The sequence below is a fragment of the Cupriavidus pinatubonensis genome (assembly GCF_019602855.1).
Classification (GTDB): domain Bacteria; phylum Pseudomonadota; class Gammaproteobacteria; order Burkholderiales; family Burkholderiaceae; genus Cupriavidus; species Cupriavidus pinatubonensis.
On the sequence record NZ_CP080769.1, the window covers coordinates 632,204 to 689,000 of the forward strand.

48 protein-coding genes and 3 pseudogenes (1 of these 51 only partly in view) are annotated in these 56,797 nt (G+C 65.2%); 14 read left to right on the top strand and 37 right to left on the bottom strand.

The window, feature by feature from the left end; genetic code table 11:
• From K2O51_RS34775 to K2O51_RS34805, 7 genes are all read right to left on the bottom strand, one after another.
• Positions 1 to 940, bottom strand: partial view of an acyl-CoA dehydrogenase family protein gene (locus K2O51_RS34775; protein WP_220632112.1) — the 5' portion only. Its footprint begins 101 nt before the window's first position; the window shows 940 of its 1,041 coding nt (coding positions 1-940); its start codon is at positions 938 to 940; its stop codon lies beyond the left edge, outside the window.
• Between the two features lie 268 nt (positions 941 to 1,208).
• On the bottom strand, positions 1,209 to 2,111 hold the full coding sequence (locus K2O51_RS34780; RefSeq protein ID WP_220632113.1) for a LysR family transcriptional regulator: 903 nt from the start codon (positions 2,109 to 2,111) through the stop codon (positions 1,209 to 1,211).
• A 314-nt stretch (positions 2,112 to 2,425) separates the two neighbouring features.
• A complete protein-coding gene (locus K2O51_RS34785) occupies positions 2,426 to 3,331 on the bottom strand; it encodes a LysR family transcriptional regulator (protein WP_220632114.1) in 906 nt (301 codons plus the stop codon).
• Positions 3,332 to 3,333: 2 nt separating this feature from the next.
• The gene (locus tag K2O51_RS34790; protein WP_220632115.1) at positions 3,334 to 4,890 is read right to left on the bottom strand and encodes an MFS transporter; all 1,557 of its coding nucleotides are present in this window, start codon (positions 4,888 to 4,890) and stop codon (positions 3,334 to 3,336) included.
• A gap of 47 nt (positions 4,891 to 4,937) precedes the next feature.
• Entirely contained in the window at positions 4,938 to 6,119 is a 1,182-nt protein-coding gene (locus tag K2O51_RS34795; protein WP_220632116.1) for a CaiB/BaiF CoA transferase family protein, read from the bottom strand.
• A 13-nt stretch (positions 6,120 to 6,132) separates the two neighbouring features.
• A complete protein-coding gene (locus tag K2O51_RS34800; protein ID WP_220632117.1) occupies positions 6,133 to 8,091 on the bottom strand; it encodes an AMP-binding protein in 1,959 nt (652 codons plus the stop codon).
• Positions 8,092 to 8,159: 68 nt separating this feature from the next.
• On the bottom strand, positions 8,160 to 8,969 hold the full coding sequence (locus tag K2O51_RS34805; RefSeq protein WP_220632118.1) for an enoyl-CoA hydratase/isomerase family protein: 810 nt from the start codon (positions 8,967 to 8,969) through the stop codon (positions 8,160 to 8,162).
• A 463-nt stretch (positions 8,970 to 9,432) separates the two neighbouring features.
• On the opposite strand from K2O51_RS34805, the gene K2O51_RS34810 reads away from it, so the two are divergent.
• The 5 genes from K2O51_RS34810 (at position 9,433) to K2O51_RS34830 (ending at position 14,963) form a co-directional block, all read left to right on the top strand.
• Positions 9,433 to 10,761 (top strand): MFS transporter, encoded by a 1,329-nt coding sequence (locus K2O51_RS34810; RefSeq protein ID WP_220632119.1) that lies wholly within the window; start codon positions 9,433 to 9,435, stop codon positions 10,759 to 10,761.
• A gap of 82 nt (positions 10,762 to 10,843) precedes the next feature.
• Positions 10,844 to 11,188, top strand: a complete 345-nt coding sequence (locus tag K2O51_RS34815) for a zinc-binding dehydrogenase (protein ID WP_245002054.1) — start codon at positions 10,844 to 10,846, stop codon at positions 11,186 to 11,188.
• 58 nt (positions 11,189 to 11,246) lie between these two features.
• Positions 11,247 to 12,707, top strand: coding sequence for an aldehyde dehydrogenase (locus K2O51_RS34820; RefSeq protein ID WP_220632120.1), 1,461 nt, complete (start codon positions 11,247 to 11,249; stop codon positions 12,705 to 12,707).
• 157 nt (positions 12,708 to 12,864) lie between these two features.
• Positions 12,865 to 14,127: a CaiB/BaiF CoA transferase family protein gene (locus K2O51_RS34825; protein WP_245002017.1), complete on the top strand. Its 1,263-nt coding sequence runs from the start codon at positions 12,865 to 12,867 to the stop codon at positions 14,125 to 14,127.
• Positions 14,128 to 14,162: 35 nt separating this feature from the next.
• A complete protein-coding gene (locus K2O51_RS34830) occupies positions 14,163 to 14,963 on the top strand; it encodes an SDR family NAD(P)-dependent oxidoreductase (protein WP_011297991.1) in 801 nt (266 codons plus the stop codon).
• A gap of 35 nt (positions 14,964 to 14,998) precedes the next feature.
• Here K2O51_RS34830 and K2O51_RS34835 read toward each other — a convergent pair whose 3' ends face one another.
• The 7 genes from K2O51_RS34835 to K2O51_RS34865 form a co-directional block, all read right to left on the bottom strand.
• Complete coding sequence (locus tag K2O51_RS34835) at positions 14,999 to 16,153, bottom strand: CaiB/BaiF CoA transferase family protein (protein ID WP_220632122.1); 1,155 nt, start codon at positions 16,151 to 16,153, stop codon at positions 14,999 to 15,001.
• 127 nt (positions 16,154 to 16,280) lie between these two features.
• Entirely contained in the window at positions 16,281 to 17,486 is a 1,206-nt protein-coding gene (locus tag K2O51_RS34840; RefSeq protein ID WP_220632123.1) for a CaiB/BaiF CoA transferase family protein, read from the bottom strand.
• A gap of 6 nt (positions 17,487 to 17,492) precedes the next feature.
• Entirely contained in the window at positions 17,493 to 18,515 is a 1,023-nt protein-coding gene (locus tag K2O51_RS34845) for a Bug family tripartite tricarboxylate transporter substrate binding protein (RefSeq protein WP_011297994.1), read from the bottom strand.
• 54 nt (positions 18,516 to 18,569) lie between these two features.
• Positions 18,570 to 18,986 (bottom strand): Zn-ribbon domain-containing OB-fold protein, encoded by a 417-nt coding sequence (locus K2O51_RS34850; RefSeq protein ID WP_140949543.1) that lies wholly within the window; start codon positions 18,984 to 18,986, stop codon positions 18,570 to 18,572.
• Positions 18,987 to 18,999: 13 nt separating this feature from the next.
• On the bottom strand, positions 19,000 to 20,214 hold the full coding sequence (locus K2O51_RS34855; RefSeq protein WP_041679967.1) for a thiolase family protein: 1,215 nt from the start codon (positions 20,212 to 20,214) through the stop codon (positions 19,000 to 19,002).
• A 10-nt stretch (positions 20,215 to 20,224) separates the two neighbouring features.
• Positions 20,225 to 20,740: a MaoC family dehydratase gene (locus tag K2O51_RS34860; protein ID WP_011297997.1), complete on the bottom strand. Its 516-nt coding sequence runs from the start codon at positions 20,738 to 20,740 to the stop codon at positions 20,225 to 20,227.
• 26 nt (positions 20,741 to 20,766) lie between these two features.
• On the bottom strand, positions 20,767 to 21,855 hold the full coding sequence (locus tag K2O51_RS34865; RefSeq protein WP_245002055.1) for an acyl-CoA dehydrogenase family protein: 1,089 nt from the start codon (positions 21,853 to 21,855) through the stop codon (positions 20,767 to 20,769).
• Positions 21,856 to 22,135: 280 nt separating this feature from the next.
• On the opposite strand from K2O51_RS34865, the pseudogene K2O51_RS35970 reads away from it, so the two are divergent.
• Positions 22,136 to 22,405: pseudogene (locus K2O51_RS35970) on the top strand (hypothetical protein); the annotation flags it as partial.
• On the opposite strand, the gene K2O51_RS34875 reads toward K2O51_RS35970, so the two are convergent.
• The 3 genes from K2O51_RS34875 to K2O51_RS34885 form a co-directional block, all read right to left on the bottom strand.
• Positions 22,386 to 23,069, bottom strand: coding sequence for an NAD(P)H-binding protein (locus tag K2O51_RS34875; RefSeq protein ID WP_220632125.1), 684 nt, complete (start codon positions 23,067 to 23,069; stop codon positions 22,386 to 22,388). The pseudogene K2O51_RS35970 and the gene K2O51_RS34875 overlap by 20 nt on opposite strands.
• 24 nt (positions 23,070 to 23,093) lie before the next feature.
• On the bottom strand, positions 23,094 to 23,741 hold the full coding sequence (locus tag K2O51_RS34880; protein ID WP_220632126.1) for an SDR family oxidoreductase: 648 nt from the start codon (positions 23,739 to 23,741) through the stop codon (positions 23,094 to 23,096).
• A gap of 114 nt (positions 23,742 to 23,855) precedes the next feature.
• Positions 23,856 to 24,776, bottom strand: a complete 921-nt coding sequence (locus K2O51_RS34885; protein ID WP_220632127.1) for an alpha/beta hydrolase — start codon at positions 24,774 to 24,776, stop codon at positions 23,856 to 23,858.
• A gap of 154 nt (positions 24,777 to 24,930) precedes the next feature.
• Here K2O51_RS34885 and K2O51_RS34890 point away from each other — a divergent pair, with 154 nt between their 5' ends.
• Positions 24,931 to 25,851 carry a LysR family transcriptional regulator gene (locus tag K2O51_RS34890; RefSeq protein ID WP_220632332.1) on the top strand — a complete coding sequence of 307 codons (921 nt, stop codon included), beginning with the start codon at positions 24,931 to 24,933 and terminating at the stop codon, positions 25,849 to 25,851.
• A 222-nt stretch (positions 25,852 to 26,073) separates the two neighbouring features.
• On the opposite strand, the gene K2O51_RS34895 is transcribed toward K2O51_RS34890, so the two are convergent.
• From K2O51_RS34895 to K2O51_RS34960, 14 genes are all read right to left on the bottom strand, one after another.
• Positions 26,074 to 27,336: an MFS transporter gene (locus K2O51_RS34895; RefSeq protein WP_220632128.1), complete on the bottom strand. Its 1,263-nt coding sequence runs from the start codon at positions 27,334 to 27,336 to the stop codon at positions 26,074 to 26,076.
• Positions 27,337 to 27,702: 366 nt separating this feature from the next.
• Positions 27,703 to 28,518 carry an IclR family transcriptional regulator gene (locus tag K2O51_RS34900; RefSeq protein WP_220632129.1) on the bottom strand — a complete coding sequence of 272 codons (816 nt, stop codon included), beginning with the start codon at positions 28,516 to 28,518 and terminating at the stop codon, positions 27,703 to 27,705.
• A gap of 68 nt (positions 28,519 to 28,586) precedes the next feature.
• Positions 28,587 to 29,294, bottom strand: coding sequence for an ABC transporter ATP-binding protein (locus K2O51_RS34905; RefSeq protein WP_220632130.1), 708 nt, complete (start codon positions 29,292 to 29,294; stop codon positions 28,587 to 28,589).
• Complete coding sequence (locus K2O51_RS34910) at positions 29,278 to 30,036, bottom strand: ABC transporter ATP-binding protein (protein WP_220632131.1); 759 nt, start codon at positions 30,034 to 30,036, stop codon at positions 29,278 to 29,280. The genes K2O51_RS34905 and K2O51_RS34910 overlap by 17 nt, the downstream gene beginning before the upstream one ends.
• On the bottom strand, positions 30,033 to 31,022 hold the full coding sequence (locus K2O51_RS34915) for a branched-chain amino acid ABC transporter permease (RefSeq protein ID WP_220632132.1): 990 nt from the start codon (positions 31,020 to 31,022) through the stop codon (positions 30,033 to 30,035). Before K2O51_RS34915 ends, K2O51_RS34910 begins: the two co-directional genes overlap by 4 nt.
• Positions 31,023 to 31,024: 2 nt before the next feature.
• On the bottom strand, positions 31,025 to 31,906 hold the full coding sequence (locus K2O51_RS34920; protein ID WP_220632133.1) for a branched-chain amino acid ABC transporter permease: 882 nt from the start codon (positions 31,904 to 31,906) through the stop codon (positions 31,025 to 31,027).
• Positions 31,907 to 32,193: 287 nt separating this feature from the next.
• Positions 32,194 to 33,048, bottom strand: a complete 855-nt coding sequence (locus tag K2O51_RS34925; protein WP_220632134.1) for an IclR family transcriptional regulator — start codon at positions 33,046 to 33,048, stop codon at positions 32,194 to 32,196.
• A 145-nt stretch (positions 33,049 to 33,193) separates the two neighbouring features.
• Positions 33,194 to 33,967, bottom strand: coding sequence for an SDR family oxidoreductase (locus K2O51_RS34930; protein WP_220632135.1), 774 nt, complete (start codon positions 33,965 to 33,967; stop codon positions 33,194 to 33,196).
• Positions 33,968 to 33,974: 7 nt separating this feature from the next.
• Positions 33,975 to 35,195, bottom strand: a complete 1,221-nt coding sequence (locus K2O51_RS34935) for an ABC transporter substrate-binding protein (RefSeq protein ID WP_220632136.1) — start codon at positions 35,193 to 35,195, stop codon at positions 33,975 to 33,977.
• A 42-nt stretch (positions 35,196 to 35,237) separates the two neighbouring features.
• Positions 35,238 to 36,008, bottom strand: coding sequence for an SDR family NAD(P)-dependent oxidoreductase (locus tag K2O51_RS34940; RefSeq protein ID WP_220632137.1), 771 nt, complete (start codon positions 36,006 to 36,008; stop codon positions 35,238 to 35,240).
• A gap of 14 nt (positions 36,009 to 36,022) precedes the next feature.
• Positions 36,023 to 37,723: a flavin-containing monooxygenase gene (locus K2O51_RS34945; RefSeq protein ID WP_220632138.1), complete on the bottom strand. Its 1,701-nt coding sequence runs from the start codon at positions 37,721 to 37,723 to the stop codon at positions 36,023 to 36,025.
• 39 nt (positions 37,724 to 37,762) lie between these two features.
• Positions 37,763 to 38,701, bottom strand: coding sequence for an alpha/beta hydrolase (locus K2O51_RS34950; RefSeq protein ID WP_220632139.1), 939 nt, complete (start codon positions 38,699 to 38,701; stop codon positions 37,763 to 37,765).
• A gap of 361 nt (positions 38,702 to 39,062) precedes the next feature.
• On the bottom strand, positions 39,063 to 39,968 hold the full coding sequence (locus tag K2O51_RS34955) for an IclR family transcriptional regulator (RefSeq protein ID WP_425333016.1): 906 nt from the start codon (positions 39,966 to 39,968) through the stop codon (positions 39,063 to 39,065).
• A gap of 281 nt (positions 39,969 to 40,249) precedes the next feature.
• Positions 40,250 to 40,423, bottom strand: a complete 174-nt coding sequence (locus K2O51_RS34960; RefSeq protein ID WP_220632140.1) for a hypothetical protein — start codon at positions 40,421 to 40,423, stop codon at positions 40,250 to 40,252.
• Between the two features lie 627 nt (positions 40,424 to 41,050).
• On the opposite strand from K2O51_RS34960, the gene K2O51_RS34965 reads away from it, so the two are divergent.
• Positions 41,051 to 42,394 (top strand): cytochrome P450, encoded by a 1,344-nt coding sequence (locus tag K2O51_RS34965; protein ID WP_220632141.1) that lies wholly within the window; start codon positions 41,051 to 41,053, stop codon positions 42,392 to 42,394.
• An 87-nt stretch (positions 42,395 to 42,481) separates the two neighbouring features.
• Here K2O51_RS34965 and K2O51_RS34970 read toward each other — a convergent pair whose 3' ends face one another.
• From K2O51_RS34970 to K2O51_RS34985, 4 genes are all read right to left on the bottom strand, one after another.
• Positions 42,482 to 45,991, bottom strand: coding sequence for a pyruvate carboxylase (locus K2O51_RS34970; RefSeq protein ID WP_220632142.1), 3,510 nt, complete (start codon positions 45,989 to 45,991; stop codon positions 42,482 to 42,484).
• Positions 45,992 to 46,462: 471 nt separating this feature from the next.
• The gene (fabG, locus tag K2O51_RS34975; RefSeq protein WP_220632143.1) at positions 46,463 to 47,212 is read right to left on the bottom strand and encodes a 3-oxoacyl-ACP reductase FabG; all 750 of its coding nucleotides are present in this window, start codon (positions 47,210 to 47,212) and stop codon (positions 46,463 to 46,465) included.
• A gap of 125 nt (positions 47,213 to 47,337) precedes the next feature.
• Positions 47,338 to 48,504, bottom strand: coding sequence for an acyl-CoA dehydrogenase family protein (locus K2O51_RS34980; protein WP_220632144.1), 1,167 nt, complete (start codon positions 48,502 to 48,504; stop codon positions 47,338 to 47,340).
• Positions 48,505 to 48,529: 25 nt separating this feature from the next.
• On the bottom strand, positions 48,530 to 48,835 hold the full coding sequence (locus K2O51_RS34985; RefSeq protein WP_220632145.1) for a hypothetical protein: 306 nt from the start codon (positions 48,833 to 48,835) through the stop codon (positions 48,530 to 48,532).
• Here K2O51_RS34985 and K2O51_RS34990 point away from each other — a divergent pair.
• The 6 genes from K2O51_RS34990 (at position 48,834) to K2O51_RS35015 (ending at position 56,121) form a co-directional block, all read left to right on the top strand.
• Complete coding sequence (locus tag K2O51_RS34990; RefSeq protein ID WP_220632146.1) at positions 48,834 to 49,727, top strand: MaoC/PaaZ C-terminal domain-containing protein; 894 nt, start codon at positions 48,834 to 48,836, stop codon at positions 49,725 to 49,727. The two genes, K2O51_RS34985 and K2O51_RS34990, sit on opposite strands and share 2 nt — an antisense overlap.
• A gap of 15 nt (positions 49,728 to 49,742) precedes the next feature.
• On the top strand, positions 49,743 to 51,059 hold the full coding sequence (locus tag K2O51_RS34995; RefSeq protein ID WP_220632147.1) for an acetyl-CoA hydrolase/transferase family protein: 1,317 nt from the start codon (positions 49,743 to 49,745) through the stop codon (positions 51,057 to 51,059).
• Positions 51,060 to 51,106: 47 nt separating this feature from the next.
• Complete coding sequence (locus K2O51_RS35000; protein ID WP_220632148.1) at positions 51,107 to 52,315, top strand: acetyl-CoA C-acetyltransferase; 1,209 nt, start codon at positions 51,107 to 51,109, stop codon at positions 52,313 to 52,315.
• 95 nt (positions 52,316 to 52,410) lie between these two features.
• Positions 52,411 to 53,568, top strand: a complete 1,158-nt coding sequence (locus tag K2O51_RS35005; RefSeq protein WP_220632149.1) for an acyl-CoA dehydrogenase family protein — start codon at positions 52,411 to 52,413, stop codon at positions 53,566 to 53,568.
• A gap of 218 nt (positions 53,569 to 53,786) precedes the next feature.
• Entirely contained in the window at positions 53,787 to 54,419 is a 633-nt protein-coding gene (locus K2O51_RS35010) for an AraC family transcriptional regulator (protein ID WP_220632150.1), read from the top strand.
• Between the two features lie 169 nt (positions 54,420 to 54,588).
• Positions 54,589 to 56,121: a class I adenylate-forming enzyme family protein gene (locus tag K2O51_RS35015; RefSeq protein ID WP_220632151.1), complete on the top strand. Its 1,533-nt coding sequence runs from the start codon at positions 54,589 to 54,591 to the stop codon at positions 56,119 to 56,121.
• 23 nt (positions 56,122 to 56,144) lie between these two features.
• On the opposite strand, the pseudogene K2O51_RS35020 reads toward K2O51_RS35015, so the two are convergent.
• Together K2O51_RS35020 and K2O51_RS35025 are read right to left on the bottom strand one after the other, a co-directional pair.
• Positions 56,145 to 56,369: pseudogene (locus K2O51_RS35020) on the bottom strand (LysR family transcriptional regulator); the annotation flags it as partial.
• Positions 56,370 to 56,380: 11 nt separating this feature from the next.
• Positions 56,381 to 56,635 (bottom strand): annotated as a pseudogene (locus K2O51_RS35025) (hypothetical protein); the annotation flags it as partial.
• Positions 56,636 to 56,797: the final 162 nt, after the last annotated feature.

Consider the following 56,797-nt stretch of genomic DNA (forward strand, 5'->3'; position numbering starts at 1 on the left):
TGGGCAGCATCCGCACGTCGCGGAACAACTGCTCCAGTCCCATCTCGCAGCTGATGCCCATCGCGCCGTGCACTTCCATCGCCAGCGAGACCGCGCGCATGCAGGCCGCCAGCGAATAGCGCTTCGCCATCGCCGAGAGGTGGTTGGCGCGGTCTCCTGCGTCGATGGAAGACAGCGCGTGGTAACACAGCAGGCGGCTGGTCGTCACCGCGGTGGCGATGTCCGCCAGCATCTCCTGGACCAGCTGGAACGACGCAATTGGTCTGCCGAATTGCCTGCGGTCGCCAGCGTACTGCAGTGCGGCGTCCAGTGCGCGCTGTGCCATATGGACGGCGCACAGGCCTAGGATGGGTCGGTTCGCCAGCCAGGTCAGGTTCAGCACGCGCGCCGCGTCACCTGCGGTGCCGAGCTGGTTCTGCCTCGGCACGCGGCAACTTTCGAACAGCACTTCGCCGAGATGCCCCTGTCGCAACCCGAGGACCGGGATTTCCCGGGCTTCATACGGCGACTGGTCGCGCTCCACGATGATCCGGGTCGTGCTTGGGCGACCGCTTGCATCGTGGCCATAGCTCGCGGTGACGTTGATCAGGTCGCAGATGCTAGCATTGGTGATCCACATCTTGCGGCCCGACAGCCGGAAATGATCCGGACCATCGTCCTCCAGCCGCGTCCTGACCCTGCGCGAATCCGAGCCGACGTCGGGCTCCGTCGTACCGGTACAGCTGATGCGCTTGCCGGAAATGAGATCGGGCAGAAATCGCTCGCGCTGCTCCGGCGTGCTGTCGAAGCCGATCCGGGTTGCTGTGACTTCCTGTCCCAGGACCGCGATTGCCACGACGGGAGGGAGTTGCTCCATCATGAGGCCGTACGTGAGAGCCGGCAGTTCGGCACCACCTGCGGATTCCGAGACGCGCGCCAGTGACGATGAAGGCGCCAGCACTCGACGTCAATGCTTTCGCCAATGTGTTCCGTACTCCGGAATCGTTTGTGTCCCGGCAAGGCCCGATCAGTCAGTCCACGGCATCGCGGCTAGCTTTCGCCGGCTGTGTGAAGACTGGCCTGGCGGGATGCAAGGCTACTGGCTACCGTGCATCGTCGAACGTCGACCAGCTTATGCCTCCACTGACGTGGCGGGCGACAACTGTCGACGGCTTGGGTAATAGCGATAAGAACGAGGAAAGGCCGGACGACCTGCACGATGGCTGGCTTCAGTCCTGCCGATCGAGCCCGTCTTCGATCAGGAGATCGACCAGCTTTCGCGCGAACAGCGGCAAGGCTTCCGGGTCGGCAACGCAGATCTGCAGCTTGCGCTCGGCCCATTCGTCGTTGAGCTGGACGATCCGCAGCGCCATCGTGCCCGCATGACGTGCCGCGGTACTTTCCGGCAGCACGCCAACGCCGACGTTGGCCTCGATCATGCGGCAGGCCGTCTCGAAGTTGCTGACCTGGACCCGCCAGCGCAACTCCCGTTGCAGATCCGCGGCGGCCCGGCTGAGGAAGTTGTGGATCGCGCTCGCCTCCGGCAGGCCGATGAATTCGTAGTCGAGCGTATCGATGAAGTTCGTGCTGTTGCGCTCGGCCAGCGGGTGGCTCAGCGCGGTGGCAAGCACCAGGCGGTCGCGTCGGTAAGGCATGACTTCGAGCCCTTCGGTACGCACATTCCCGGCAACGATCCCGATGTCGACCATACCATCCAGCACCGCCCGCACGATGTCCGGGCTCAGCCGTTCCTGCATGTCGATGGTCACGTCAGGATGGTTGACGAGATACGTGCGCAGTACCGCGGGCAGGAACTCGCTCATCGCCGTGGTGTTGGCGAAGACGCGCACATGGCCTCTTACGCCCGACGCGTATTCCTGGAGATCGCCGCTCAACTGCTCCAGCTGGCGGATGACCCGGCGGGCGTGAGCCAGCAGCGTCTCCCCCGCTCCCGTCACCTTCACCCCCTGGCTACTTCGGCTCAGCAGCTTGATGCCGACGTGCTCCTCCAGGCTCTTGATCCGGGTACTGGCAGCGGCCAGCGACAGGTGTGAGCGTTTGGCACCGCCGGTCAGGCTTTGGGCCTCCGCTATATGAGCGAATAGTTTCAGGTCGACCAGGTCAAAGCGCATCACATCCATCCCAATCGGCGTACCGGATAATCCTCCAACGTAGCGCGCTAATCACCAAAATTGGGCAACGTTGATCCCACAAAGTATGATGGACCTTACTGATCCCGCCAGGCATCCCGGCCATTAAGCTACCACTCCCCTGCGCATCGATTGGCGCAGTATGCTTGTCGCCCTTAGCGGCGGGGCGGCCAGGAAGAGTTCCGAGGGCTTTGATTCTATTCGTCATGTCGTGAAGGGCCTCGCCATTGTTCGGACTGAATAGAGTATCCGTGAGCCGCCTCGCCGCTTCCGGATTGCTTCCTCTCCCGGAGCCACTACTCGTTGACGCTACCGACGGCGTCCAGCAACGCTCGCACTTTAGGCGGCATCAGCCGACGCGCGGGAGTCAGCGCATAGATTCTGGAAGGCGTTGAAGTGAACGAGGGTAGCACCCGCACAAGGTCGCCCCGCCCAAGATATTCCGCTACAAAGCGCGACGTACAGCGGGCGACGCCCAAGCCGTCGATCGCGGCGCGGGCACGCATCTCGCCATTGGACGTCCGCATGCGTGGCTGCACGCACACGCGCTCCACCTCTTTGCCATCCTTGCAAAACTCCCAGAACTGGTCGTCGGGTTCCGCGATGACAGGCCATGCTTCAAGATCCTGTGGCCGCTCAGGAAATCCATGCGTCTTGCACAGCGCCGCGGATGCATAGAAGGCACGATCCATTGCCACCACTCGCCTGCTCACCAGGGAGCTGCCCGGCAATTGCGTGGTGGTCTTGACGAAGGCCACATCGTACCCTTGCTCGACCAGGTCGGGCACCACTCGCGATTCATCGATCTCGACGCGCAGGTCCGGGTACTTTCTGAGCAGTTCCGCAAGTGCCGGGGACAGGTGCAGCCATCCGCTCTCATAGGGAGCACTGATCCGCAACGTCCCCCTGACTTCCGCCGTCGTCGATTTCGCATCGGCGGCCACGTCCCGCAGCGCCGATAACAGCGGCGATGAACGTGCATACAGTATCTCGCCGGCCTCCGTCACACGCACACGTCGCGTGGTTCGCTCCAGCAGCCGGACGCCGATTTGTCGCTCCAGTCGTATCACGGATGCGCTGACCGACGACTTGGGCAGGCCAGCCTTGCTGCCCGCCGCCGTGAAGCTGCCGGCCTCAACGACCCTGCAGAAATTTTCCCAGTCGCGCCAGTCCGTGGCGTCTTCCGTATCTTCGGGTGTCATGCTCAGTCAATCCGTCGTTGCCACATCGCGAGAACCGCGCCACAAACAGCGATCCACGTTACAAACTGAAAGCCGTCCAGCGTGCTAAGAAAGCTGGACTGCTGCGCCACCATCCGACCGATTTCATGCAAAGCCAGGCTGGCGGCATCATTGCTTGTGTGGCCGACACCCTCAAAGGCATGAGTCATCCGTTCGAGCGTAGCCCGGTACATGGGATTGAACGGGGTCACGAACTCGGCAAGACGGGTCTCGTGAAGGGCGTATCGGTGCTGGTCCAGGATGATCATGCTCGCCGTCGCAAAGGAATACGTCAGTTGCTTGACCATGTTCTTGAATCGATAGCCATGGCTGAACTCCTCCACCACAAAGACCCGGAACGTGATGTTTGCAACCGGCAGCGCCACGAACAACAGCAACAGGCCGCGCAAAACCAGAGGCGGCACCAGCCAGGAACTGCTGACGCCGAACGGCATGTGGCGCATCCAGCTGGCGGACAGGGCGGCAAGCAGGAATCCTGGAACGATCAACCACTTCTTTCGCTGGACGAGCGATGCGTACCGGAGATACGCCAATGCACCGAACAGCGACACCAGCGCCGTGAGGCCAACTAGCTGTCCCGCATTCTCGACCGGATACCCCAGGCCGCCCTCAAGGAACCGCGAAACCAGGTAGCCAAGCGAATGGCTCAGGTAGTAAAAGAGCACGTATAGCGCGATCCCCATTTGGAAGGTTTTCTCGCGCAGGGCGTGCAGGCGCATCAGCGGCCGTGGGTGGTGCCATTGATGCCAGGCGAATCCCGCCAGCGCGAGCAGCCCGGCGACGGTCAGAAACATGAGTGCCGGCGATGCACTGAACAGCTCGAAGCGCACCTGCTGCATCACGATCATCAGTGCCCCCAGGCCGGAAGCGAACAGAAGGTAGGGCCAAAGATGGACGTCGCCACGGTCAGCGGCAGGTATTTGGCCCGATTGCGGCACCGCAAGCCAGGCAAGCAACGCCAGTGCTACGCCGACGACCGCCGTGCCGGCGAACAACGAGCGCCAGCCAAACTGTGCGATCAGGTAGCCGCCGGATAGTGGCGCGAGCGCGCTCGCCAGCAGGATCATGAGCAGAAACACCCGCATCGCCGCGGGACGTTGCTGCGGAGTGAAGCTGGCCTGAAGCTGGATACGACATGCACTCATCATCGGGCCGATGAAGAACCCCTGCATGCCCCGTGCCAACGTCAGTGCCATCGATGACTCGGAGAGCGCGGACGCCACCGAGCCGACGGCAAACAGCAGCAGGCTGAAACCGAGGTAGCGCCGGTATCCGACGCGCTCGACCCACCACTGCTGCTGCAGAATGCCGAGCACAGACGTCATGGCATAGGCCGTCGATGCCCAGACCAGCTCATCAGGCGAAGCATTGATGCCGCCCGCGATGTGCCGCGTGAAGAAGCCGAACATCGCGTTGTCGAAGTAATCCAGCCCGGTGGCAAGCGCCAGCGCCCAGGCGAACACGGTCATGCGCAGCCGGTCCTGTTCAGTGTCCCGCAGTTCCTCCGCCATTGTGTCCATCCCTTGCTTCCTGCGGCCCGGCCCTTCTGTCAGCTACCTGGGTCTTCTCAGATTACGCCGAGCTCGCGCAGCGCCGCGATTTCACCGGGCGCATAGCCCGCGTCGCGCAGCACTTCCTCGGTATGCTCGCCAGCCGTCGGCGGACGTCGGGCGATGGCCGGAGCAGTCCGCGACAGCGACACCGGCGTGGCGACAAGCGGCACCTGAGCCGCTGCGCCCGGATAATCGACGCCGTGGAATGCGCCGCAGGCACCGACAACTTCGTCCTCCAGCGCCTGTCGCGGCGTGTTGACCGGGCCGCCGGGAATGCGCGCGTCCTCCAGCATCGCCAGGGCTTCGTCGCGCGTCCGGCCAGCGCACCAGTTCGACATGATGTCGCTGAGGACTTTGCCATGCTCGCCGCGCAGCGCATCGTCCGCGTAACGCGGATCATCCAGCAGTTCCGGGCGCTCCACCATGCGCGTCCAGCGTTTGAACATTGCGGGGCCGATCACCTGCGCGATGATCCAGCCATCCTTGACGCGAAAGATGTCCGACGGGCCGTAGGTCGGGCTGCGGTTCACGGTGGCTTGCCGGTTCAGTCCGCGCAGCGCTTCCTCGATCAGGCTGCCGCTGGACAGCGTGAGCGCCGTGTGCAGCAGCGACGCGCCGACCTCCTGCCCCTGCCCGCTCGTCTTGCGTTCGTAGAGCGCCATCATGGTCCCGAGCGCGCAGCACAGCGCGGTCGAAAAATCGACGACCGGCACCATCGACTTCATGGGATGGTCCGGCAGCCCCGTCAGGTGCACCGCCCCGCTCATCGCCTGCCCGACGCCGTCGAAGCCGACACGGTCGCGCACGGCCGGGTCTGCGCCAAACGCCGACGAAGCGGTCAGGATGATGTCGGGCTTCACCTTGCGCAGGCTCTCATAGTCGAGGCCGAGCGCCGCAATGGTACGCGGCGGCATGTTCGCCACGACTACGTCGGTGTTCAACAGCAGCTTGCGGACCACCGCGCGCCCCTCCTCGCTGTCGAGATCGAGCGTGATCGAGCGTTTGTTCCGGTTGACCTGCAGGAAGAACGCGCCCTCGCCTTCACTGGTCACCGGCGCGACGAAGCGGTCCTCGCTGCCGCCGACGCGATCGATACGGATGACGTCCGCGCCGAAGTCGGCGAGCAGCGCCGCGCAGAACGGGCCGGCGATGAACCTGCCGAAATCCAGGACCCTGATGCCTTCGAGAACTTTCATTTTTCTGCCCGCCTCATGCCTGCGGGCCGGTGCCCGATGCCGCGCGGATCTCGTCGAGCGACGCGGGGTTGTCGAGCGACGAGAGGTCGCCCGGCGGCGTGTTGCAATACACGCTGCGAATCACGCGGCGCATGATTTTGGAACTGCGCGTCTTCGGCAGCTGATTCACGACGTGCACCGCGCTCGGCCGGAATGGCCGTCCGAGGCGCTTGTCGACATGGCTGATCACGCGGGACGCGACAGCATCGGCGTCAGCAGCACCGCCAGTTTCGCCGATGACGAACACCACCAGCCGCTGCCCCTTGTCCTTGTCGTCCACGCCAATTGCTGCGGCTTCCGAGACTTCCGGCAGTTCCAGCACGACTTCCTCCACCTCCGCAGGCCCCAGCCGCTTGCCGGCCACCTTCAGCGTGTCGTCGGAACGCCCCATCATGAAGAACGTGCCGTCCGGCCGGCGCAACGCCAGATCGCCATGCACCCAGAGGCCGGGAATGGTGTGCCAGTAGGTATCGAGATAGCGCTCCGCGTCCTGCCAGAACGACTGCGTCATGCCCACGAAAGGCTGGCGAATCACCAGTTCACCCACCGTACCGGTCAATGGCGTGCCACCCGCGTCGACCACGTCCACATCCACCCCCGGCGAGGTCGTGTTGAAACCGCTCGGCGGGATGGGCCGTACGACGACGCTCGACAGCAGCGCGCCCGACACCTCGGTGCCGCCCGTGTAGTTGATCAGCGGCTGCGTGCCGCGCCCGAAGGTCCGCTGGAACCAGCAGAAATGCTCGGGATCGATGCCCTCGCCGGCGGTGATCAACAGGCGAACGGAGGACACGTCGCCTTGCAGCGCCACTTGCTCGTTGCTGGCGAGGCCCCGGATCAGCGTCGGCGCCGAGCCGAAATGGGTGACCTTGTGCCGCTCCACCAGTTGCGACATACGTGCCCAGCTCGGGTAATCGGGCGCGCCGTCGTAGCAGACCAGCGTCGCGCCGCGCAGCAGCGCGCAGCCCAGCACCAGCGTGCCGGCGATCCAGCCCATGTCGGCGGGCCAGCAGAAGACGTCGCCCGGCGCCACATCGAAGTGCACTACCGCATCATGGGCGATCTTGAGCGGGAAACTGCCATGTGTATGGACGACACCCTTTGGCTTGCCGGTCGTGCCCGAGGTGTAGATCACCATGAAGGGATCCTGCGGCCCCAGCGTGACAGGGTCGGCCAGTCTTCCGGCGCCCGACGCCATCACTGCCTGCCAGTCGAGATCCTGCGGTCCGGCCGCCGGCGCCGCGCCAGCCTGCTTCCAGACCACGCGCTTGAGCGCGGGCAGCCGTGCCCACGCTTCGCGCAGCGTCCCTTCCACGTCGATGCGCTTGCTGCGTCGGCTGAAGCCCGTGGAGGCAATCACCGAAGTGGCCTCGGCCGCCGACAGCCGCGCGACGATGGCGTCCACGCCGAAGCCGCTGAACAAAGGCACGACGATCGCCCCGATCGACGCGAGCGCCAGCAGCGATACCGTCGCCTCGATACCGTTCTCCATCAGCAGGCCCACGCGCTCGCCGCGGCCGATGCCGAGCGCCTGCAAGCCGCCCGCGAACTGACGCACGCGCGTGCCGAGTTCCGCATAGCTGACTGTCTGGACCTCGCCGTCCTCCCGTTCCGCGACGACAGCCGCCTGATCGCGCGTGCGAGAGTCGTCGGTCCACGCCAGCACGGTATTGACCCAGTTCAGTCGCCCGCCCGGGAACCACTGGGGAAATTCGCGCGGCGATGCCGGATCGAGGTAGCTCGTCGGCGGCGTGTCCCACACGATCCCGCAGTGCTGCATGGCCACCTGCCAGTAGCGGTCGGGATGATTGCGCGAGAGTTCGAGCAGGTCGTCATATCGCGTCAAGTCGAACGCGCGCATCAGTTGCGCAATGCCGGAGGCCTGCAACTCGCGCGGGCCCGGCTTCCAGGTGTTGGCTTCGGTATCCATCATGTCTCGCTTCAAAATCTCTCGGGGCGATGGCTCAAGATCGCCGCAATGTCGACTTAAGGCCGTGTCACTCAGCCAGGCAGCTTCGCCGACGGGAATTGCGGTGCGCGCTTGTTGCGCACGGCGTCGAGGCCTTCGCGCGCGTCTGCGCCGAGGAAGCCCAGCATCTCCGCGGCCAGCGAGGCGTCGAAGATCGGCCCGGCCATCCGCATCCAGTTGTTGATCGACATCTTGGTGGCGCGAATCGCCGTCTGGCTGCCGCGCGCGAGCGACTGGGCCACGGCCAGCGCGCGGTCCATCAGAGCCTGCTGTGGCACGCAGAACGTCACCAGCCCCAGGCGCTCAGCTTCCTTGCCGTCGATGAAGTCCGCGGTCATCAGGTAGTACTTCGCCTTGGCCACACCACAGAGCAGCGGCCAGATGATGGCGGCATGGTCGCCCGCCGCCACGCCGAGGCGGGCATGGCCATCCGTGAATCGCGCCGATTCGGCAATGATGCTGACGTCCGCCAGCAGCGCGACCGCAAGCCCCGCGCCGACGGCGGTGCCGTTGATCGCCGAAATGATCGGCTTCTCGCAGGCCAGCATGTTGTAGACGATCTCGGCGGCCTCCTTCTTCACCACTGCCACCGCCTCGGGGTTGCCGACCATTTCCTCGACCCACGCCAGGTCGCCGCCGGCCGAGAAGGCGCGCTCGCCAGCGCCCGTCACCACCACCACCTTGACCGACGGATCCTCATTGACGACGCCCCACAGCTTCGTCAGCTCCCAGTGAAGCCTGGCGTTGGTCGCGTTCATCACCTCGGGCCGGTTGAGGGTGGCGAGCAGGACGCCATCCGGCTGGCGGTCGAACAGGATGAACTGAAAGTCTTCGTAACGCATGGTGCAATGTCCTGAAAATGATGGGATGACAGGCCCGACTACACGTGACTGCTCCAGTGCGTTCACCAGCCGGCCGTCGGATGTTCCGTACACCGGGAAAGCAGGAGTCCGCGTCCACATCAGCCATCAGCGCCTCTAACTCGACCGCAGCAGCTTTCAGCGCGGGCGCAACGCGGCACGGCACGGCACGGCCGCGATATCCGGGCTGGTGTCGGCTTTCGGGTTAAAGCGTACGGGCTCGCACGGCGCACTCCAACTGGCCAATTCCGAAGCGCCGGTTCACGCGGCTCGAAGCCGGCACTCCGACAGCTTCATCGGTCGCGAATCGCCACTTCGGGAAAGGTCAATTGGTTCGGCGCCGGCACGCCACTACCCTTCCGTTGGTCCCGGTCACGGCATTGGCAGGTGTTCATCCGTACCCTGCATCGGCCTGGACTCACAACAAAGACATTCTGGAGACAACGTGCATCAATCAACACTGCCGGCTCGCAGCAGCCTGCTCGTGGTCATATTGTGCTTTCTGACGATCGTGGCGGACGGCTACGATCTCATCGTCTACGGTGCCACCCTGCCCCGCCTGCTGGAAGAGCCGGGCTGGGGCCTGACGCCGGCGGCGGCCGGCATGATCGGGAGCTGGACGCTCGCCGGCCTGATGGTCGGCATGGGCGCGGCCGGGCCGCTCTCCGATCGCGTGGGCAGGCGCAAACTCATCATGGCCGGGGTGCTGTGGTTCTCCGTCGGCTCCATCCTGTGCGCGCTCGCCGCCACACCATTCTCGCTGGGTGCCGCGCGCTTTTTTACCGGCATCGGGCTGGGCGGCGTGGTGCCGTCCGCCGTGGCGCTGACAGTCGAGTACGCGCCTGCGAATCGGCGCCAGTTGTACAACGCGCTGACCCTGACGGGCTATTCGGTTGGCGGCGTCATCTGCGCGCTGCTGGCGATGACGCTGCTGCAGGAACACGGGTGGCGCACGCTCTATGCACTCGGCGCGCTCTACGTGCTGATCCTGCCGGTGATGTACAGGTGGCTTCCCGAGTCGGTGAGCTTCCTCGTCGAACGCGGTCGTATGGAAGAGGCGCGCATCCTGGCCGCCAGGCACTCGCTCGATCTGGAACGGATCACGCGGGAGCAACGGGCCCAGGCCCTGCACGCGTCCGCCTCCGCCGCTCGGGGCTATCGGCTGCTGGCAACGGACGCGCTTCGCACCTCAGCGCTGCTGTTCGCCCTGGTGAGTTTCTGCGTCCAGTTGATCGTCTATGGCCTGAACGCATGGCTGCCACAACTGATGCGCAAGGCGGGCTATCCGCTGGGGTCGTCGCTGCAGTTCCTGCTGGTGATGCAGTTCGGTGCCGTGGTGGGCATGATCGGCGGCGCGTTGCTGGCGGACCGGCTGGGCTCCAAGCGCGTGATCATCCCGTTCTTCGTCATCGGCGGCCTGTCGCTGCTCGCGCTGAGCCAGAAGCTGGACTTCAGCTGGCTGATGCTTGCGGTGTTCGGTGCGGGCATCGGCTCCATCGGCACGACGACACTGATCTACGGCTACATCGCCACGCACTTCCCGGCTGCGTGCCGCGGCTCGGCGCTCGGAGCGTCACAGGCATTCGGGCGGTTTGGCTCCATTCTCGGTCCGCTGATTGGCGGTTGGATCGTCGGCTCGAACCTTGCGCTGCACTGGAACTTCTACGCGTTCGTCGTGCCCGCCGTCGTCGCCATCATGCTCGTGCCGCTGATCCCGAAGCCGGCACAGGAACCCGAGCCCGCTCCGGGCGCGGAATACCGTACCGCGGACTAAGTCCGCAACCCTCTTCGCCATGAGGTGAAACCATGAAAACCGTCAGCATCAACAGTCCGACCCGGTCGCCGAGATACTTAAGCTGACCGGGGGCAAGGGCGCGTCGTGCGCGGTGGAGTGTGCTGGCGGCGAGCTGCCGCGCGCTCAGGCCGTGCGCAGCACTAAGGTATGGGGCCGCATCGCGCTGGTGGCCGTGGGCGGCAATCTGGTGCTCGATGCGATGAAGGATCTGATCGGCAAGCAGCGGCAGTTGCTTGGCTCCTTCACGTTCTCCGAAGTCGAGATGAAGGCTTGTGCCAACTTTATCGCCACACGCGGCATCGAGGTGGACCGGCTGTTCACCGACACCTGGCGGCTCGACCAGGCCGCGCAGGCCTATGCGCACTTCGACCAGCAGGCGGGCGGCAAGGGCGTGTTCCTGTTCTGAATCCTGCCCCCTTTTTTACGCTTGCCGCCGGCCCCGGCGGGCAACGGAGATCCATTCCATGACGAACCGAACTATCGAACTCAAGCACCCGCGCCAGTTGTACATCGACGGCATATGGGTCGAACCCTCCACCGGCGGCGTCTTCGACGTGCTGGACTGCTCCACCGAGCAGGTCGTGGCGACAGTCGCCCGCGCCGAGTCGGCCGACATGCAGCGCGCCGTCGCCGCCGCCCGCAAGGCATTCGACGACGGCCCCTGGCCGCGCATGACGCCGATGGAGCGCGCCGGCTTCCTTGAGAAGATCGCCGTGCGGCTGGAAGCGCTGAACGATGAGTTCGCCCGCATCTGGTCGCTCGAAACCGGCATCGTCTACAAGGTCGCGCAGCCACGGATCGGGCTGTTCATCAGCGGCGCCTTCCGACAGTACGCGGCAATGGCATCGACCTTCCCCTTCACCGAGCCGTGCCAGTCCGTCACCGGCAACGACGCGTATCGCGTCTACGAGCCGGTGGGCGTGGTCGCCGAGATCATTCCCTGGAACGGTCCCGCCGGCCTGCTCGCGTACAAGACTGCGCCGGCACTGCTGGCGGGCTGCACGCTGGTCATCAAGTCGCCGCCCGAGGCGCCGTGCTCGGGCTACCTGTTCGCTCAGGTTTGCGAGGAAGTCGGGTTGCCCCCGGGCGTCGTCAACGTCATCACGGCCGAACGCGACGTGTCCGAGGCACTGGTGCGCAGCCCGGACGTCGACAAGATCACATTCACTGGCTCGACTGGGGCCGGCCGCCGTATCGCATCCATCGCCGGCGACCGCGTGGCGCGCGTGACGCTGGAACTCGGCGGCAAGTCGCCCGCCGTCATCCTCGACGACTACGACGTCGAAGCCGCTGCGGCAACGCTGGGCAACTCCTACTTCAGCTACAACTCCGGGCAGATCTGCCATAGCCTCACCCGCATCATCGTGCCACGCGCAAAGCACGACGCGATGGTCGAGGCACTGTCCGCCATCGCGCGGGAGATCGTGCTAGGCGACCCGCTCGCGGCAACGACCACCTCGGGCCCCCTCGCCAATGCCCGCCAGCGCGATACCGTCGAGCGCTTCGTCGCCATGGGCGTGGCCGAAGGCGCCGTGCTGGCGACCGGCGGCAAGCGGCCGCCGCACCTGGCGCGCGGCTTCTTTTTCGAGCCGACGGTATTCGGCAACGTCGACAACCGCTCGAGCATCGCCCAGCAGGAAATCTTCGGTCCCGTGCTGAGCGTGATCCCTGCCGACGACGAGGCCAGTGCCATCCGCATGGCGAACGACACGCCGTTCGGCCTGAACGCCGCCGTCTTCACCAACGACCGCGACCGCGCGCTCGCCGTAGCGCGGCAAATCCGCGCGGGCACCGTAGGCCACAACGGCCCGCGCACCGATTTCTCCATCGGATTCGGCGGCTTCAAGCAGTCCGGCATCGGCCGCGAGGGCGGCGTCGAAGGACTGACCGCCTTCATGGAGTCAAAGACCATCGTGCTGAGCTGACGATGGCGGCCGTCCGGAGCGGGCGAATGTCCGCCGCCCGCTTCGGGTCGTCCTTCGGGTCTTCCGAATCGCAGCTTCGAAAATGGCAAGTTGGCCGCGCGGCCGGGGCGCTCTACCCTTGCATCAAACTCGTCCGGAAGATGCAAAGGAGACAGCCTTGAACACCGAAACCGGCCGCGCCACGGCGGCCACGCAGGACCAACACCCCACCCCCGACCGCCCGCTCCAGGGCGTGCGCGTGCTGGCCGTGGAGAACTTCGTCGCCGGCCCGTTCGCGTCCATGTGGCTCGCCGACGCGGGCGCCGAGGTCATCAAGGTCGAAGCCCCGGCCGGCGGCGACTTCGCGCGCAGCACCAGCCCCGTCAGGATGGCGGAGGACGGCAGCCCGCACGCGCTGTCGTTCCTGCGCACCAACCGCAACAAGAAGAGCCTGACGCTGGACCTCAAGCAGCCCGAGGGCAAGCGGCTGTTCCTCGAACTGGTCGCCAGCGCCGACATCGTGATCGAAAACTTGCGCCCGGGCGTCATGGACCGCCTCGGCGTCGGCTACGACACCTTGCGCGCGCGCAACCCGCGCCTGATCTACGTTGCCATTTCCGGCTTTGGCCACACCGATGTGAAGCCAAGCCCTTACACCGACCACCCGGCCCTCGACATCGTCGGCCAGGCGCTCAGCGGCCTGATGTACCGGCCCGAACGGCAGGACGACCGGCCGACCTATCTCGGCTTTTCGATGACCGACCTGCAGGGCGGCATCCTCGCTGCGCAAGGCGCGCTGCTGGCCCTGTACCAGCGCGAGCGTACCGGGCGGGGCAAGAAGGTCGACATTTCGCTGTACGACGCCTCGCTGGTCCAGAACGAGATCTCGGTCACCATGTACTCGGCCCTGCACCAGCCGCTGCCGCCGGGCGTACCCGCGGTGACAGCGCCGTTCGGGCCGTTCCGCGCCAGCGACGGCCATATCGTCATCGCGGTGCTCGGCGAGCACATCTGGCGCCGCTTCTGCGAGGTGATCGGCAAGCCGGACCTGGTGGACGATCCGCGCTTCGCCGATGGCATCGAGCGCCGCAAGCACAGTGCCGCGCTCGATCCGCATATCGACGCGTGGCTTGCCACGCGCACGCGCGCGCAAGCCGTGGACCTGCTGCGCGAGGGCGGCGTGCCAGCGTCGGTGGTCAACGATGTGGCCGACCTGTTCGACTGCCCGCATGTCGCCGCGCGCGAGATGCTGATGACGGTCCAGGACCCGGCGTGGGGCCCGGTGCAGGTGGTCGGCAACCCGATCAAGATGTCGGACGTGCCCGAGCCCGAGGCGAGGGTGCCGCCGCGGCTCGGGGAGCATACCGACGCGGTGCTGCGCGACTGGCTACACCTCGATGCGCGGCAGGTCGCCGCGCTGCGCGCCGACGGCATCGTCTGACCGGAAGACAGTGAAAGCACAGCGAGGAACCAGCAATGAAGAATCTTGAAGGCAAGGTGGCGATCGTCACCGGCGGCACCGGCGGGATCGGCCGGGGCGTGGCACTGCAGCTCGCGGCGCGCGGGGCGCTGGTGGTCATCAGCGGCAGGAGCGCGTCAAAGGCCGACGCGGTGCTCGCCGAACTGCGCGAGGCGGGCGGCCAGGGCGATTTCATCCCCGGCGACGTCCGCGTGAAGGCCGACATGGATGCGCTCGCCGCCGAGACCGCGCGCCGCCACGGCGGCATCGATATCGTGGTCGCCAATGCCGGCGGCAACGACGACGAGGCGCGCCGCCCGGAAGTGCGCGGGCCGTTTGGCGATATCGACGTCGCGCGCGTCTGCGCCGTGGTGGCGGAGAACACCGCCGCGAAGCTGCTGCCGGTGCAGTCGGCCCTGCCCTTCCTGCGCGAGCGCGGCGGCGGCGCGGTGGTCTTCGTGACCTCGGAAGGTGGGCGCGTGCCGACGCCGACGCAGACCGCGGTGGCCACCTTTGCCGGCGGCCTGATCAGCGCAAGCAAGGTGCTATCGAAGGAACTCGCGCGCGACCGCATCCGCGTGAACTGTGTATGCGTGACGGTGGTGCGCGACAGTCCCTCCTGGAAGGCCGCGTTCGAGCGCACCGATGGCGTGTCGGACCGGCACCGCAAGCAGTACGAGAAAATCATCGCCAGCAGCCCGCTCGGCGTGGCAAGCCCGGAGGATATCGGCCAGGTGGTGGCTTTCCTCGCCTCCGACGAGTCGCGCTACCTGACTGGGGCGACCATCAGCCCGACCGGCGGGCTGACGATTCACTGACGATCTGCTGAAGACCGGCTGCGCGGCCCGCCGCCTCACACAATGGCGCCGGCCGCGCGCAATGCCGCAATGTCAGGTGAGCTGAAGCCCCAGTCGCCTAGCACCACGTCGGTATGCTCGCCGGGGCGGGCTGGCGAATTCTGGATCGCGCCGGGCGTGCGGCTGAAGCGCGGGGCGGGCGCAGGCTGCACGACACCGTCCCGCTCGACGAACGTCCCGCGCGCCCGCAGATGCGGATGGCCGGGCGCCTCCGCCAGCGACATGACCGGCGCGAAGCAGACCTCCCGTCCTTCGGCCAGCGCACACCATTCGTCGCGCGTACGCGTGCGGAAGATTTCCGCGAATCTCGCCTGCACCTCCGGCCAGCGCGAACGGTCGTGCTGGTCCGGCATCTCCGCCTCGTCCAGCCCGAGCACTTCTAGCGTCTGGCGCCAGAAGCGCGCCTCGTTGGACCCCACGCTGATCCAGCGGCCGTCCTGCGTCTCGTAGACGTTGTACCAGGGCGCGCCCGAATCGAGCCGGTTGGTGCCGCGCTCGTCCTTCCAGTAGCCGCTGGCGAACATGCCGTAGAAGAGCGTCATGAGCGAGGCGGAGCCGTCGACCATCGCGGCGTCCACCACCTGGCCCTTGCCCGAGCGCCGGCTTTCAAGGATGGCCGACACTACGCCGAGCGCCAGGTACAGCGAGCCGCCGCCGAGGTCCCCCGCCAGATTGAGCGGAATCACCGGCGGGCCGCCGGCGGTGCCGACCGCGTGCAGCACGCCGGTCAGCGAGATGTAGTTGATGTCATGGCCGGGCGCATGAGCAAGCGGCCCGTCCTGGCCCCACCCTGTCATGCGGCCGTAGACCAGCGCGGGGTTCGCCGCGAGGCAGTTCTCGGGTCCGAGCCCCAGTTTCTCGGCGACGCCCGGCCGGAACCCCTCGACCAGCGCGTCGGCCTGGCCGACGAGCTTCAGCACCGCGTCCTTCGCTTCGGCTTTCTTCAGGTCGAGTGCGGCGCTGCGCCGGCTGCGGTTGAGCAGGTTGAAGCGCGGATCGCCGGGCTGCCCGCCGTCGTGGCCGGGCGGACGGTCGATGCGGATGATGTCCGCGCCGAGATCCGCAAGCAGCATGCAGCAGAACGGCACGGGCCCTATGCCGCCCAGCTCCACGATCCTGACGCCCGCGAGCGGGCCCTGGGTTTTGCGCATCGTATTGGTCTCCTCAAGCGTTGAAAACCCGGCTCGCGGACGAGCCGGGTCTACCTCGCGTACCGCGCCGCCTCTTCGGGTAGCCACGGTCACCGTGTCGACAGTCATGGCGGTCTAGCCGCCGCGTCTACTCCGCGATCCTCGCGTCGAGCACGGCCTCGCCGCCCGACGGCTCCGCCTCGCGCCGGCCGCGCCGCGACGTCATCAGCCTGTCAAGGTCCGCATTGTCCTCGCCGACGTCGCGTGCCGCCGACAGCGGTCCCGGCCGCCTGCCGTTGAACAGCAGCGGCAGCCCGACCAGCGCGAGATCGTCCGCGGACGGCTTGCCGATGATGCCCAGCGCCCGTGTCTGCTCATGGTTGACCAGTTCGCTGGTGGTCTGCACCGGCGCGCACGGCAGGCCGGCGGCGCCGAGCACTTCCTGCCAGTGCGTGCGTGGATGTTCGGCAAGCCGCCCGCCTATCAGGGCATCGATCTGCGCGCGGTGGCGCAGGCGCGCATCGTTGGTGGCAAAGCGCGGGTCGGTGGCCCACTCCGGCCGGTCCAGCGCGGCACACAGGCGCGCGAAGAGCCGGTCGTTGGCGCAACTGACCACCAGATGGCCATCAGCCGTGTCGTACGCGCGGTGCGGCACGATGAAGCCGACGCCCGAGCCATGCCGGCCACCCGTGTCACCGTCGGCGTTGTAGTTGGCAATGCCCACTGTCATCCAGGCGATGGCCGTCTCCAGCAGCGAACTGTTGACCGTCGCTCCCACGTGCTTGCGCTGCCGCCGGCACAGCGCGGCGAGGATGCCGATGACGGCCCACATGCCGGCGCCGAAGTCGACGATCGACACGCCGGCGCGCACCGGCGCCTGTCCGTCCTCACCCGTCACGCTCATGATGCCGGCGAAGGCTTGCATCAGCGGATCGTAGCCTGGCGCCTGGTTCAGCGGACCGGCGTGGCCGAACGCGCCCACCTCGCAGCAGACCAGTTCGGGCTTGGTCACGCGCAGGCTGTCTGGGTCCAGTCCGTATTGCGCGGCCGAGCCCGGACGCAGGTTGTGGAAGAAGACGTCGGCGTGCTCGGCGATGAGCCGATGCAGCGTGGCAAGGTCGTCCGGGTCCTTGATGTCGAGGCTGATGAAGCGCTTGCCCTGGTTGATTGCATGGAAGGCGGCACCGCTACCCTTCCACTTGCTCGGTCCCCATCCGCGCGCCGAATCGCCGGTGGGACGTTCGATCTTCCACACATCGGCGCCCAGCGCCGCAAGGATCTGGCCGGCGAACGGCGCCGAGGCGCTGTCGCTCAGTTCCACGACCACCACGCCATCGAGAGGAAGGTCACGCATGGCTGCTTACTCCGGCTTGTAGTTGAGTTCGGCGAAGAGGCCTTTCCATACCGCGACCTCTTCGTTCAGTTGTTGGGCAAACGCGCCCGGCGACGACGCCACCATGCTGCCGCTCAGGCGCGACTCCACCAGGCTCCTGAACTGCGTGTCCGCCGACAGCGTCCGGAGATCGCGCGCGATCCGGTCCACCAGGGCCGGCGGCGTGGACTTCGGCACGAACATGCCGGCCCACAGCAGCGGCAGGTAGCCCTTGTAACCCACGGCCTCCGACAGCGTCGGCACGTTGGGCAGGTCCGCATACCGCTCGGCGCTGATGGCGGCCATCGGCCGCAGCTTGCCCGCCTCCATCTGCGACTTCATCGAGCTTGGCGTGTTCACGAGGAACTGCGCATCGTCGCGCATCACCGCCATGTTCATCGCCGTCACGCTGTTGAAGTCGAGCGGTGCGTACTTCATGCCGAGCGACTTGTTCAGCAGCGCCATCGTCAGGTTGAAGATCGACGTGCGCCCGGTGCCCGCGAAGAACAGGCCATTCGGATCGCGCCGGCTCAGGTCGACCAGCCCACGCATGGTCTTCGCCTTGCCGGCAGTGCCGTCGTTGGCGGCGACCACAAGCTGGTAGTTGATGACCTTGTACACCGGGACCAGGTCGGTCGTCGGGTCGAACTTCAGGTTCTTGGTAGTGAACTTCGGCAGGATCGAGCTTTGCGTACCCAGCAGCAGCGTATGCCCGTCAGTGGCGTTCACCACGTATTCGGTACCAATCACACCGCCTGCGCCAGGCCGGTTCTCCACGATCACCGGCTGCTTCCACATGCCTTCGAGCCGTTGCGCCAGCAGGCGCGCGAGTAAGTCGCCGCTGGAGCCGGCGGCCAGCGGAATGACGATGCGCACGGGGCGCGTCGGCCACGGTTCGGCCGCCGCCAGTGCCAGCCCGGGCAGCAGCATCGCCGCACAGCCGGCCGCGCAGGCGGCGCCCGCCGTGCGTAGCCAGCGCCGCCGGCGATCCCGTTCACGGGGGTCGGTCATGGGTCTCCTCCTTATGTCTCTTTATACATGTCTTGCCGGATGGCCGGCGAAGCGTCAGGCTGCAGCGAAGACCGGCAGGCGCTGCCCGCCCCGCTCGATTAGCCGCGCCGTCATGCGCGCGCCGATGTGCAGCGTTTCGGGCACTCCCTCGATCTGCGCGAACAGGTGGTAGCCCTCGTCCATCTCCACGAAGCCCACCGTGTACGGGGCAATCGAAGCAAACGCCGGCGTGGGCCCGCGCATCACGGTGCTGAACGAGTACAGCGTGCCGGTGCCTTTTGCTTCCTGCCACACGAGCCCCTCGCCATCGTCCGCCTCGCAATGGGGGCAGAACGAATGTGCGGGCCATACGGCTTCGCCGCAACTGGTACACCGCTGGTACTTCAACTGCCCCGCCGCGAGCCCTTCCCAGTAGGGTTGGGCGTCGAGCAGCGCGTAAGGCTGTGGCCAGCCGTCTTTGGTCTGGATCATCACGTGCTCCCGTTCAGGTTGTCGATGACAGCAGCACCACGCTGCCGGCCGCCAGCATGCCGCCCGCACCCTGCACGAGCACGGTCTTCGGCCTGCGCTGCGGCGCCGCGCCCAGCGGCTGGCCGCGCAACTGCCGCACGGCTTCGACGAGGCTGTCCATGTTGCAGGAAATGCCCGGCTGGCCGAACGACAGCCAGCCGCCATTGGTATCGGTCGGCAGGTCGCCGTCGATGCCGGTGCGGCCTTCGCGGTACAAGTCGATTCCGCGGCCCTTCTTTGCAAACCCCAGGTCCTCCATGACGATGGGCCCCATGTGCGCGAAGTTCACGGAGATCTGCGCCATGTCGATATCCGCGCGCGACAAACCGGACATGCCGAACGCCTGGTTCGCCGCGGCGGCCGTGGCCGTGTGGGTCAGGTTGGGCATGGGTCCGAGTTCGGGGAACCGGCACGCGCGCATGTTCATGCGGTCCGTCAGGTATTCGTGCGTCGTGGCAGACCCGTAGCCGAGCAGGTAGACCGGATCGGCGTGCATCGCCCGCGCCCGTTCCGGCGACGTGACCACCAGCGCACCGCCGGTGCCGCCGCCCCACGTCGAGCACATCCACCGCCGCAGCGGACTGGCGACGTAGGGCGACGCCAGCACCGTCTCGCGGTCCACTTCCCCGAAGCGCGCCTTGGCCGCGTGCGGATGGTGAATGCCCCAGCGCTGGTTCGACACCGCCACGTCGGCCAGATCGGCCTCGGTCAGGCCGTACTCGTGCAGATACCGGCAGGCGGCCTGCCCGTACAGCGCCGGGATGATGGGCCCGTACGGCACTTCGAACTGCGGATCGGCGTCGGCTTCGGCGCCCATGGCGACGGCGTCGACGAACAGCTCCGTCGCATCGCTCTGCAGGCACAGCACGTACTCGGCCTGCCCGGCCGCGATCATCTCCGCGGCCACCGCCAGCGTCGCCGTGAGGCCGGCCCCGTGCATCGTGATCTCGGTGGTGCGCTTCACCGGCATCTGCATGTGCGAGATGAAGATGTTGCTCCACTGCGAGCGCTTGTCGGCCCACGGCGAGCGGCCCGTGTAGACCGCGTCGACCTGCTCCTTGCGGATGCCCGCGTCACGCAGCGCGCGCCGCGTGGCTTCGGCCGCAAGCTGAAGGGGGTCCTTGCGATTCTGCCGGGAGGCGTAGGCGTCCCCCATCCCGACAATCGCGGCGACTGGCTTCGTCGACATCATGCCGCCCTCAGGCCGCCTTCAGTTCGGGCAGCGACGACGCGATCAGCGCGTCGAGGTCCTCGCGCTTGCGCAGCATCAGCAGGCTCCATTCGCCCTGCTGGAGCAGGTCGCCATTCTGGTTGATCGCGCTGATGCGGAACTTGATCACGCCGTACTTCTCGTCCTTCTCCTTCTTTCCGATGACCTCGCATACCGCGTAGATGGTGTCGTTGATGTACACCGGGTTGCGGAAACGCATGTTGTCGATGCCATAGTTGGCCTGGATGCCGAGGCCGAACTGGATCAGGCCGGTGACGATGGAATACGTCAGCGAGCCCTGCACCAGCCGCTGGCCGAAGCGGGTCTTCGACGCGTAGTGCGTGTTGGAGTGGATCTCGATCCAGTTGCCGGTCAGCGCGCAGTAGTTGACCACGTCGGCCTCGGTGACGGTGCGCCCGCCCGAGCGGAACACCTGGCCGATCTCCAGTTCGTCATACGTCTGGTCGATGCGGTTGTTGATGATGCGCTTGCTCGTGTCGCTCATGTCTTTCTCCTTCTATGTCGTCTGGTTCAGCCGATCCGCATCGACTTGGCGATGATGGTCTTCTGGATCTGCGAGGTGCCGCCGCCGATGGTCGACTGCACGCTTTCGCGCAGGTAGCGCTCCATGTCGGCTTCGGGCAGGTTGGCGTAGCCGCCGAGCACCTGCATGCCCGTCAGCGCGCACTGCTTCAGCGTTTCGGAGCCGTACAGCTTGGCCATCGACACCTCGCGGCTGCACGGCACGTCGGCCGCCGCCATCTGCGCAGCGCGGTAGCACAGCAGGCGCGCGGCATCCACTTCGGTCTGGCGGTCCGCCAGCATGTGCTTGAGCACCTGGAAGTCCCACAACTGCTTGCCGAACTGGATGCGCTCGTGGGCGTACTGCGTGGCCTTCGACACTGCCGTCTGCGCGTTGCCGACATAGGCAGCGGCCACCGCGCAGCGCTCCAGTTCAAGGTGCTTGGTGATGATTTCCCAGCCCTGGCCTTCCTCGCCCAGCAGGGCGTCGGCCGGCACGCGGACTTCATCGAGGAAGATCTCGGTGGTGCCCGTGGCGTGGCGCGACAGCGTCGGCAGCTTGTTGATGACCAGGCCCGGCGTGGTATTCGGGATGAGCAGCACCGACAGGCCGCCGTGCTTGTTGTCGGCATCGGTGCGCACCAGCATGGCAATGACCGTGTCCTTCGCCGCAGCGCCGCTGCACCACAGCTTCTGGCCCGAGACGATCCAGTCGCCGTTCTCGTCGCGGCGGGCGCGGGTCTTGGTGTTCGAGGCGTCGGAGCCGGCGTCGGGCTCGGAGATCGACACCGAGAAGCGGATCTTGCCGTCGATAAACGGCTTGATGTACTTGTCCTTCTGCGCGGCGGTGCCGTACTTCCCGATGTTCATCGCCGTGAAGGTCGGCACCAGTACCGCGGCCGCGAAGTCGAAGCCGAACTTGCCAAGGCCCTCGGCCATCAGCGTGTAGTCGAAGATGTCGCCGCCCGCGCCGCCCTCTTCCTCGCTGAACAGCAGGCCCAGCCAGCCCTGCTTCGCGATCTTGTCGTAGGCCTCGTACGGATAGTCGCGGTTCTGGTCGCACTTGCGTACGTATTCGACCGTGACCTCGTTATCCATGAAGCGGTTCACGGTGTCGAGCCAGAGGGCCTGCGATTCGTTCAGGAAGTTCGGTTGCACTTCGTCTCTCCGTTGTTGGGTTGCGCCGGCTTGCCTTGGTGCGGCGCGTGTTGGAAGAGTAGAGTCGTGTCACCTTGAGGCCAACTGGCCATTTTTGAAGCGGCGCTTCGGTGCGGTCGAAGCGGCCGCTGGGGGCCCTTGTCAGCGATGTGCGCGATTCGGGCCAGGGGTCGGGCAGGAATTTGTGCTTAAGGTATAACAAGTCGCCAAGGAGCATGTTCTGCGGGTGGATAACCCATGCGACCGCGAGGGCAGCTTCGATCCCATCCTGATTCGCAAGCCCGAGTTCATTAGTTCGGTGACCGATGCGGTCATGAATGAGGTCACTGCCGGGCAGGCCCACCCTCTGGAGGTGATGTACCCGGTGATGTTCTTCGACGCGCTGCGGGTCACCACTCAGGCGACCGACGCGCGCCGGGCCAAACTGCTTGAAGATGGTGAATCGCGGGACGCGCTCATTGAGCTCTTGCCTAGGTTGGGGTGCGTGCCGCCCTAGCCAGTTGATGGATTTCCGCGCTTTCGGCGATGTGTGTGCCATCGCCGTGTCGCGCGGCTTCCAGCATGGCCTGACCCATGCGCTCCGTGTCGAGGATTGTCCCAGGCATCAGCCTTCGCAGAAGCGCGAACGCCCACCCGAACCAGATGTAGAGCAACCGCAGCATCCGAGTCCTAGACCTCTCCCCATGCATCGGGACAATGAAGCCGGGCCGGAACAGGTATACACCGCGAAAGCCCAGTCGCCGCAAGGAGTTTTCGGTCTTGCCCTTGACGCGTGCCCACATCACAGGCCCTTGCTCGGTGGTATCGGTGCCGCCGCCGGAAACGTAAACGAAAAGCATGTCCGGATTGCGTCGCACCAATGCCCGCCCTGCAGCCAAGGGTAGGTCGTGGTTGATGCGGACGAAGCCTGCTTCGTCCGTCTCGCTGGTAGACACCCCCAGGGAGAAGAAGCAGGCATCGTATCCAGCGAGCTGGTCCTCCACGCCGCTATAGTCAAACAGGTCTGCTTGCACAAGTTGGCGCAGCTTGGGGTGATCCAGACTAAGCCGGCTACGTCCGACCACGAGCACGGCCTGCACATCCGGTGCCTGCAGGCATTCCCTCAATACCCCCTGCCCCACCATGCCCGAAGCACCAAAGATGATGACCTTCATGCAACTTGCTCCACTCATCTACGTTCAGGCGAAAGCTGGCTTGTCGCCATCCGTACCAGGCTTGTTCACACCCACATTCGCGCGAACCATTCGATTGGGATGAATTACCAGATCGGTGACCAGCGCTGCCACGCTCTTGCGAGAGACCTCCGTTCCCTTGAAGGGCTCGTCCCTTGTAGTGATCTCGTAATCCACTTCATCTTCGTCCTGTAGCCAGGCAGCGCGCAAAATGGTGTAGTCGGAGCCGGATGCCTCGATAAGGTCGGCGGATGCACGGTAGGGTGGAAGGTACTGACCAATCTCGCGGCGATTCCATTCGCCGAACGCCCCCGGAATCTCGTCATAGATGCCCAGCGAGTTCACGAAGATCAGTCGCTTCACCCCCTTGGCCTGCATTGCAGCCAGGATGTGCTCGGTCTGCTTGTCCACATCACCAGCGAGATTGGCGTAGATCACGTCCTTCCCCTCCATGAGTTGGGGCAGCAACTTCTTATCCATCACATCACCGATGGCGATCTTGGCATTGGCAGGTTCGTTGCCGGTCAGTTTCTTGGGGTCTCGCAGAAGCAGAGTCTGTTCGACATCCTTGCGCACGCCCAGCATCTGTACGGCCCAGCGGGCTATCTGGCCGCTGGCGCCCAGGATTAACACTTTGGTAGTGGCTTTGGTCATTGCGTTCTTCTCCAAATGAATCGGCCCCGCCATTTCCGGCAGGGCCGATGACTTGTCCTCGCAAAAGGCTGAGGAGAGCAGACCTCGGTTCTGTGTCTGCACCCCGGCCAGCGCTTACAGATTTTCCTGGTAGAACGGGATCAGCTTGGCCAACGCTTGGGCGACCGGTTCGGGCTTGTCGTAGAGGTCGTAGTGCGACCAGCCTTCGACGACAACCAGCTCCTTCTTCTTCGAGGCGGCCCGGCCTATGATTTCGCAGCCGTCGCGGTAGGCACCAAAGGCCCCCACCTGGTCGCCGACGACGACCATCAGGGGCTGCGTCAGCAAGGTTTCGCACAGGTGGAAGGCATCCCAACCGATGGCGGCAGCCTGGTGCGAGAACAGGGCGCGGTTCAGGCCGTTGGGCGCACGGCCGCGGTCGCTGCGGTAGTACTCGGTGGCGCCCAGCACGTCGATTTCCTTGATGCCAGCTTCCTTGGCAGCCTCGGGCGAAGGCGGCAGCAGATCGTCCACGCGCAGTGCAGTTCCACGGGCTTCGGCCGTCCGTTGCTTGGCCATGGCCTCCAGCGCACCGATCGGGTCAAAACCGCTGAAACCCTCACGCATCAGGCGGCCGTAGTTGGCACCCGTAACGGTGCCCACAACCTTGATTCGGCGCTCGGTCATGGCGGCGTTGATGGCATAGCCACCGCCACCGCAAATGCCCAGCACACCGATGCGCTCTTCATCTACATAGGGCAGCGTCACGAGGTAATCACAGACCACACGGAAGTCCTCGACGCGCAGCGTCGGATCCTCGGTGAATCGCGGTTCGCCGCCGCTGGCGCCCTGGAAACTGGCGTCGAAGGCGATGACCACGAAGCCTTCCTTGGCTAGGGCCTCGCCGTATACGTTCCCCGAAGTCTGCTCCTTGCAGCTTCCGATGGGGTGGGCGCTGATGATCGCCGGGTACTTTTTGGTTTCGTCAAAGTTCTGCGGAAAGTACAGATCCGCTGCGATGTCCCAGTAGGTGTGCTTGATCTTGACGCTTTGCATGATGCGCTCCTTGTGGCCGCTGAGTTGAATTGCAGGGCCACTTCCTTCAAAACGCGTGGCCGAGCACCGATGGATGCAGTGTAGGTCGGACGTTTGTTTCGTCATAGACATCAATCTGCACTACAGTTGTATTTTAAAATTGACAATGAACAGCATGGACCCATCACTACTTCCCTCCCTGGCCTGTTTTGCCCATGTGGCACACCACCGCAGCTTCACCAAGGCGGCGGCGGAGATGGGCGTTTCCCGGGCCAACTTGTCGCAGAACGTGAAGGCGCTGGAGCGCCGCTTGAACGTCAAGCTGCTGTACCGCACGACGCGGGACATGTCACTCACCGAAGAAGGCCAGCGCCTCTATGATGTGTGGTATCCGGCACTAATTACGGTGGAACGCACGGTACGCACCATGCACGACACGCATGATGAGCCGTCGGGTCTGGTACGAGTAAATACTTCGCGCGTAGCCGCCAAGACCCTGCTGGAGCCCCATTTGCAGGAGTTCTGTACCCGCTTTCCCAAGCTTCAACTGGAACTAGTCATGGACGATGCGCTGGCCAACATCGTGGCCGACGGCTGTGATGCTGGCATTCGCATTGGCGAGAGCTTGGCTGAGCACATGGTGGCTGTGCCGATCACGCCAGCGCTGGAAATGGCGGTCGTGGCTACGCCCGCGTACTTCGAGCAACATGGACGGCCCGCGACACCGGCTGATCTATCCCAACACAATTGCCTGCGTTTCAGACAAACCAGTGGTGCGATCCATGCCTGGGAGTTCACCTCGCGCGAGGCGGGCGGACACACCTTCACGGTAGAGCCGCAGGGCCGCATCATCACCAACGATGATGACGGAATGATCCGTGCTGCGCTGCAAGGGGCGGGACTCATACAGCACATCGATATCGCAGTGCGACAGCATCTGAAGTCCGGCGCACTCGTGCGTGTGCTGCAACCTTGGTGCAAGCCCTTCGCGGGCTTCTACATCTATGCTCCGACCCGCGCGCAGATGCCCACTAAGGTGCGCGCATTGATTGATTTCCTGGTCGCGAAGCGCGAGGGCATGGCAAACCTGCTGTAGCCGCCGCCCGGGAAAAAGCGGGTGTCATGGGCTTTCTCACACCCCATTCTCGATCTGGACTGGATACTGTTGCAGTTTGGAAAGCTTGGCGCAAAGGCGCCTCGGCCCAGCTTGGAGGTCATGTGAATTTGACTTTCGCGCGCCTGCATCGCGCCAAGCTGCGACATGACTTCCGCCCTCTACTTGCATCGGGCGATTGGCTGCATGCAGGCATTCCATTGTTCATTCGTGCCGCGACGGGGTATCGTCAGGCAGGTTGACAGGCCATCGCCGACGCATCCCACACCAGACTCCGGTCGTCATGATCGCCAGGGCAAGCAGTGCGCCGCGAACTCCAACGTGATCGGCCAGTGCGCCGAACACGGCCGCCCCGCCTGCCCCGCCGCCCATGGCAGCCATGAAGAACACCGCCATCCCCCTCGCTCGCAAGCGGTCAGGCAATGCCAGCTGGGCCGTGACGTTCAACGTGTTGCCGATTGCCAACCACACTGTTCCGCTGGCAAAAAGGACCGGAGCCGCCCAGCCCGCGTGCGGCGCAAGCGCAATGCCTGCTATGAGGATGCCAAGAAACAGGGATCCGTAGGTGACGACCGCTTGAGACCCGAACCGAGCCCGCAGTCGCGGAAGCAGGATCACCCCTGCCATGGCACCGGCGCCCACGCATGCGAGCAGCGCTGTATAGGTCTGCGGCCCGGTCTGACCGTATGTCCGGGCAAGCAGCGGCAGCAATGCCATCAGGGCAGAGATCGCGGTGAAGAGCGCACAGACCCGCACGTTGGAAGCCCGCAGGCGCTGGTTGCGCCATGCATAGCGCGCGCCAGACCGGATGGAATGCGACATGCTCATCGTGCACCGCTTGCGCAACAGTGGTGCATAGTCCCACTTCAAAATCACCATCGCCGAAACGAGCGATAGGATCGCCCCGACAACGAATACCGAACTACCGCCCCAGAGGGCTAACAGCACGCCCGCGGCGAGCGGCCCGCCTACGCGCCCGCCGTGCACCGCCAGGCCATGTAGGGCCATCGCCTGCGACAGTTGCCCGCGCGAGACGACTTCCGGCAGCAGGGCCGAGAAGGCGGGCCAGCGCAATGCCGCGCCAACGCCACCGGCAAATGCCAGCGCAAGAAGTACCGACGTGTTTAGCGCGCCCGCAATCGTTGCCGTTGCCAGCCCAGCAGCCGTGCAACCAGTCCAGATGAGCGTCAAGAGGAACCATCTGCGTCGATCCATCTGATCTGCCAGCGCCCCACCCGGAAGGGCTAGGAGGAATGCTGGCAACGCCGTGGCCGTTTGCACCATGGCAACGAGCATCTTGCTGTCCGTCAGGGTGGTCATCAGCCACGCGGCAGCGACATCGCACATCCACATGGAAAAATTGGCGGCAACCCAGACGCCCCACAGTACCGAGAAGCGTCGGTTGCCCAGCGGCGCCCATGCGCCAATGCGCGAAGCGTCCGTCGGCTTTGACGAAAGGAAAGTCATATTGTCTGGTCAAGACGGTTGCGCGTGCCCAGCAGAACGCAAGTATCGGTCGCATGGGCCAGCTTCGACATCTCCAGTCCCGGAAGGTCGTGTATGGCAGCATCGGCGACGGCCGCGTAGCCGAGAGACAGGCTCCTTGAGCCGATCAATCTGAGCTTAACTTGCGGCGGCGTATCGCGGGAGCGGCGCTCTGCATCCTTCCGTACCTTGGAACACGGCGTGGTGACTGTAATCTGTTCCAACGCACGGAATGGCCGTGGGGGCGAATGGCGCATCGCGCGGCGCGAGCGATACGGTGTACGTCGTGTGCAAGGAAGCCGGTGTTCTCTAGGCTGTTTCACGTCCGACCGCAGGCTCACGCGCACCTCACAGCCGCTCCTGCAACGCCAGCGCGACATTGACAAGTCTGGGTCCGACTTCCCGCTCGATACGGGCCCGGCCCAGTTGCTTCGCCGGCCCGATGCAGGCCAATGCCAGGGCCGGACGACCGATCACGCGGACTGGCACGGCGACGGACACCAGCCCGGGATTCCACTCGCACCGCCCCACGCAGTAACCAGGCCCGCTGACCTGCGAGATACCCTCGGCCATGCCGCGTCGCACCGCGGGCCAGTGCCGGTCGGCCTTGCTCTCCATGCTGCCCTGCAGGTACGTCCGCTCCCGTTCCGGCAACGTCGCAAGCAGCGCCCAGCCCATCGCCGAGCAGGCGATGCGCTGGCGCATGCCCGCTGCGAGTCGCAAATCGAACGGCACCAGGCGAGCGACCCGCGTTTCCAGTATGACCACATCGAGCCGGTCACGCGTACCGAGCACGACGCAGGCGTCATAGGTATCGGCCAGTCTTTGCATGTGGTCGTGCGCCGCTGACTGTACGGCCGCATCGGCGATGGCCGCGTAGCCCAGCGCCAGCGTCGCCGCGGTCAGCCGGTAGCGGCGGCGTTCCGTGTCCTGCCGCAGATAGCCGAGGATCACCAACGAATGGACCAGCCGCGAAACGGTGGCCGGCGCCAGTCCCGTCCTCCGCGCAACATCGTGGTTGCGCAGCCACGTGCACTGGCTGTCGAACGCAGCCAGCACGGCCAGGCCGCGAGCCAGCGGGACGACCATCGTACGGCTGGCCGGCAGGCAATTCAGGTCCGCGCCCGGCTGCAGCATCTCGGGGATTGGCAGAGATTGCATCATCAACGTTTCCCGGAAAGGGATGCTGCGCGGCATGTCCGGGCGAGGCGCTTCGGATGCACGATCATCGTTTAGTGTGCCGCTGCCACCCGCCCCACCCGTCCGCCGCCCTGGCCCAGCGCTGCATCCACGGGTGCGATGTCGCCTTTCTCGATGCCGTACCAGCGGTCGCATACGAGGTCCGTGAACTTCACGTTCTGCTCCGCCAGCAGGATGCCGATGCCGCGCAAGCAGAGCGATTTGATTACCTCCGCCAGTCGCAGCACCACGATGGGCGCGAGACCTTCGCTCGGTTCATCGAGCAGCAGCAGGCGCGGTTGCAGCAGCAGCGCCCGGCTGATCGCCACCATCTGCCGCTCGCCGCCCGACAGCTTGCCGGCGTAGCGCGCCCGGAACGCGCGCATCTCGGGGAACAGCGCGTAGACCGATTCCAGTTGCGATGCGGTAGCGCCCTTGACACCAATGGACAGGTTTTCCTCGACGGTCAGCGAACGGAACAGGCGGCCGCCGCTCGGCACGATGGCAAGCCCCGCTGCCACGCGCTTGTGGGCAGCCATACCCGCCACGTCGTGGCCGTTTACCACAACGGCGCCGGCGCTCGCCTTCACCAGGCCCGAGACCGCATTGATGAAGGTGGTCTTGCCAGCGCCATTGCGCCCTACCAGTCCCACCACTTCGCCGGCGCGCACGGACAGGTTCGCATCGCGGATTACCTTGACGTGGCCGTAGCCCGCGTCCATTCCCATGACTGCCAGCACTTCGTCAGATGTCTTCGCCAAAATAGGCCTCCTTCACACGGGAATCCGAGCGCACGGCCTGCGGCTCTGCGTCGATCAGCACCTTGCCCGCCGCCAGCACGACCACGCGTGTGGCGAACGAGAAGACCACGTCCATGTCGTGCTCGACGAACACGATGGGGATGCGCTCGCTGGCGGCAATCGCGCGGATCAACGCCAGGCATTTGCGGGACTCCTCGCGGCCTATGCCCGCCGTGGGTTCGTCCAACAGCAGCACGCGCGGTTTCGTCGACAACGCCACGGCGAGTTCCAGCGTGCGCTGGTCGCCGTACGACAGGTCGCCGGCCAGCATGTCGCGCTTCGCCTGCAGTCCGACCTGCTCCAGCGCCGCGCCAGCCTCCTGCCTGAGCATGGCCGACGCGCGGCCGAACATGTTCCAGGCGCGCCCGCGGGCCAGCATCAGACCGATCTGCACGTTCTCCAGCACCGTCGCATTGCGGAACACGCTGCTGATCTGGAACGAGCGACCGAGACCGCGCCTGACGCGCTGCCACGGAGGCAAGTCAGTCACTGGTTCGCCAAACAGCCGCACTTCGCCGCTGTCGGGGATCTTGCGGCCCGTCAGCAGGTCGAAGAACGTGCTCTTGCCGGCGCCATTCGGACCAATGATGGCAACGGCCTCGGAGTCGTAGATGTCCAGCGAGACGCCGCCGACTGCCGTGAAGCCGCCGAAGGACTTCGCGACGTTGGAGGTACTCACGACGGGTTGTCGGATGGCGTTCATTGGTGGCCCTCGCTCGTGTCACGGGTGGTAAGGGGTGCGGCTGAGCCGCTGCGTCGGCGCGCCAGCCGGCTCACACGCGCGGCGACAGGCGGCGCGAGCCCTTCGGGAAACAGCACGGCGCAGGCGATAACCAGCAACCCGACCATGAGGTCCGCATCCGGCGAGTAGATCTGGATGAGCGAGCGCGACAGTTCGAGCACCACGGTGCCGAGGATGGGACCGAGGAACAGCGATCGTCCGCCCAGCGCCACCATCATCAGCAGCATCGCGCTCATGCTCCACGAGAACATCCCCGGATCGACGTTACCTTCTGTAGTCGCCGACAGGATGCCGAAGACCGTGCCGAGCGTGCCGGCAATCACCATGGCCGCGATCTCGAACAGCCGGGGATTCCCCCCGAGCGAGGCGACCCGGTCGGCGTTGTCGCGCACAGCGCCCAGCATGGCGCCGAACGGCGACGCCAGCATTCGCAGCAGGAACAGGCCGGCCACCACCAACACGGCAACCGCAAAGACATGGCGCGCGAGGCCGGACTCCAGCCATACCGGGATGGTGACGCCGACGAGCCCGTCGTCCCCGCCGGTGAAGCTGTAACTGCGCGCCACGATCACGAAGGCGACCTGGCCGATGGCAAGCGTGAGCAACCCGAAGAACAGGTGCTTCGCCCGCAACGAGATGTAGCCGACCAGCACCGACAGCGGTACGGCAATGACCAGCGCGATCAGGGCGGACTGCCAGTAGGGCATGCCGAGCTTGATCGTGCCGATGGCCACCGCGTAAGCGCCCAGCCCATAGAACAACCCCTGGCCCATCGATATCAGGCCTGTCGCGCCGACCAGCACGTTGAGCGTCATCGCCGCCCCGGCCAGCACCACGGTGCGTGTCAGTTCGGGCAGCATGGCTGCGGGCATGAAGAACGGGAGCGCGCAGAACACCGCGCCGACAGACAGCAACGCCCGAACCCTTTTCCAATCGAAATCCTGCATGGCTACTCCCTCCCGGCGATGGTGCGGAAGCCCGTGGGCTTGAACAGCAGCACGAGCACCATGACGGCGAAGATAACGACCTCGCCGCCCTGGTCAACGAACAGCGTGGAAACCGTCTCGGCCACGCCGATCAGCATGGCGGCAGCCAGGCCGCCCCAGACTGAGCCGAGGCCGCCCACCACCACCACGGCGAAGCCGATCAGCACGATCTGCACATCGATTCCGGTATTGATCGCTCCGCGCGGCACGGCAATGGCGCCGGCAATCCCGGCGAGCAGCGCGGCAATGGCCATCACGGTGGTGCGCAGGCGCCGCACGTCCACGCCTACCGCTTCCAGCATTTGCGGATCGTCCACCGCGGCACGGATAAGCCGGCCGGTCCGGCTGCGGCCAAGCAGCAGCCACAGGTAGCAGGCCACTGCCGCCGTCACCGCCAGCACGGCGATCTGGTAGCTGGCCATTCTGAAGGCGCCCAGCTCGACGAAGCCGGCGAGCTGGCGCGGCGGCGCCATCGACATGGGCTGCGTGCCGAACACCAGGCGGGTGATGTTGTTCAGCGCCAGCAGCAGCCCGAATGACAGCAGCAACTGGCCCCACATGCCCGAATGGTAGACACGCCGAAAAAGCGATATTTCCAGTCCGGCGCCTGCTGCTGCGGTCAACGCCGGTATGGCAACACATGCGGCCAGAAAGCCGGCTTCCGCACCCCACTGCTGGATGCATGCGGCAGTGCCGAACGCCGCGAGCATGAAGTACGAGCCGTGCGCAAGGTTGATCACGCCCAGGGCGCCCCACAACAGCGTGAGCCCTGACGCGACAAGAAAATACAGCCCACCGTTGGCGATCCCCGCCAGCACCTGGGCACCCAAAAGTTGCCAGTCCACCCGTCTCCTCCTTGCCCGACGCTTGATCGGGCCCGATTGCCGCACTTCCGTCTCCACTTGCCCGCCCGGGTGTGGATGTTGTGAAGCAGGGTAGGAGCGGGGCCATCGCGCCGACAATGCGTGGGGCGTGGATTTTCCGTACTCTGGAACAGGCAATTTGTGCGGCGGCCGCGTCTATCCGATCGGCCGCGCGCGCGGCGAACTACGGTGATCGCGAACGAGAAGGCGGGACACAGCTGCCGCTGTGCCCCGCCTTCTCGTGTTCAGCCTCTGGTTGAGCCGCGCTTTCAGTCGGCCAGCAGTCGCTCTCGAAGCGATTGCGCCATCGCCACCAGGCGTGGACCGATCTCCCGCTCCACGCGCGGCCTCGACATCTGGGTGGTCAGCCCGATGCAGGACAGCACCCAGGGTGGATGTTCCGGCAGGCACAGCGGGACCGACACCGACGATATCTCCGGCACCCACTCCCCAAGCGAAGTGGCGAAGCCCATGTCGCGCACCTGCGAAATCTTCTCCGCCACGCGCCGGCGCTGTGAGGGCCACTCTCCCCCTCCCTTGCGCGCCAGCACGCCCTCCAGGTAGCAGCGCTCTAGTTCGGGCAAAGCGGCCAGCAGCACGGCGCCCGCTACCGAGCCGGCGATGCTCAGGCGCGTGCCGGGGCTCATGTCGATCGAGAGTTTCGCATCGCAGCCCACGCGGGTATCGATCACGACCACGTCGAGGCGGTCGCGCGTCCCGAGCATGAAGTAGGAATCGGTGGCATCGGCGAATTTCTGCATGTCGGTGCGGGCCGCGACCTGTATTTCGCCTTCGGCCACGGCCGCGTATCCGAGTGTCAGGGCTGGTGCCGCCAGCCGGTACTTGCGGCGTCCCGCGTCGTAGTGCACATAGCCGAGTTCGACCAGCGAGTGAAGCAGGCGAGACACGGTCGGACCCGGAATGCCGGCTTCCAGTGCAATCTCCTTATTGCCGAGCCAATCCCGCTTGCTGCTGAAGGCCGCAAGCACCGCCAGCCCGCGTGCGAGCGGCGTCACCATCACGTCGCTTTCCACCCGGTCCTCGCGCGGCGGACGAGGGCCTGTCTTGCTGGCCTGAAACTGATAGCGGTGACCCTTGGGCCTCACGGAAAAGGGGTGCAGCATGGCAGTCTCCGTTTTCTTCTCTGCTCGCAACCGTCGCGGCAGGTGCCCATCAGCGGGCCGACTTGCCATCCATTTTGACATGCGAGTTGGCAAGGGACATGGGGATTAGCCCGCAGCCCTTGCCACCCCTGCACGCCAGGTAGACCTATGCGATCGTCCGCCGCGAGGCCAGTCCACCGTCTACCGTGATGATCGTCCCGCTGGTATAGCGCGACCGGTCGGATGCGAGATAGACGAACAGGTCAGCGACCTCGGCGACCGACGCCGGACGCCGCAGCGGCATGCGATCCAGCGCGGCCTGGACGCCATCGCCCGTCTCCCCGGCGCGGGCACACAGCACCTTGCGAATGCGCTCCGTGTCGACCGGCCCGGGATTGATGCCCAGCACGCGAATGCCGTCGTCGAGACTGCGACCCCCGAGTGCGCGCGTGAAGGCCATCAGCGCCGCGTTGCCGGTGGTACCGGCGATATAGTCGAAATCGAAGTTCTCGCCGCCGTTGCCGATATTGTTGAGGATCACACCTGCGCCGCGCGCTTTCATCGCGGTGTACATCAACCGCGTCAGGTGGATGTAGCCGAATACCTTCAGCTCCCAGCCATTGCGCCACGCACTCTCGTCCACCTGCCATAGATTGCCGCCCGGAATGCCGCCGGCGTTGTTGACCAGCACATCGGCATCAACACCGAACGCGGCCACCTCGGCGATGGCGCCCGGCGCCGTCATGTCGATGGCGAACATATCGACCGCCACACCATGTTGTTCGCGCAGGGCACCGGCGAGGCTTTCCAGGCGCGCGCCCGAGCGCGCCACCAGCAGCAGATCGCAGCCTTCCCCGGCGAAAGCCTGCACAAGGCCCTCGCCGATACCCTGGGAGGCGCCGGTCACCAGGACCTTCCGCCCCTTCAGTCCAAGATCCATGTCTGACTCACTCGGTGCGCCGGGTCTTTTGCACCGCGGCCTCGCTCGGCCGCGACACCGATCCGGCGATGGTGTCTTCGATCGCCAGCACGGCCTGGCCAAGTTCCTTGTCCTGCACCACTTTGCCGAAGTACACGGGCACGTCGGCCTGGTGGTCGTACTTCGCGAAGCGGTACTTGCCACGCGGCGAGTTGAACTCACCGCTTTCAATGGCCTGCATCACCGCCGCCGCATCGGTGGACTTTGCAAGGTTCGCGGCCTGCGCCCACGTCGTGACGCAATCGTATGTCATCACGGTCCAGTCCGACGGGTAGCCGCCGGTCTTCGCCTTGTAACCGTCGACGAACGCCTTTGCCTCGGAGTCGCCCTTGCGAAACTGATTGGCCGGGGCGCGTTGCCATCCTTCGGTTCCGATCGGGGCGCTCCCCTCCATAGCCTTCAGCGTGTTGAAGTCGTAGAGCGAGATAAAGCGGTTGTTGATCTGCTTGAAAAAGCCCAGCGAGCCTGCCTGACGGGAGAATGTGAGCAGATCCGAGCCGAACAGGATCGAGAAGACGTAATCGGGCTTGGCCGCGAGGATCTTGTTGATCGAAGCGGTGTAATCGGTGGCGCCGAACTTCGGATATTCCTCGACCACGAATTCCACTTGCGGGTTCAGTTCCTTCAGGAACTCCTTGAACCGGTTCACCCCTGCCCGCCCCCCGGCGTAGTCGGCGCTCAGCAGCGCATAGCGCTTGTACGGCAGCTTGGCAAACCGCGCCGCCTGCGCCCTGCCTTCCATGTAGGAAGTCGGGGTGACCGAATAGACGTAGGGGTTGAAGTCCTTCATCGTGATGTCGTCGGCAATCGACGTGCCCACGCAGGTCGGCACCTTCATCTTCGCGGCGACCACCTTGCTGACTGCCAGCGCACCGGCGGACGACTGCGGCGACAGAAGCATCGCGGCGCCTTCCTGCAACAACGCCGTGGCCTGGCTGACGCCCTTCTGCGGATTGCTTGCACTGTCGCGGTACACGAGTTCGAGCTTGCGCCCCTGCACGCCACCTTTCCTGTTGAGTTCATCGACGGCGTACTGGGCGCCGGCGAGCGCGTCCTTGCCCACGTCGGCTGCCGCACCGCTGAGATCGAGTGCGCCGGCGATACGGATGGGCTGGCCGGCGACGGGGCTCTGGGCTGCGACTGCCGTGGCGAACAGGCCGGACAGGGCCGCGGTCATGATGGTTTTCATGTGTCTCCTCCGGATATGTAGGTTTTAGCGACCGTTTCCGGGTCAGGAAATCGAGAATCCGCCGTCGATAGGCAGAATCTGTCCCGTCGTGGTCACAGAGTCATCCGATGCGAAATACAGCGCCGCGCGCGCGACCTCGGCCGGCTTGACCAGACCAAGCAGCTGGCGTTCGCTGGTTTTACGGATCACTTCTGGCTGCGAGGCGATCAGGCCCTGCACGCGCTCGGTCACGGTTACCGCGGGTGCAATGGCGTTGACGCGAATGCCGTGCGGTGCGTACTCGACGGCCATCGACCGCGTGATGGCGGACACCCCGCCCTTCGCGGCCGTATAGGCGTCCTTGCTGCGCGTACCCACCAGCGCGAAAACGGAACTGCTGTTGATCACCGAGCCGCCACCGGTCTTCATCATCGCGGCGATGCCATATTTGCAGGTCACCCACGTACCGAACAGGTCGACCTTGACGGCGCGCCAGAATTCGTCGGCCGGGCAGTCAGTCACCTGCGCGTCGGCGCCGCTGGAGCCGCCGGCATTGTTGTAGAGCACGTCGATGCGGCCGGCGATTTCTACCGCCGCCGCGATGGACTCGCGCACGCTTTCCTCGCTCGTCACATCGGTCTGTACAAAGTGCGCGCTGCCGCCGGCGCCCACGATGGCTTCCACGACAGCGCGTCCGGCTGCTGCGTTGAACTCCGCGACGATCACGGTCGCGCCTTCGCTCGCGAACAACTCGGCCGCCGCACGTCCGATGCCGGCACCCGCGCCCGTGATATAGGCGACCTTGCCCGCCAGTCGTCCCTTCCGATCGTTCATGCTTACGGCCCCGTTCATGCTCCACCTCCCAGCATGCCGGCAGCCGCGGACCGCGCAGCTTCACCATTACCTGCATTGACAGGTTCATTGGCAGCTTCGCTCACCTCCCGATGACGCAGGACAAAGCCCTCGTAGCCAGCCGCAGCCACGTCGTCACACTTCTTGCGGTAGGTTCCATGGCCGCCGAGGTATGGCAGGAATACCAGTGGCTTGCCTGGTACGTTGGCGCCCAGGTACCAGGAATTCGCCTTCAGGTACAGCGTGCGGCTGACGATCTCCTGCACGTGCTGCATCCACGCCTCTTCGGCGTGGTGGCCTGCCTCGATGCGGTCGATGTTGTGATCGCGCAGATGTTCCATACAGTGCGTAATCCAGTCCACATGCTGCTCGATGCTCATCGACATATTGGCCAACGGGCCAGGACTGCCCGGACCGGTCACGGTGAACAGGTTCGGGAAGCCGGCAGACATCAGGCCGAGATAAGTCTTGGCACCCTCTGACCACTTGTCGGTCAGCTTGCGTCCGCCCAGGCCGCGCACGTCGATCTGCGTCAGCGCACCGGTCAGCGCGTCGTAGCCCGTTGCGCAGATCAGCACGTCCAGTTCGTGCAGCCCGGCACTGGTCACCACGCCGTCAGGCACGATGCGCTCGATCGGCGTGGCGCGCAGGTCAACCAGCTCGACATCGTCGCGGTTGTAGACGCTGTAGTAGGTGTCGCCCAGGCACGGACGTTTAGTGCCGAAGGGGAAGCCGCGCGGCAGCAGCTTCTCCGCGACATCCGGCTTCTTGACGATCTCGCGGATCTTTCCGCGGATGAACTCCGCCACCGTTTCGTTGGCGGCCTCGTCGGCGAGAATGTCGCCGTAGCACATGCGGAAACCGAGAAGCTGGCTGTTCTCCCAGGCGTTCTCGTACTTCTTCTGGCGTTCCTCGACAGTGGCCTCGACCGCCGATTCCGATGACATCGGCACCGCGATGCCAAAGCGCGTGAGTCGGCTGATGGCGCGGCGCTCGCCGTAGGTGGCGCGCACCCGCGCGCGCATCGCCGGAGTCAGGGGGTGGTTCTTGGCCGGCACTACGAAGACGGCGGTACGCTGGAATACCGTGAGGTGCTTGCACTTTCCGGCCAGCGCCTGGATCACCTGGATACCGGACGAGCCGGTGCCGATCACCCCGACGCGCTTGTTGGTGAAATCGACTTCGTGGTGTGGCCAGCGGCCGGTGTGATAGGTCTGGCCGCCAAACGTCTCGATGCCCGGGATCTCGGGCGGCTTCGGCACCGACAGGACACCGGTTGCGGGCACGAAGAAGCGCGCCTTCACCGTCTTGCCGTCCGACGTCGTGACGTTCCAGAGATTGGCCTGCTCGTCGAACACGGCCGAGCTCACCTTCGTATTGAACTGGATCGACTCGCGCAGACGAAAGCGGTCCGCCACGTGGTTCAGGTAGCGCATCAGTTCCGATGAGGTTGGGTAGCGCTCCGGCCAGTCCCATTCATCTTGCAGTTCCGGCGAGAACGAGTAGGAGTAGTCCCAGCACTCGAGGTCCACCCGGGCACCGGGATAGCGGTTCCAGTACCAGGTGCCGCCGATGCCGTCACCGGCCTCGAACGCCTGGATGGAAAAGCCCGCGTCGCTCAGCCGCTTGATGGCATATAGCCCGGCGAAGCCGGCTCCGACGATCACTGCGTCGAGAATAGTCGAGTCTTGGCCCATGAGGCTGTCTCCTTGTGAAAGTGCGAAATGGGTGGGAAATCAGGCCGACGCTGCCGCGGCGACGACGCGCAGGCGCTCGCAGACGAAACGCAAGCCTGCTCTGCTGCCCGGCAGGATGCCGAGCATCATCAGGAAACCATGCATCTGGGACGGCGCGCGCCAGTGATGGACGGCCACGCCGGCCTCGCGCAGCCGGCTCGCGTACTCCTCCCCTTCGTCGCGCAGCACGTCGTGCTCGGCCGTCAGCACGATGGCTTCGGGCAGCCCGGACAGGTCGGGCTCGCGGCAAGGCGATGCCAGCCTGGATGCACGCGATACTTCGTCTTGCGCGTACTGCGTCCAGTACCACTGCATCGCCTCGCGGCTTGTGAGCAGCTGGTTGGCGGGATCGACATACGAGGGGCGGTCGAAACGGCAATCCGTGACCGGGTACACCAGCAACTGGCCGGCGAAGGCAGGCCCCGCTTCTTCGCGGGCGCGCAGCGTGGTAGCGATGGCGAGATTGGCCCCGGCGCTGTCGCCGCCAACCAGCAGCGGCAACTCCGCCCCGAGCAATTCACCGCGCATGGCCGACAGCCAGCACGCGGCCCGCCACGCATCCTCGACCGGGCCCGGGAACGGATGCTCGGGCGCCTTGCGATACTCGACCAGCGCCACGGCAATGCCGGCGCCCGAGGCCAGTTCGCGGCACAGAGGATCGAACTCCGCGATGCCGCCGACCACCCAGCCGCCGCCGTGAAAGTAGACCAGCAGCGCGGTCGGTTGCCCGTCGGGCACGTAGAGCCGCGCAGGCAAGACGTCGCCTTCAACGGGAATCGCGATGTCGCACACCTCGGGCAGTTCCGGTCCCGGCGCGAGGATGCCGCGCAGCCTCCCGAACGCCTCGCGGGCCTCCGCCGGCGTCATCAGGTGGCGCGGCTTGGTAGCGGCAGCGCTAAGCTTCGCCATGAAAGCCTGGGTCTCGGCATCGACGGTCATGTTGGGGTCTCCGGTCTGGTGTCGTCCTGAGATCCATTAAACGGTCCCAGCGCGAGGCCCATCAATGGTTGCCAGACCGCCATTCCGTACAGTGAATGCTATTGTTTGCACGCCACGCGCCCGGATGAAATGCGCGCAAAGCATTACAAGTGGCGGCCGTGAATGCCGATCGCGAAGCCGCTGCGGCTACGTGCGGGCAGGCTGGAGCCGGGCCGGCAATCTCGCCTCGGGCCCGGGCCTTCGCGCCAGCATCGTGCGCAAGGCTTACAGCACTTCAAAAGGCGGCCGTGATTGGCCTGAGCCGGCGGATGGCGACGGGCTGGCGCCCAGCGGTGTCGCCATCAAGGGGATGGCATGCGGGTCACGCATCAGGCCCAAAGCAGCTAGGCAGCGGCTCGACGTCGACGTCGACGTCCCGCAGAAGCGCCGTCAGCTCTGTCGCCGCATTCCTGAGTGCCGGCGCGAGGTTCTGCCGGATGCCGGCCGAGTCAACGTTCAGGCCGACCGCACCGAAATTCAACGCCATCAAGGTCGCATCGCGGCCGACGCGGATTGGCAGCGCAACACCCCATGCGTCCCGCTGGTACTCCCCAATCGACAAACATGTCCCGCTTTGCCACAGGTCTTCGAATGCGCCTTCGATGCCGACCCTGACCTCAGCCGCCTTAGGACCCGCCGCCTCCATCAGCGCGGCAAGATACTGCGCCTGTCGGCCAGGAGGAAGGGCCCAGAGGTATGCACGGCCGATCGCAGTCGAGCCCATCGGCAGCAGCGAGCCGACGCCGAGGCGCAGCGTGGAGATACGTGCGCTGGTGCGGCAGGCGATGTAGAGCATATCGAGGTCGTTGGGAACGGCAAGCGCCATGGAAACGTCGAGCCGGTCAGCAACCTGCTGCATATAGGGATGCACCAGTCGCGTGACAGGATTCGTCTCAAGATAGGCATGACCGATGCCAAGAGCACCTGGCGCCAGTTCAAACTGCGTACCTTGCGCGACCCGCCGGATGAAGCCCAGCCGAAGCAGCGTGGTGGTAAGGCGCGACACCGTGGACTTGGACAACCCCGTGCGCCGGGCCAGTTCGCCGTTGCTGAGCGGAGCGCGCTCGGCACGGAAGGCGCGCAAAACCTGGAGCCCGCGCTCCAGCGTCATGACGACCTGCGAGGATTGGGACATGTGGCCTCCTCCTCCCTTATAGCCTTTGGAAAGGTTGTACACGTGCAACTGAAACGGTTGCCCAAGCAGGCGCTCGGCGATGGCGCCGCCCATCTTGCCGAGGCCGGGAAAGCCGACCTGCGCTATGCGGCCTGGTGCGGCGGGAACACCCGCCATGAGCCGTCCGCATGACGAAAGCAGAACAGCGAAAGCTCATCGGCGTCCCGGACAACCCTGACTTGCACGCAGCCCTTGTGGGCTTCCGATTGGCGTATACGTGTAATGCGCTTCGGCGTCGAAGCGGAGAGTCCAAGCCATCGTTCGACCAATGCGCTCAGGGAAATTCTGCTGCTTTGCATTTCGACATGCCATTCGATTAGAGACCCCACTGGCCCTCATCCCATTACCTGCCTGATCCACTGGCCCTTCTGTGTAATGGCTGCCCGTGCACGTACCGAAAGGGCTGCCATGCAGATGAGCGGGAGCAATCGGTCCAGCACCAGGGTTTCCATCGGCGGCGCGCCTTCCAGCGCGCGCAATACACCGGCAATCTGAGAGTCCAGGGGCATGATCGTAATACTCCGACGGTGGTACGGGCACCCTCCCGGTGCCAGGCGCCGGCCCGCCATGTCATCGTCGATGGCGAAGGCCTGCACACTATTGGACGGCGAGAACGCCCATCCCGCAACCGCTACCCAGGAAGGCTTTCCGTACTTTGAAATAGAAAGACCGCAGTGACCTGCCCGTCTCCAGGGAGATGAATTCAGTGGCGTGCCTTCTTCGAGGGGTACACCGCATTCTCATCGACGCCCTGGAGATCCGGCCCTCTGCCAGCGTTCGTCAAAGAATTTCTGTACGTCGCAATCGACGTCTCAACCACCCACTTGCCGGGTTCGCATCCCCCTGTTCTCCGGCCCTGTCGAGTTCGACTGACGCGTGGCCTTGAAGCCTCCATCAAGCGCAATTCACTCCATCGATCAACAAGTCGTCCGCTTCTTCCCGCTTTTCGCCGCGACCGCCCCCCTAACTTGCATCCTCAAGCAAAGTTGCGGTGCAAATCCAGACCTGAGTACGATCTGGCCTCAGACTCCTGGCGCCGGTGCAGTCACCATTCGAAACGGCAAAAAGGACGCAGACATGCCCGCCGGACGCCAGGCGGCTACCCGGCATCATCCGCCAGCCAAACAAGATCCCTCATGTCCAGCACTACCGGCAGCACCACCGTCATCGATCGAGCCCTCACCTCCGGATCACCACGCCAGCCTCACGGCCGGGAAGTCACGGACAAGGCGTTGAAATCCCGCGACCGGCTGGTCGACACCGCGTTCCTGCGCGACCCATATCCCGCCTACCACATGCTGCGCGCGCGTGGCCCGATACATTGGAGCGAAGAGTTCTTCGGTGGCGCCTGGCTGCTTTCGAACCATGAAGATGTGGAAGCCATGCTGCGCGACCCGAGCTATTCCGCGCGACGTACTGGCGGATGGGTGATGCGTGGCAGCGATGACGACCGACAGGCGCTTTGTCCTTTCCAGCGCTTGTTCAGCCGTGCCATGCTGTTTGTGGATGCGCCCGATCATACGAGATTGCGACAGATACTCAATGCCGGGTTCCGGCCCGCTGCCCTGCGGGCGTTTGCGGGCACCATCGAACAAATGGTCGCCGGACAGATGGCGAAGCAGTCAGGCACCGAGGCCTTTGATTTCATGGAATCGATCGCCAGACCACTGCCGGCGATGGTGATTGCCCGGCTGCTCGGTATGGACGGCGAGGACCAGTCCGACTTCCTGGCCTGGTCCGAAGACCTGGCCGCCTTCATCGGCGCACCGGATCCCGACGCGTCGCTGAAACGGCGCGCCCAGATCAGCCTGCTCAAAATGGCCGCTGCCTTTGAAGCGATGCTGGCACGCCGCAAGGCACAGGACGCGGGCGAGTCGCAGCCGGAGCAGAGGGATTTGATCGGGCACCTGCTGTATGCGGAAGCGGAAGGCAGGATCGAGGGCGGGGCTGAACTCCTGGCGCAATGCGCCATGCTGCTGTTCGCCGGTCATGAAACGACGCGCAATCTGCTCGGCAACGGGCTGCATGCGTTGCTGAGCCATCCCGAACAGTGGCAGCGCCTGCGGCAGGAACCGGAACTGCTACCCAATGCCCTGCGCGAGTTGCTGCGCTATGAGAGCCCGGTCCAATACACCGGCCGTCGGGTTGCCACAGACATGCTCCTCCATGGGCGACAGCTGCGGCGCGGAGACCTGGTCATTGGCCTGATCGGCGCGGCCAATCGCGATCCGGCGCGCTATCCCAACCCCGATCAGTTGGATGTCACACGGCGTGATGGTTCGCACCTTTCGTTTGGGCATGGCCCGCATGTCTGCATCGGCGCCGCGCTGACGCTGATGGAAGCGGAGATCGTCTTCCGCGCGCTTCTGCGCCAATGGCCCACGCTTTCGCTCGTCGATGCCGAACCGGACTGGAATGGCAACCCGCTCTACCGCGGATTGACCACACTGCGGGTCCGACAGGGAAGCGAGGCCGCGTAAGAATACCGATCCGGCGCTAACGCGCCGGATCGGCAGACTGACTTGCGCCCTCCTGCGGTCTTCAAGGAACAGCACACCGAACCGAGATCAGTCCGCAGGTTTCAGTTCGATCAACAATTCCTTGGCGGCGACACGGTCACCCTGTTTCACATGCACGGCCGCAATCTCGCAGTCGCGCTCGGCGGCGATATGGGTTTCCATCTTCATCGCCTCCAGCGCCAGCAGCGTTGTGCCCGCGGTCACGCGCTGCCCTGGCTGGACTGCGACGGTCACGATCGAGCCTGGCATCGGCGCGGCGATATGCAGCGGATTCTCAGGGTCCGCAACCGGACGGCTGTGGCGTGACGTACCGGCCTGCACGGTGCTGCGCTGCTCGATCACCGCCGTGCGCGACTGCCCGTTCAGTTCGAACTGGACCTTGATGTTGCCCTCTTCGGCGTCGGCATGCGTGCCCTGCAGCGATACCAGCAGCGTCTTGCCCGGCTCGATGTCGATGCCCACTTCTTCCTGGGGCTGCAGGCCGTACAGGAAGGCCGGCGTCGGCACCACCGAGGTATCGCTGTAGGTGCGCACGTGGGCGTGATAGGCGACGGCCTGCTTGGGATACATCAGGTACGACGCCAGCTGGCGGTCGTCGACAGGCTGTTCGCAAGCCGCGCTGGCTTCGGCGCGCGCTGCCTCGAGGTCCACCGCCGGAATCTGGTCGCCCGGGCGGTAAGGCGCGGGCGGCTCGCCGCGCAGCACCTTGCGCGACAGTTCCGCCGGGAAGCCGTCGGGCGGGAAGCCCAGCTCGCCCTTGAACAGCGAGACCACCGATTCGGGGAAGGCAACTTCGCGGGCCGGATCGCAGACATCGGCAGCGCTCATGTCGTTGGCCACCATCATCAGCGCCATGTCGCCGACCACCTTGGAGGTCGGCGTCACCTTCACGATATCGCCGAACATCTTGTTGACGTCGGCGTACGCGCGCGACACCTCGGTCCAGCGATGCTCGATGCCGAGCGAACGTGCCTGTTCGCGCAGGTTGGTGTACTGGCCGCCGGGCATCTCGTGGCGGTAGACATCGGCGGTACCGGCACGGATCTCCGATTCGAACGGTGCGTAGTAGCGACGCACGCCTTCCCAGTACATCGATGCCTCGTGCAGCCGGTCCAGGCTGAGTCCTGGCTCGCGCTCGCTGCCGGCCAGTGCCGCCGCGATGCTCGACAGATTCGGTTGCGAGGTGAGTCCGCTCATTGCATCCAGCGCGCCATCCACGGCATCGCAGCCGGCGCCGATGGCGGCCAGCGCGGACGCGGCCGAGATGCCGCTGGTGTCATGGGTGTGGAAGTGCACGGGCAGGCCGGTTTCTTCCTTGAGCGCCTTGACCAGCGCGGCCGCCGCTTGCGGACGGCAGATGCCGGCCATGTCCTTGATGCCCAGCACATGCACGCCGGCCTGCTTCAGCTCGCGCGCGATGCCGACGTAGTACTTCAGGTCGTACTTGGGACGGGAGCCGTCGAAGACGTCGCCGGTGTAGCAGATCGCGCCTTCGCACAGCGCGCCGCTTTCGCCCACGGCATCGATGGCCACGCGCATATTGCGCACCCAGTTCAGGGAATCGAACACGCGGAACACGTCCACGCCGGCGCTGGCGGCCTGGCGCACGAAGAACTTCACCACGTTGTCCGCGTAGTTGGTGTAGCCGACCGCGTTCGAGCCGCGCAACAGCATCTGGAACAGGATGTTCGGCACCCGCTCGCGCAATTGCTCGAGACGCTGCCACGGGTCTTCCTTGAGGAAGCGCAGCGCCACATCGAACGTCGCGCCACCCCAGCACTCCATCGAGAACAGCTGCGGCAGTTCGCGCGCGTAGAACGGCGCGATCGGCAGCATGTCGGCGGTGCGCATGCGCGTGGCGAACAGCGACTGGTGCGCATCGCGCATGGTGGTGTCGGTCAGCAGCACCCGCTTCTGCTCGAGCATCCATTGCGAGAACTTCTCTGCACCAAGCTCGCGCAGCAGATCGCGCGTGCCGGTCGGCACCGGGCTCGTTGCGTCTACCGAGGGAAGCACCGGTGCGGGCAGTGGCAACGACGGCAGCGAGCGGCCGGCCATTTCTGGATGGCCATTGACACAGACATCGCCGAGATAGTGCAGCAGCTTGGTCGCGCGATCCTGCCGCTTGGTGAACGCTAGCAGTTCGGGCGTCTTGTCGATAAAGCGCGTGGTGACGTCGCCGGCCTTGAACGACGGATGGTTGATGACGTTTTCAAGGAACTGCAGGTTGGACGCGACGCCGCGGATGCGGAACTCGCGCAGCGCGCGGTCCATGCGCCGGATCGACTCGGGAGCAGTGGGCGCCCAGGTCGTGACCTTGACCAGCAGCGAATCGTAGTAGGGCGTGATCACCGCGCCGCCGTAGGCGGTGCCGGCATCAAGGCGCACGCCGAAGCCTGCGGCGCTGCGGTACGCGGACAGCCGGCCATAGTCGGGCAGGAAGCCGTTCTCAGGGTCCTCTGTGGTGATCCGGCATTGCAAGGCATGCCCGTTCAGCGAAATCCCCGACTGTTCCGGCACACCCGCAGCGCGCACCACGATCTTGCCGTCGGCGTCGCGCGTGTTCTCGGTCATGCCGATATGGCCGCCTTCAGTGATGCGGATCTGCGCCTTGACGATATCGACGCCGGTGACCATCTCGGTGACCGTGTGTTCGACCTGGATACGCGGATTGACTTCGATGAAGTAGAACTGGCCCGAGTCGGCATCCATCAGGAATTCGATCGTGCCCGCATGCGTGTAGCCGACCGCGCGCATCAGCCGCATCGCCGCGTCGCACAGTGCTGCGCGACCGGCGGCGTCGAGGTATGGCGCAGGCGCGCGCTCCACCACCTTCTGGTTGCGCCGCTGCACGGTACAGTCGCGCTCGTACAGGTGCACCAGGTTGCCATGCGTATCGCCGAGCGCCTGCACTTCGACGTGGCGCGCATTGCGTACCAGTTTCTCGACATAGACCTCATCGTTGCCGAACGCAGCCAGCGCCTCGCGCCTTGCCGCCGGCAGCAACGTTTCGAGATCCTGTTCATTCTCCAGCATACGCATGCCGCGTCCGCCACCACCCCAGCTCGCCTTGAGCATCAGCGGATAGCCGATGCCCGCTGCCAGGCGCTTGCACTCGTCCAGATCTTGCGGCAACGGGTCGGTGGCCGGCATCACCGGCACGCCCGCCTCGATCGCGGCATTACGCGCCGCGACCTTGTTGCCGAGCTTGCGCATGACATCGGGCGACGGGCCGATCCAGCGGATACCGGCATCCATCACGGCCTGCGCGAAATCAGGGTTCTCCGAGAGGAAGCCGTAGCCCGGGTGAATGGCGTCGACCTTGGCCTGGCGCGCAATGCGCAGGATGTCGTCGATGTCGAGGTAGGCTGCCAGCGGCTTCTTGCCCTCGCCGACCAGGTAGCTCTCGTCAGCCTTGAAACGATGCAGCGCGAGCCGGTCTTCCTTTGAGTAGATCGCAACCGTGCGGATGTTCATCTCGGCGGCGGCGCGCATCACGCGAATCGCGATTTCGGATCGGTTGGCAATCAGCAGGGATTTGATGGGTGTGTAGTTCATGGGCGCGAAGAATGCAATCGGCCACGCCTCTTGAGGCTGGGCATGGTCAACGGCGCAAAGGATTAGCTTGAGGAACCCTTCTCGCCGCACATGGCCGATTCGAGTCTCAGGTAGTGGAAGGCAAACAGCGAGGCGGCAGTATTGCTGCCGAAAGAGCGGCGATTGTCAGCCGACGATCAGACCGCGGAATCCGGCGGACCGTCGCCGGCCGACAAAGCAAACGAATCACTGATCGTGGTAGGCAAAGGGCGTATGCGAATCCATCCAGTCGTGGTGTCCTCTTGCATTGGCCCACGCCCACTGTGAACGCTTTGGACTCAGCGGAACCTGGTTGCCTCCATCAGTCCGCGCCTGTGCGGCACGGATACTCCCTGAATCATCAAACGGCTCGCGGTCCTCGCATGTTCCGCTTCTTCTTCCGTACACCACCATGCACTCCTGTTCAGCATTCGAGTCAGGCCTTACACCTGCTTAGCCAAAACGGCCTCCGCTCACATGCAGCACTTCACCGGAAATGAAGCCGGCGCACTCGGAAGCCAGAAAGGCAACCGCGTCGGCAATATCCGTCGGCCGACCAACGCGTTTGACCGGCTGCATCTGGACGGCACGCTCCTTGATCGTTTCGTACGTCGGCAACGCCTGCACCATCTCAGTCTCGATGAAACCCGGTGCCACGCAGTTCACCGTGACGCCATAGCGCCCTTCTTCGATCGCCAGCGCCTTTGCCATGCCGATCAGTCCTGCTTTGGCAGCGGAATAGTTTGCCTGCGTAGGATTCCCAAAGTGCGCACGCGAGCTGATATTGATAACGCGGCCCCAACCCTGTTCAATGAAATGCGGCATCACGGCCCTGGTCGACAGGAAGGCGCCCTTGAGCATGACTTCCATGACGAGGTCCCAGTCTTCCTCGCTCATTTTCACGAGATACTTGTCTCGCGGAAATCCAGCATTGTTGACGAGGATATGCACCCCGCCAAAATGTGAGACCGTTTCTTCCACCAGTCGGCGCACTTCTTCGCCTTTGGTGATATCAGCGATCACGCAGTGAGCTTGCAGGCCATCGGCACGCATCGCCGCGGCAGTCTCTTCGGCGCGGTCCCTGAGCACGTCCGTGACAACGACGCGCGCTCCCTCTTCCGCCAGACGGCGAGCCGTTGCCGCGCCGAGCCCGCGTGCAGACCCGGTAACAATGGCAACTCGGTCTTTGATCCGCAGATCCATTTTCCTTCCTTTCTTCGATGAACCGCGTCGGGAGGATCCGCCGCGATAGACATTGAATGGGGCGGCCGTATCGGCAGAGGCTTCCGCGCCTCTGCCCCTTCAACCAGGCGCGGCCGCAGGTCCGGTCAGAACGACCGCGGCAAGCCGAGGATGTGCTCCGCGACGAAGGAATAGATCAAGTTCGTCGAGATCGGCGCCACTTGATAGAGACGGGTCTCGCGGAACTTGCGCTCCACATCGTATTCGCAGGCAAAGCCGAAACCACCGTGATACTGCAGGCAGGCGTTGCCGGCCTCCCAGCTCGCCTTCGCGGCCAGGTACTTGGCCATGTTGGCCTGTGTGCCCATCGGCTTGTGCGCATCGAACAGTTCGCACGCCTTCCATCGCATCAGGTTCGCGGCCTCGATCTCGATGAACGACTCGGCAATCGGAAACTGGACGCCCTGGTTCTGACCGATGGGGCGGCCAAACACCTGCCGTTCCTTGACGTATTTGGTCACGCGGTCCATGAACCAGTAGCCATCGCCAATGCACTCGGCTGCGATGAGCGTGCGCTCTGCGTTCAGGCCGTCCAGAATGTACTTGAAGCCCTTGCCCTCTTCGCCGATCAGATTTTCCTCTGGAATCTCCAGGTCTTCGAAGAACAGTTCGTTAGTCTCGTGGTTGACCATGTTGGCAATGGGACGCACCGTCAGGCCTTTCTTCTGCGCCTCGTGCAGATCGACCATGAAGATGGACATCCCTTCGCTCTTCTTCGTTACCTCTGCCAGCGGCGTGGTACGCGCCAGCAGGATCATAAAGTCGCTGTGCTGCACGCGGCTGATCCATACCTTCTGACCGTTGACCACGTAGCGCCCGTCCTTCTTGACTGCCGAGGTCTTGATCTTGGTGGTATCGGTGCCGGTGGTCGGCTCGGTCACCCCCATGGATTGCAGGCGCCATTCGCCCGAAGCAATCTTCGGCAGGTACTTGTCCTTCTGCGCCTTGGAACCATGCCTAAGCAGCGTTCCCATGTTGTACATCTGGCCGTGACAGGCACCGGAATTTCCGCCGCAGCGGTTGATCTCTTCCATGATCACCGACGCTTCCGTCAGCCCCAGGCCAGAACCGCCGTACTCCTGCGGAATCAGGGCTGCCAGCCATCCCGCCTCGGTCAGTGCATTGACGAAGGCCTCCGGATAGGCGCGCTGCTCATCCACCTTGCGGAAGTATTCGTCCGGAAACTCCGCGCATAGCGCGCGGACGGCATCGCGGATTTCCTGGAAGTTGTTCGATTGGGTCTGTTCGATCATGGCACGTCTCTGGTGTTCATTGTCGTCAGCGTTTGCTGGCACGAGCAGCAGTCGCGATTCCGGAAAATGAAATTGCGGTGCAAGGGACACGGGGCGGGCCTGCCGACGGTTTGCTCTCTCCATGCGGACGGCCACCCTTGTCATGGCCGCAATGGTCGCTGCCTTCGGCTAGCCAGGCAATCAGCCTTTGTGAAAGCGCGCCTTCCACTGGGGTGAAGGCCCGGCTTTCGCAAACGCCGAAGACCGCCATTGGCATTGTCAAATAGCGCAAATCCGGCTTTGACGACATGCTTTGCGCAATTTCCTGACGATGACATAGGAACAAGGACATGGCAGTCAGCTACCAACACCTCAAGCAACGTCCATTCGCCCCGGTCCGCCAGCGCTATACCGAGCGCGACACCATGCTTTATGCGCTCGCGCTGGGGCTGGGCAACAACCCGCTGGACACCGCTGCGCTGCCCTTTGTGTACGAGGGTGCTGCTGGCGGCCTGCGCACGCTGCCATCACAAGCGGTCGTGCTGGGCTATCCGGGTTTCTGGGCGCGCGAAGCCGATACGGGCATCGACTGGGTCAAGCTGCTGCATGGCGAGCAGCGCATGCGCCTTCACCGTCCACTGCCGGCCAGCGCCGACATCGTCGGCCACAACCGCATCACACACCTGACTGACAAGGGTGCGGGCAAAGGCGCCATCATGGTCACGGAGCGCCGGCTGGAAACCGCCGAAGGCGAATTGCTCGCGACCGTGCAGCAAGTGAGCTTCTTGCGCGGCGACGGCGGCTACAGCGAGCTCGATGGCGGTCAACCCAGCGATACGCCGTTGCCCGCGCTGCGCCCCACGCCGGAAGACCAGGCGCCGCACTTCACCGACACCCAGGCCATCCGCCCCGAGGCCGCGCTGCTGTATCGCCTGATGGGCGACTTCAACCCGCTGCACGCGGATCCGGCCGTAGCAAAGGCAGCGGGATTCGAACGCCCCATCCTGCACGGCCTGGCCAGCTACGGCCTGGTGGCACATGCCCTGGTGCGCCAGTGTGCGGAGCACGATCCGGCACGCCTGCGCGCGCTCGATATCCGCTTCACCGCCCCGGTGTTCCCCGGCGAGACCCTGGTGACGGAAATCTGGCGCACAACGGAGAACCCGAACCACTACCAGCTGCGCGCCAAGGTACTGGAGCGCGACAAGGTCGTGCTCAGCCATGGCTGGGCCGAAATCGCCTGAGCAAGAGCGCACGCCATGAACGCAACGACGTTGGACACCGCACGCATTGCCACTGACCTGAGCGACCTGATCCGCCCCGGAGATCACATCTGGTGGGGGCAGGCCACGGCCGAACCGCTGACGCTCACGCGCGCGCTGGTCGGGCACCGCCACACCATCGCGCAGGGCGGCCGGCTCGGCGTCTTTGTGGGGATCGGCCAATCCGAGACGCTTCAGCCGGTCCAGGCCGACGTCATCGATTTCTTCGGCTATGCCGCCAGTGGTCCACACCGACAGCTGGCCAAGGCCGGTGTACTTGACATCGTGCCGAGCCACTATTCGCACCTGCCCGGCCTGATTCGCGAGCGCACGCTGCGCGCGGACGTCGTGCTGGTGCAGGTATCGCCGCCCGACGAGGCAGGTCGCTACAGCTTGGGCCTGGTGCATGAGTACATCCCCGCCGCGCTCGACTGCGCCCGCATCATCATCGCGGAAGTGAATCCGGACGTGCCATGGACCTATGGCAGCCGCCACCTGACCGCGGACGATATCGATCTGCTGGTGGATGCCGCGCATGCGCCGATCAGCCTGGAGCGCAGCGCGCCCGGTCTGGCCGAGCAGGCCATTGCCCGCCACATCGCCGGCTGGGTCGAGGACGGCGCCACGCTGCAGATGGGGATCGGCAACCTGCCCGAGGCCATCGTGGCGGCGCTGGGCGACCGCCGCGACCTGGGCCTGCACAGCGGCGCGATCGGCGACGGCATTGCCGCGCTGGCCGAAGCCGGCGTGCTGACCAACGCACGCAAGACCATTGATACCGGTGTTGGCATCGCCGGCGTCCTGATGGGCAGCGAACGGCTGCGGCGCTGGGCGCACCGCAATCCGCAGCTGCAGTTGCGCGAGACCAGCTATACCCATCATCCCGAAGTGCTCGCCAGCATCGATAAGCTGGCCGCGATCAACTCGGCCATCGAGGTCGACCTGACCGGCCAGGTCAATGCCGAAGTCGCCGCGGGCGTCTACGTGGGCGCCGTTGGCGGTGCCCCGGACTTTCTGCGCGGGGCCGCGCGCAGCCGCGGCGGCCTGCCCATTGTTGCCCTGCCGGCCACAGTCAAGGGCGCAAGCCGCATCGTGGCGCAGCTGTCCGGCCCGGTCAGCACGGCGCGTTCCGACGCAGGCCTGATCGTAACCGAGCACGGCGTCGCCGATCTGCGCGGCAAGACCCTGTCGCAACGCGTACGCCGCATGCTGGACATTGCCGCTCCCCAACACCGCGAGGACCTGGAGCGCCAGGCCCACACGCTGCTGCGCCAATGCGGCGCCGTTTTCGTTGCACAGGCAGGTACTGCCTGACCCACCGCCTTTTTCGCGTACCCAACAGAATTTACAAGGAGACTTTCATGCGTCGAGCCGCTATCGTCACTCCCCTCCGTACCGCCGTCGGCACCTTTGGCGGCAGCCTGCGCCCGGTTCCCGTCGAGCAGCTGGCCGCCACTACCGTGCGCGCGGTCGTCGAACGCAGTGGCATCGATCCCGCACGCATCGATGACGTGGTCTTCGCCCAGTCCTACGCCAACAGCGAAGTGCCCTGCGTGGGCCGCTGGGCCGCGCTGCAGGCAGGCCTGCCCGTCGAAGTCCCGGGCATGCAGCTGGACCGCCGCTGTGGCGGCGGCCTGCAGGCCATCGTCACCGCATCGATGATGGTGCAAAGCGGCGCCGCCGATGTGGTGATCGCGGGCGGCGTCGAGAGCATGAGCAACATCGAGTACTACACCACCGACATGCGCTGGGGCTCGCGCTCGGGCAACGTAAAGTTCTACGACCGACTCGACCGCGGCCGCGAGCGTTCGCAGCCGGTCGAGCGCTTCGGCAAGATCTCCGGAATGATCGAAACCGCCGAGAACCTGGCACGCGACTACGGCATTACCCGCGAGCAGGCAGATGCCTTCGCCGCGCGCAGCCATGAGCGCGCCGCCGCTGCGTGGGAAGCCGGCCGCTTCGACGCCGAGATCGTGCCGGTGCAGGTGCCGCAGCGCAAGGGCGACGCCGTGACCTTCGCGCGCGACGAGGGCTTCCGCCCAGGCACCACGACGGAAAGCCTGAGCAAGCTGCGCGCGCTGATGCCCAACGGCACGGTGACCGCCGGTAACGCCAGCCAGCAGAACGACGCATCGTCCGCCTGCCTGATCGTCGCCGAAGACAAGCTGGCCGAACTTGGCTTGACGCCGATGGCCAGCCTGGTCGGCTGGGCCGCGGCCGGCTGCGAGCCCTCGCACATGGGCATCGGCCCGGTTCCCGCGGTCAAGAAGCTGCTGGCACGCCTGAACCTGACGCTGGACCAGATGGACCTGGTCGAGCTGAACGAAGCCTTCGCCTGCCAGGTCCTGGCCGTGCTCAAGGGCTGGGAGTGGAACGACCAGGACGCGATCGAGCAGAAGCTCAACGTCAATGGTTCGGGCATCTCGCTGGGCCACCCGATCGGCGCCACCGGTGGGCGCATCCTGGCGACGCTGCTGCATGAACTGCAGCGCCGCGGCGGCCGCTACGGCCTGGAAACCATGTGTATCGGCGGCGGGCAGGGCATTGCCGCGGTATTTGAACGCTACTGATCGACCGCCAGCCCGCTTTGCTCCCCGCCCCCGACTATGGGATAGGGAGCAAGCCGGTCGCATCTGCCCCAAGACTTGACTCAGGAAGACCCGACATGATTCGCGACAACGAAACCCTGGAAGCACTGCTCGACAGCGTGCGCCGCTTTGTGCGCGAGCGCCTGGTACCCGCCGAGGCACTGGTCGCCGAGACCGACGAAATCCCGCAGGACATCGTGCAGGACATGCGCGAGATGGGCCTGTTCGGCATGACCATCCCCGAGCGCTTTGGCGGCCTTGAGCTGACCATGGAAGAGGAAGCGCGCGTGATCATGGAGCTGTGCCAGACTTCGCCGGCGTTCCGTTCGCTGCTCGGCACCACCGTGGGCATCGGCTCGCAGGGCATCCTGATGGATGGCACGCCGGAACAGCAGGCCGCCTGGCTGCCGCGTCTGGCCACCGGCGAGATCCTTGCATCGTTCGCACTGACCGAGCCGGATGCCGGCTCCGATGCCGGCTCGCTGCGCACCACGGCGATCAAGGACGGTGACCACTACGTGGTCAACGGCACCAAGCGCTTCATCACCAATGCGCCGCAGGCCGGCATGTTTACGCTGATGGCGCGCACGAACCCCGACATCAAGGGTTCGGCCGGCGTGTCGGCCTTTATCGTCGATGCCAGGACGCCGGGCATCAGCTTCGGCAAGCGCGACGTGAAGATGGGCCAAAAGGGCGCGCATACCTGCGACGTGATCTTCGAGAACGTACGCGTACCGGCGGCCAACCTGATCGGCCTGAAGGAAGGCCAGGGGTTCAAGACCGCGATGAAGGTGCTGGACAAGGGCCGTCTGCATATCTCGGCCGTCAGCGTGGGGGTGGCCAAGCGCGTACTGCGCGACGCGCTGAACTACGCGCTGGAACGCGAACAGTTCGGCCAGCCAATCGCCGAGTTCCAGCTGATCCAGGCCATGCTGGCCGACAGCCAGGCCGAGCTTTACGCGGCCGAATGCATGGTGATCGACGCCGCGCGCCGCCGCGACGAGGGCAAGAACGTCTCCACCGAGGCGTCCTGCTGCAAGCTGTTCGCCACAGAAATGGTGGGCCGGGTATGCGATCGCGCCGTGCAGATCCTCGGCGGCGCGGGCTATATCTCCGAGTACGGCATCGAACGTTTCTATCGCGACGTGCGCCTGTTCCGGCTGTACGAGGGCACCACGCAGATCCAGCAGGTCATCATCGCCCGCAACATGATCCGCGAGGCGCGCGGCGCCTGAATTCCGCGCCCGCTATCGGGCCGTACCTCTGCCCGTCTCTGCACGGCGGTCAGCCCAAAGTTACACCAAGCACCACCATGACAGATTCCGTCGCCACGTCCTTTCCGCACACCGTGGAGGTGCTGCGCGGCTATCTCAAGCTTGAACCGCAGCAGCTGGAAGCGTTGCGCACCAAGGGCGTGGTGTAAACCGATTGCCGCAACACGAGTGCCCCGAACATGCGCGTCCAACTGCAGGCGGCCTCGCCAGTCCACCTGTCCGGCTTGCTGCCGGCATTCCCGCTGCTCATCACGGCGACGCGGGGCCGAACCCTGGTGCGGCGGCGGGGATTCGAGCGCGTGGTCGTTCCGGGGCATCCCCTGGTGGTGGCACCCTTCGAGGCCATCGACATGTGCCTGGATGGCGGTGCGATCCAACCGGCGTGCTGCAGCCTGGAACTGCAGCTGCAATCCGGCAGTACGGCTGGCATGTCGCTTCACCACCGCATCTCGCGTCGTGTGTTCGTACAACCGCAGCACGCCTGGAGCGCGGCGTTCATCGCTGACTTGCTGCGCGCCTCGCCTGCGCAGGTGCGACGGACACTGTTTTCGGAAGGTGCCGCGCTGACCGAGCTATGCCGTACCCAACGTCTGATGCGGGCACTGTTCGAGGTGCTGGCCGACGGGGCCAGATCCGCGGAGCTGAGACGGCGCACCGGCTGGTCGCCACGCAACGATCTGGAAGCGGCCTTCTACGACTGGTTTGGTCTGTCACTGCACGCAGTCGGGCGGCTCGGCACAGGGCGCGCTACCATCGCAACCCCGTGGGCCGAGACAGTCTTGCCACGTTGGCCGGAGCAGCAATTGGCCTGATGCGGCAACAGCATGCCAAGCCGCATTTAGAAACAAGGAAATCCGCCTTTGCCAATCCGCGATTGCGGCGCACTGACTGCCCACATACACTGGCACCGTTCGCCTTGCCGAACGGCTTCGAACGGCCTTGCTTCGAACGGCCTTTTTACCGAGCACCAGGACTCCCGCGATGCCTCCGGACCGAGATACTACACAACGGATTAGCGATATCCCACACCACTGGGCTGTCCAGACCCCTGGGCATGCGGCCGTGCTTGAGGATGGCCGCACCGTCACCTTTGCACAGCTATGGGGGCGCATCGAGGCCGCGCAGCGCTACCTGCAGACGCAAGGCGTCGGCACCGGCGACCGCGTATTGATCGTGGCGGAAAACTGTCTGGCAGTGATCACGCTGGTATTCGCGCTGTCGGAACTGGGCGCGTGGCCGGTGGTGGTCAACGCCCGACTGTCGCCGCGCGAAGTCGAGGAGATTCGGGCGCATTGCCGTCCGCGGCTGATGCTGTTCTCCCACGCCGCATCGCCGGACGCTCTGCGGCACGGCATTCGCTACCGTGCCCGGGAAATCGCTCCGGAAGGAGTGGGCCCGCTCATGGTCAGCGCCATCGACGAGACCAGCGGGCGTGAGCCCGAAACACTGGCACACGAGGTAGCCGTGTTGATCTATACCTCGGGGACTACAGGGCATCCCAAGGGCGTGATGGTCACGCACCGCGGCTTGCTGCATTTCGCGCGCGTCACGGTGGAATCCCGCCGCATGCACGCCGGGGACTGCGCCTACGCGGTCATGCCGATGTCGCATGTGTTTGGCCTGGGCACGCTGTTGTTGTCGACCTTGCAGGCCGGCGCGACCCTGTACCTCAGCGCCCGCTTCAACGCCGCCGATGTCACCGCGGCGATCCGCCAGGGGACGATTACCCTGATGCAGGGCGTGCCGACCATGTTCAGCCGCATCCTCGCGTACGTGCGAACGAGCGGCGCGCCGCTGGCGCCGTCGCCTCAGCTTCGCTATCTCTATACTGGCGGCGGACCGCTCGACCCGACGCTTAAGCAAGAGGTTGAGGCAATGTTCGGCCAACCGCTGCACCATGGCTACGGCATGACCGAGTATACGGGCTCGCTGTTCGTGACCCGCATGGACCGGCCGCGCCGCGACTGCTCCGCGGGCGAGATCGTCGAAGGCGCCGAACTGCTAGTGGTGGGGCCGGACGGCAAACCAGCGCCCGAAGGCGAGCCGGGCGAGCTGTGGGTAAGGGGGCCGGGCGTCATGCGCGGCTACTACCGCGCGCCGGAGCTGACCGACGAAGCGCTGCGCCCCGACGGCTGGCTCAACACAGGCGACATCGGCCGGCTCGGGCCCGACGGCGCACTGTTCATCGTGGGCCGCACCAAGGACATCATCATCCGCTCCGGCTTCAACGTCTATCCGATCGAGGTCGAATCCGTGATCAACACGCATCCGTCGGTGCGTCTCTCGGCGGTGGTCGGACAGCCCGCCGCGGACGGCAACGAAGAGGTGATCGCCTTCGTCGAAATCAAGGATGGCGAAAAATTCGATGCGGTGGCACTGCAGGAGTACCTGGTTGACCGGCTGTCGCCCTACAAGCGCCCGGAGAAGATCCTGCGCGTGGGCACCATCCCCACCACCGCCAGCGGCAAGCTGCTCAAGCACCAGCTCAAGCAGATGGTCGCGAACAAGACGTAGCAGGAACAGCGGCGGGGCGGACTTCAGTCCTGGCGCCCGAGCCCGTCCTCGACCAGAAGATCGACCAGCTTGCGCGCAAACAGCGGCAACGCCTCGGAGTCGGCGACGCATATTTGCAGCTTGCGTTCGGCCCACTCATCGTTGAGCTGGCCGATCCGAAGCGCCATCGTTCCTGCATGACGTGCCGCGGTACTTTCCGGCAGCACGCCAACGCCGACGTTTGCCTCGATCATGCGACAGGCCGTCTCGGGCTGAAACCGAGGTAGCGCCGGTATCCGACGCGCTCGACCCACCACTGCTGCTGCCGAATGCCGAGCACAGACGTCATGGCATAGGCCGTCGATGCCCAGACCAGCTCGTCAGGCGAAGCGTTGATGCCGCCCGCGATGTGCCGCGTGAAGAAGCCGAACCTCGCGTTGTCGAAATAGTCCAGCCCGGTGGCAAGCGCCAGCGCCCAGGCGAACACGGTCATGCGCAGCCGGTCCCGTTCCGTGTCCCGCAGTCCCTCCGCCATTGTGTCCATCCCTCGTTTCCTGCGTGCCCTGCGTCCCGCTCGCCGGGCGCAGCTGTACCTGTTGCTACTTCACTGCTGCCCCGCTTGTGCCAGGTACCGGATCGACCGTTCCTCCAGAAGACGCAACACCCGTGTTGCGGTCTCGACATCCTCCAATGGAAC

Excerpts from the sequence above, each read along its gene's own strand:
- K2O51_RS34790 (WP_220632115.1), bottom strand. The coding sequence starts at position 4,890 with ATGGACACAATGGCGGAGGAACTGCGGGACACTGAACAGGACCGGCTG.
- K2O51_RS34915 (WP_220632132.1), bottom strand. The coding sequence starts at position 31,022 with ATGCAGGATTTCGATTGGAAAAGGGTTCGGGCGTTGCTGTCTGTCGGC.
- K2O51_RS34940 (WP_220632137.1), bottom strand. The coding sequence starts at position 36,008 with ATGAACGATCGGAAGGGACGACTGGCGGGCAAGGTCGCCTATATCACG.
- K2O51_RS34780 (WP_220632113.1), bottom strand. The coding sequence starts at position 2,111 with ATGCGCTTTGACCTGGTCGACCTGAAACTATTCGCTCATATAGCGGAG.
- K2O51_RS34990 (WP_220632146.1), top strand. The coding sequence starts at position 48,834 with ATGGCAGTCAGCTACCAACACCTCAAGCAACGTCCATTCGCCCCGGTC.
- K2O51_RS34890 (WP_220632332.1), top strand. The coding sequence starts at position 24,931 with ATGGACCCATCACTACTTCCCTCCCTGGCCTGTTTTGCCCATGTGGCA.
- K2O51_RS34820 (WP_220632120.1), top strand. The coding sequence starts at position 11,247 with ATGACGAACCGAACTATCGAACTCAAGCACCCGCGCCAGTTGTACATC.
- K2O51_RS34800 (WP_220632117.1), bottom strand. The coding sequence starts at position 8,091 with ATGATGGATACCGAAGCCAACACCTGGAAGCCGGGCCCGCGCGAGTTG.
- K2O51_RS34910 (WP_220632131.1), bottom strand. The coding sequence starts at position 30,036 with ATGAACGCCATCCGACAACCCGTCGTGAGTACCTCCAACGTCGCGAAG.
- K2O51_RS35010 (WP_220632150.1), top strand. The coding sequence starts at position 53,787 with ATGCGCGTCCAACTGCAGGCGGCCTCGCCAGTCCACCTGTCCGGCTTG.
- K2O51_RS34895 (WP_220632128.1), bottom strand. The coding sequence starts at position 27,336 with ATGACTTTCCTTTCGTCAAAGCCGACGGACGCTTCGCGCATTGGCGCA.
- K2O51_RS34965 (WP_220632141.1), top strand. The coding sequence starts at position 41,051 with ATGTCCAGCACTACCGGCAGCACCACCGTCATCGATCGAGCCCTCACC.
- K2O51_RS34855 (WP_041679967.1), bottom strand. The coding sequence starts at position 20,214 with ATGTCGACGAAGCCAGTCGCCGCGATTGTCGGGATGGGGGACGCCTAC.
- K2O51_RS34865 (WP_245002055.1), bottom strand. The coding sequence starts at position 21,855 with ATGGATAACGAGGTCACGGTCGAATACGTACGCAAGTGCGACCAGAAC.
- K2O51_RS34830 (WP_011297991.1), top strand. The coding sequence starts at position 14,163 with ATGAAGAATCTTGAAGGCAAGGTGGCGATCGTCACCGGCGGCACCGGC.
- K2O51_RS34880 (WP_220632126.1), bottom strand. The coding sequence starts at position 23,741 with ATGACCAAAGCCACTACCAAAGTGTTAATCCTGGGCGCCAGCGGCCAG.
- K2O51_RS34875 (WP_220632125.1), bottom strand. The coding sequence starts at position 23,069 with ATGAAGGTCATCATCTTTGGTGCTTCGGGCATGGTGGGGCAGGGGGTA.
- K2O51_RS34845 (WP_011297994.1), bottom strand. The coding sequence starts at position 18,515 with ATGACCGACCCCCGTGAACGGGATCGCCGGCGGCGCTGGCTACGCACG.
- K2O51_RS34860 (WP_011297997.1), bottom strand. The coding sequence starts at position 20,740 with ATGAGCGACACGAGCAAGCGCATCATCAACAACCGCATCGACCAGACG.
- K2O51_RS34930 (WP_220632135.1), bottom strand. The coding sequence starts at position 33,967 with ATGGATCTTGGACTGAAGGGGCGGAAGGTCCTGGTGACCGGCGCCTCC.
- K2O51_RS34805 (WP_220632118.1), bottom strand. The coding sequence starts at position 8,969 with ATGCGTTACGAAGACTTTCAGTTCATCCTGTTCGACCGCCAGCCGGAT.
- K2O51_RS35015 (WP_220632151.1), top strand. The coding sequence starts at position 54,589 with ATGCCTCCGGACCGAGATACTACACAACGGATTAGCGATATCCCACAC.
- K2O51_RS34835 (WP_220632122.1), bottom strand. The coding sequence starts at position 16,153 with ATGCGCAAAACCCAGGGCCCGCTCGCGGGCGTCAGGATCGTGGAGCTG.
- K2O51_RS34900 (WP_220632129.1), bottom strand. The coding sequence starts at position 28,518 with ATGATGCAATCTCTGCCAATCCCCGAGATGCTGCAGCCGGGCGCGGAC.
- K2O51_RS34795 (WP_220632116.1), bottom strand. The coding sequence starts at position 6,119 with ATGAAAGTTCTCGAAGGCATCAGGGTCCTGGATTTCGGCAGGTTCATC.
- K2O51_RS34980 (WP_220632144.1), bottom strand. The coding sequence starts at position 48,504 with ATGATCGAACAGACCCAATCGAACAACTTCCAGGAAATCCGCGATGCC.
- K2O51_RS34850 (WP_140949543.1), bottom strand. The coding sequence starts at position 18,986 with ATGATCCAGACCAAAGACGGCTGGCCACAGCCTTACGCGCTGCTCGAC.
- K2O51_RS34935 (WP_220632136.1), bottom strand. The coding sequence starts at position 35,195 with ATGAAAACCATCATGACCGCGGCCCTGTCCGGCCTGTTCGCCACGGCA.
- fabG (WP_220632143.1), bottom strand. The coding sequence starts at position 47,212 with ATGGATCTGCGGATCAAAGACCGAGTTGCCATTGTTACCGGGTCTGCA.
- K2O51_RS34970 (WP_220632142.1), bottom strand. The coding sequence starts at position 45,991 with ATGAACTACACACCCATCAAATCCCTGCTGATTGCCAACCGATCCGAA.
- K2O51_RS34995 (WP_220632147.1), top strand. The coding sequence starts at position 49,743 with ATGAACGCAACGACGTTGGACACCGCACGCATTGCCACTGACCTGAGC.
- K2O51_RS34985 (WP_220632145.1), bottom strand. The coding sequence starts at position 48,835 with ATGTCCTTGTTCCTATGTCATCGTCAGGAAATTGCGCAAAGCATGTCG.
- K2O51_RS34840 (WP_220632123.1), bottom strand. The coding sequence starts at position 17,486 with ATGCGTGACCTTCCTCTCGATGGCGTGGTGGTCGTGGAACTGAGCGAC.
- K2O51_RS34945 (WP_220632138.1), bottom strand. The coding sequence starts at position 37,723 with ATGGGCCAAGACTCGACTATTCTCGACGCAGTGATCGTCGGAGCCGGC.
- K2O51_RS35005 (WP_220632149.1), top strand. The coding sequence starts at position 52,411 with ATGATTCGCGACAACGAAACCCTGGAAGCACTGCTCGACAGCGTGCGC.
- K2O51_RS34950 (WP_220632139.1), bottom strand. The coding sequence starts at position 38,701 with ATGACCGTCGATGCCGAGACCCAGGCTTTCATGGCGAAGCTTAGCGCT.
- K2O51_RS34960 (WP_220632140.1), bottom strand. The coding sequence starts at position 40,423 with ATGCCCCTGGACTCTCAGATTGCCGGTGTATTGCGCGCGCTGGAAGGC.
- K2O51_RS35000 (WP_220632148.1), top strand. The coding sequence starts at position 51,107 with ATGCGTCGAGCCGCTATCGTCACTCCCCTCCGTACCGCCGTCGGCACC.
- K2O51_RS34885 (WP_220632127.1), bottom strand. The coding sequence starts at position 24,776 with ATGCAAAGCGTCAAGATCAAGCACACCTACTGGGACATCGCAGCGGAT.
- K2O51_RS34925 (WP_220632134.1), bottom strand. The coding sequence starts at position 33,048 with ATGCTGCACCCCTTTTCCGTGAGGCCCAAGGGTCACCGCTATCAGTTT.
- K2O51_RS34955 (WP_425333016.1), bottom strand. The coding sequence starts at position 39,968 with ATGGGCGGCGCCATCGCCGAGCGCCTGCTTGGGCAACCGTTTCAGTTG.
- K2O51_RS34785 (WP_220632114.1), bottom strand. The coding sequence starts at position 3,331 with ATGACACCCGAAGATACGGAAGACGCCACGGACTGGCGCGACTGGGAA.